The organism is Gilliamella sp. Nev3-1 (assembly GCF_001690435.1).
GTDB classification, from domain to species: domain Bacteria; phylum Pseudomonadota; class Gammaproteobacteria; order Enterobacterales; family Orbaceae; genus Gilliamella; species Gilliamella apicola_C.
Genome location: NZ_LZHN01000064.1, coordinates 1 through 57671, shown reverse-complemented (window position 1 = coordinate 57671; position 57671 = coordinate 1). Strand labels below are relative to the sequence as shown.

Here is a 57671-nt window from a genome sequence, read left to right as displayed (position 1 = left end):
TACATTTACTAATTCAAAACTTGCTGTATGATATTTCACAACTCTCATTACCATGGGACAAAATGGATGATGAGTTTTTACAAAAACCGCGTAAATGGGATGCGCTAAATATTAAACGTTTTATGATTTGGATTGGACCAACATCATCTATTTTTGATATTACAACCTATGCACTAATGTGGTTTGTTTTTAGTGCTAACAGTGTTGAAGCGCAATCACTATTTCATTCAGGCTGGTTTATTGAAGGGTTGTTATCACAAACTTTGGTTGTGCACATGCTGAGAACACAAAAAATTCCATTTGTGCAGAGCACAGCTGCATTTCCTGTGATTGTGATGACCTTGTTAATTATGGCTGTGGGTATTTATATCCCGTTTTCTCCATTGGGTGGATTAATTGGATTACAGCCATTACCGTGGTCATACTTTCCATGGCTTTTAGCAACCTTGTTTAGCTATTGCTGTGTTGCACAATTGATGAAACGTATTTATATCAAACGTTTTGGTCAGTGGTTCTAATTGTTAGAAACAGCTAGGCGATGTTAACATCGCTTAGCGATTTTAAAACTCATATAATAAAATCGTATTAAAAACTACTTTATTAGCCCTATAATTATAACTAAAAGGAAATAATCTATGAAAACACCACATAAAAATTTAATAATGTTAATTAAAAGCCGAAAACAAAAAAAGACACAGCAGCAATTACAAGCTAAATAATTAGTGCAATGAATTAAGTTTACATATAATAAAAAACCCCAAACTATTGGGGTTTTTATTTAATCGTTTAATATAATAAAAGTCTATTTTTTCAATTCGTGATGAACTGTGCTCAATTATAAGTTTAAATGAGTATCAGACGCTTTTCTTAAAATTTCATAAATTTCGTCTTTAATTTTAAGTTTTTGCTTTTTTAATGCCTCTATAGTTTCGGTCGTATTGACAATAATGCCAGACTCAATATTTTTAATTTTTTGATCTAACTCATTGTGTTGATCGAATAATTTTTGAAAACGTAAATCAGTATTTTTTAATTTAGAAATGATTTCTCGGTATTCTGGAAACATAACGCCTCCTTATAATAGGTTGGATAGAATAATAACAATAGCAGCTATTGCTAATTCAGAATACAATATTATTGGTTGGATTAATAGAAAAATTGCACAAATGGCTACATTGTTTTGTTATTTATAATAAAACAGGTTGAATTATAAATTAAATCACAAATTTAATCATAAAGTTACTAAAGGGGTGCCGCATGAGTGAGTCGATTGTAATTGCCAAAAGCCATGGCAAAGATTTATCTGTTATTGCTGCATTGGCTAATCGTCATGGTTTAATTACTGGTGCAACAGGCACGGGTAAAACAGTAACATTACAAAAAATGGCTGAAGGTTTTTCAAAAATAGGTGTGCCAGTTTTTCTTGCTGATGTTAAAGGTGATTTAACGGGGATTGGCGAAAAGGGCATACTATCTGAAAAACTACAGGCTCGTTTAGCCAGCATTGAGGTTGATAATTGGCAACCAGACGCATCACCGATTGAATTATGGGATGTGTTTGCTGAAAAGGGCATTCCCGTTCGTAGTACCGTGTCAGATATAGGGCCGATTCTACTTGGTCGATTACTCGACTTAAATAATGTTCAATCAGGTGTGTTACAACTGATATTTAAAATTGCTGATGATAAAGGACTATTATTAATTGATTTTAAAGATCTTCGAGCATTAATTCAATTTGTAGGCGATAATGCTAAACAATTTACTACGCAATATGGCAATATTTCGCTATCATCAATTGGAGCAATCCAACGTAGCTTATTAACACTAGAACAACAAGGCGCTGAGTTTTTTCTTGGCGAACCAATGCTGAATATTCAGGATTTAATACAAGTTAACGCTCAAGGTCGTGGCATTATTAATATTTTATCGGCTGAAAAATTATATAGCTCACCCAAATTATATTCTGTCTTTTTATTATGGTTATTGTCAGCGCTTTTTGAGCATTTACCAGAAGTGGGGGATCTTGATAAACCAAAACTTGTCTTCTTTTTTGATGAAGCACATTTACTTTTCAATAATATTTCACCAGCATTACTAGAAAAAATAGAACAAGTTGTGCGCTTAATTCGATCTAAAGGAGTCGGAATTTATTTTGCTTCTCAAAACCCGAGTGATATTCCTGACACAATCTTGGGGCAATTAGGCAATCGTGTACAACATGCTTTGCGTGCATTTACACCGAAAGACCAAAAAGCCGTTAAAATAGCTGCTCAAACCATGCGTGCCAACCCAAGTTTTGATACGGAAAAAGCAATAATGGAATTAGGTGTTGGTGAAGCGCTTATTTCATTTCTAGACGAAAAAGGCCGTCCAAGCATAGTTGAACGTGGCTATATTATTGCCCCAGGTTCAAAGATGGGGGCAATGGCGCCAGATAAGTTATCATTAATTGTTCATCAATCTCATCTTTATAATAAATATGTGCAAATGCTAGATCGTCAATCTGCTTATGAATTATTGAAAAATGGATTTTTGTTAGATAGCCTGCCTAGCCAAAATACGAATAGTAACGAGGCCAAAACAGAAGAGGTAAGCAATAAACAAAATCACGGTGGGTTGATTGATTTTTTTAGTACACTTCTTTTTGGCAAGCAAGGTCCAAAAGGTGGGCAACATGATGGTGTGGCTCAGAAAATAGTCAAAAGTACAACTAGGCAAGTCGTCAATCAAATCGGTAAACAGATCACCCGTGGTATATTAGGTGGTTTTAAAAAATAATTAACTTAAGTTTATTATTCCCAAAATTTAGCAAAAGGAGAGTTTGATGTTAAAAATGTTTATAGATTGGTATAAAAAACGTTTTAGCGATCCGCATGTTGTGTCGTTAATGGCTGTGATTGTTGGCTTATTTATTATCATCTATTTTTTTAATAAAATTCTTCTGCCTGTTTTGATTGCTATTGTACTGTCGTATTTACTTGATAGGCCAATTAACTTTTTGCATAAAAAAAACATACCAAGAACGCTGGCTGTTGTGATGGTATTGTTGTTTTTTTTAATGATTGTTTTAGTTGGCTTTATGATTCTATTACCATTAATTTGGCAGCAAAGTATTAGCTTAATCACTAATATTCCGAACATGCTAAATTTCGCTAACAATTTCATTACTACATTGCCAGAGCACTATCCTGAATTAATCGATGTTGGTTTATTTGATTCGATTATCCAAGGTGTTACTAACAAAGTTGTGCAAACAGGTAATTCGTTATTACAATTTTCTATTGTGTCTTTATTTGGGCTGGTTTCGATTACAATTAATGCGGTATTAGTGCCAATAATGATGTTTTTTTTATTAAAAGACAAAGCCAAAATTTGCGGGTATTGCTCAAAAATTCTACCTAAAAATCGTACAATTTTAAACAGAGTTGCAGCGGAAATGGATATGCAAATATCTAATTATATTGTTGGTAATGTTTTACATATCATTATATTGACCGTCTGTGTTTATATTCCTTTTTGGTACTTTAGTTTAGATTATGGACTATTATTAGCTGTACTTGTTGGATTATCTGTGTTAGTGCCTTATGTTGGTATTATTATTTCAAGTATTCCTGTTGTATTAATTGCGCTGTTCCAATGGGGATTGACTACTGAATTTAGCTATTTGCTATGCTTCTATATTTTGATTCAAGCATTAGATGGTAACTTATTAGTTCCTTGTTTATTTTCAGAAAAGCTTAACTTGCATCCACTCGTTATTATTTTGGCGGTGATTGTGTTTGGTGGCTTGTGGGGCTTTTGGGGAATATTTTTTGCAATACCTTTGGCAACATTGGTTAAAGCAATTATCAATGCTTGGCCAAAACTGGATGAATTGAATAATGCCAATAGTGAACTAAAAGCAGATTAGTCATTAATCTGCTTTTAATCAAAGTTATTTGCTGTGATTTTTAAGATAATCTAAAACCACTTCATGGTGGTTAGTTGTTTTAAAATTATCAAATACTTTCTCGATTATTCCATCTTTACCTATTAAAAAGCTAATGCGATGAATTCCATCATAGGTTTTACCCATAAACTCTTTTTCGCCCCAAGTACCAAATGCTTGGGCAACTTCATGATTTTCATCAGATAGCAATGTAAAATTTAATAATTCCTTTTCAACAAATCGAGATAACTTTTCTGGCTTATCGGTGCTGATACCCAGAACCGTCACATTATATTTTTTTAACTCATCAGAACAATCGCGCAAATTACAAGCTTGCACAGTGCAACCTGGCGTCATCGCTTTAGGATAAAAATAAATTAAAACTCGTTGACCTTTAAAATCTTTTAAGCTTATTTGCTCTCCATCTTGGTCAGGTAACGAAAATTGAGGTGCTTTTACGCCTTCTTTAAGTGGATTAACCATATAATTATTACCTATTTTAATCGTTTAATGTTCTCTTGGTGTATAAAACAGTGTCATACTTTTAAATTAATTTACTAAAAAAACGACTTGCTGCATCAATGGTGTGATTGATCTCTTTGTCTGTGTGCTTAAGTGACATAAAACTCGCTTCGAAAGCTGATGGTGCAAAGTAAACACCTTCAGTTAGCATATGATGATAGAATTTTTTGAATAATTCAACATCGCATTGCATGACATCTTGATAACAGCTTACTTCAGAAGCAGTTGTAAAAAATAAACCAAACATTGCACCAGCATAATTTACGACTAACGGCACGTTATGCTTTTGGGCAACTGACAATAAACCGTTAGCAAGCTGTGCGGTTTTTTCTGCTAACTCTTGATAGATCCCAACTTCCATTAGTTTAGTTAATGTAGTGTATCCTGCTGCCATCGCAACAGGATTACCAGACAGGGTGCCAGCTTGGTATATTGGCCCGGTTGGTGCTAATTGCCTCATAATATCAGCACGACCACCAAATGCTCCAACAGGCATACCACCACCAATAATTTTTCCTAAACAAGTTAAATCAGGAACAACATCATAATAATCTTGAGCGCCACCCAGTGCGACTCTAAAACCTGTCATCACTTCATCAATAATTAATAAAGCGCCATATTCATCACAAAGTTCACGTAATCCATGTAAAAATTCTTTTTTGGCTGGGATACAGTTCATGTTGCCTGCAACAGGCTCGATGATAATAGCGGCGATATCATTGGGATATTGTTCAAATTGTTTTTTGACTGATTCTAAATTGTTATAATCACAAACTAATGTATGTTTAACAAAATCATTAGGCACACCTGGAGAGGTTGGATGACCGAAAGTCAGAGCACCAGAGCCCGCTTTAACTAACAAATAATCAGCATGACCATGGTAACAACCTTCAAACTTAATAATCTTATCTCGGCCAGTAAAACCACGTGCTACACGAATAGCACTCATGGTTGCTTCAGTGCCTGAATTCACCATCCGTACCATTTCAATTGAAGGCATTAATTGTGTCACTAAATTAGCAACTTTGGTTTCTATTTCGGTTGGTGCTCCATAACTTAAACCATTACGCACTGCTTTAATTACCGCATTGGCAACATCGGGATCGTTATGCCCAAGGATCATTGGTCCCCAAGAACCTACATAATCGATATAGGCCTTATCGTCCACATCATAAATGTATGCGCCGTTTGCTCGCTCAATAAATAAGGGGGTGCCACCCACACCATTAAAAGCACGAACAGGGGAATTCACGCCGCCAGGCATAACGGATAATGCTTGATGATAAAGCTTTTCTGATTTAAATGTGTTTAGCATAACCGGAATAATCTCTCTATAAAAATTTGCTGTATTTATTCATAAAATCAAAATAAATTCAAGTTAGCTATTAAAAATTTATTTAATAGAAGTTTTCTATTTTGTATTTTTATTTGGCAACAGTATATAATGCAAAGATCAATATATTAGGAGAAGAATATGAGCGATGCTTTACCGATTAACTTTACCGATGCGGCAGCTAATAAAGTTAAATCACTCGTCACAGAAGAAGAAAACCCAAATCTAAAATTACGCGTATATATAACTGGTGGTGGATGTAGTGGGTTTCAGTACGGTTTTACCTTTGATGAAAAAGTGAATGAAGATGACCTAGCTATCGAAAAAAATGGTGTATCGTTAGTTATCGATCCCATGAGTTTACAATATTTAGTTGGTGGCACCATTGATTATGTTGAAGGATTACAAGGTTCTCGTTTTGTGGTTGATAATCCTAATGCAACAACAACTTGTGGCTGCGGTTCTTCTTTTAGTGTTTAAATTGCATTTGTTTTTTTACACTATTAGCTTTTATCGCTAAACAAACAATCATACTTTTCTGATTTTTAGTCAAATAGAACAATAAAGCCACAAAACATGACAAACATTGAGCAGTTAGACAATAATTTTAATATTTTTGTTGACGCCAAATTTTAGATGGGTAAAATGCACAGCATTCAAAACGCAGTTACTCTTAAGTAACCAGTTTTGAGCCCGGGTGGTGAAATCGGTAGACACAAGGGATTTAAAATCCCTCGGCCTTTTTGGCCGTGCGAGTTCAAGTCTCGCCCCGGGCACCATTAAACAAACACTTCTTATGCGGGAATAGCTCAGTTGGTAGAGCACGACCTTGCCAAGGTCGGGGTCGCGAGTTCGAACCTCGTTTCCCGCTCCAATATTTAATTGACTACCATTTAGATAATTTATAGTTAGTAAAACAACAGCATTAAAATTAGAATTGATTTCTGATATTAAATAGGCTTTAAATAATAAGCCATCAAACTTATCTGTTTTATATCCATTTAATTTAACTCTACTTTTTATTAACTCCATATCATAATTATCGGGTAATTTGATTTTATATTGCATAGCGTACATGAGCATCACCTCTCGATTTAAATAATTAAAATAATTATAAATGGCAGATATTATTATTGAATAATCTTAGTCTATGATAGGGATATCAAAAATAATGATAATGGACTTTAAGGGATAAACTATTAAAATAACAAAAGAAACATTTTTTCAACTGAAATTGTCAATAAAACAACGGGTGCAATCGAATATGAATTAGATCGTCATTATTATAACGCTGTTGTTACATTTAATAGATTAAAGAATAAAAATTACGCTTTAGCCAAAAAGCATTATTTAGCAGTTGGTATGCTAAAAAGTAGTAAGGCTAAAAATATGGGTAATTTCCCAATATTAATTAATCGTGATATTTCATGCCCTCTTAGAAAATTATCCATTCAACTTTATCAAGAAACACGAATACTCATTGAAACTGATACGTTAAATAATATCTTATCAATCGTTAAACAAGGTGATGCGATTGTATTACTTCCCCTATCTTTGGCGATAAATGAGCTAACGACTGCTGATGAACATAGTCATGATATCATTTATTATGAATATAAAAATAATGCTTAATAATTTGCTATTGTTATTATCAGATCACTTAAATTCCATCACTGATTATATTAAACTGCAAATGAGTGATTATTTTAACTGGAATACACAAGAATTTAGATGCTAATAAATAACTTATCTAAACACTAAATCAGTATTGAACAGCTTAGATTGCAATTTAATCACTATATGGATTGGTTTAATTACAATAGACTTCATTTGCCTTTAGATTATCAGCCATTAATTAAAAATAAAGTGAACCTATGGCCTTATCTTTTTGGCACTAAAAAGAGTAGGGCATACCAAGATGATTCGTAACACTCTGTAAGTGACGTTTAGGACAACGAGGGTTGGTTATCAAGACAAGGATTAGGTTTAGTCAATCGTTATAATTTTCACATTGGTAGCTTTAAAAAAGCTCGCTTTAGCCAAACTAAAGCGAGTGTTATTATTTAATGGTGACTTGGCCGTTCATTAGCATGGGGAGTAGCCAGTCTCTTAATTCACTTAGGTTAATATTTTCAAAAAAATTATGTCGCCACTTCTCATATATTGGTATAACAATTTCATTATATTTATTCGAAATATTTATCATAGGTAGAATTATCTTAGCCTCTTTTAGGAATTTAAAGTGCCTTGCATATCCGTAACGCGTTAAATTTAAATTATTAACCATTTGATATAACAAGTAGTTAGGAATTCTTTCCTCTTTGGATATTAGAATTTGTGTACCATCTGCTCCTCTAGAGTAATCAAAATTAACTAGTTTCACAATTGTTGTATGATCACCGAATATAATATGGGCATCCTTTACCTCAAGTACTGATTCTTTAGTATCAGTAAAACCACAAATATATTCTTGTCCTTGATCCACAACTGGATACTTTCCACTACGAAGAATATTTTTGTTTAATACTTTAATTGTATGAGGAACTTTATCTAAAACCTCCTCAATTATTCCATCTCTCCAACCTTCAGGTATCTCGCGTTTCAGGGTGGTGTTATAAACCATTTTACCGCCTGAGCTTTTATAGGGCTTGCCTTCTTCATTAGGAAAATCAAACTGCACAAACCAGTAGTCATATAAGGTTTTTGCCATTGCTTCTAATTCAGCATTAATGCGGTTATTTAGTTCGATTTTTTTATCTAAGCTATATAAAAAGTCACCAATTAGACATTGTAGATCTTTATGTGGGAATCTAATTAAAATATTGGAAAATATTTTCGCTGAAATTCCAGAAACAGTAGATCCAGAATTATTTCTCTGTATTTCTCTTTGTCCTATTTTAGACTGAAGATAATATTTTAAATATTTATTATAAATTAACTCATTTGTCCTTAATGCAAAAAGTCGTTGACTCAGAACTATTTTTTCTTCGCTATCCCATAACATTACTTGACCAGAGGGTGCTTCTGATGTTAACAATAAGTCCCCTTTTAAGATCTCCTCTTTCATCCATTTTTCATATAGGGCTTCATCAACATAATTGATTGAATCTAGTTTAACCAACCCATCTGATTTTACATTATTAGCAGAAATAGCTCTATAACCTGTTTTACTCCATTCACAACCAAGTTTTTTGGGTGTTTTCCCTCTATAATCAATGACCCTAGATAAGCATTTATCCAGTGGCAAAATACTTCTATTGTTCATACTTCAACCCTGCCAACTGCTTTTTAATTTCTTCTTCTAAAGCTTGAGATTCTTTAAACAGCTCTTCTAGATTTTGAGTATAGCCTTGCATTTTGGCGGCGAATTCTTCGGGTGTGATATCCACGTACTCAATTTTCACGTCAAAATATTGCCCAGCACTTAAAGAGTAGTTTTTATTGATAATTTCCTCATAGCTCACCACCACTGAAAAATCCTCGTGCGCTTGTTTTTGATTAAAGGCATAGATAATTTGCTGTTCTTCTGCTGGAATAAGTACGGTTTTTTGGTTTTTGCCGTCTTTCACTTTTTCGCCAAGATTGGAGGCATCAATCAAAACCACCTGATCTTTATTGGTGGCATCAATAAACACAATAGAGACATTGGTGCCTGTGGTAGCAAAAATATTACTGGGCATGGAAACCACCCCTGCTAGCATTTTGTTATTCACCAAATACTCACGGATTTTTTTATCAATGCCTGATTGTGCGGTAATAAAGCCGGTGGGCACTACTACTGCCGCTTTCCCCGTGGGTTTTAAGGAGGTGATAATATGCTGTAAGAACAATTGGTAAATTTCCATTTTGTCCTTATCCTTAGTTTTGATTTTTGGAATGCCAGCAAAAAAGCGCTCTTTATTGGCTTTTGTATCTAACTCTTTTTGATAATCGCTAAAATCTAGCTTAAAAGGTGGATTAGATACAATATAGTCAAATTGTTTTAAGTGGCCACCTTCTTTATGGTAAGGGTGTAAGATGGTATTACCTTGTATCACATTTGGAATAGAATGCACGAGGCCATTCAAAATTAAGTTTAAGCGTAATAGATTAGATGACTTTTGTGAAATATCTTGGGTAAAGATGCTGCATCTTGCTTCACCAATAGCATGGGCGACGTTCATTAATAAAGTGCCCGATCCCGCCGAAGGATCATAACAGCTGACATTATTTACTTTGCCTCGTTGCTCAACAGGCACGAGCACTGCCGCCATAATACGAGCGACGGCATGGGGGGTGTAATATTCAGCATATTTACCGCCACTATTGCTGTTATAGTCTTTGATAAGGTATTCAAAAATAGTGGCGTAAAAGTCAAAGCCTTTTGAGAAGATATGCTCAAAGCTAAAGTCTACCAGCTTATTGATGATAGCACGGCAAAAGTCATCTTTTTTGCTGTCATCGGCAATAAAGTTGCTGATGCGGTCAAACAAAACCACCTTAGCGCCGCCTTCCGTTTTAATGGAGAATACGTCGGTATTGCTACTGGCAATATCGATTAGCGTGTCATCAAAGGTGTTAGCAAAATCTTCTTGATTTTGGTTGTTAAATAAATAGCCAATAAAATGTACTGGCTGTAGGTGCGCAACCCCTGCGGGTAAACTCAACAGGAGCATTTCGTACTGTTCATGCTCCATTGATGTCAATACTTCTTCCCACTTATCGCTTTTAGCTATGTGAGGTTGTATTTTTTTTACCGCCGAGGCAAATTGATCGTTTAAAAATTTATAGAGAAAAGCTTGGGTGATGATTTTAAATTCGTTGCCATCGTTACCTAAGCCGTAGTTAGCACAAATAGCTTTTAGATCGTCAATTAACTTTCTAGTTTGTTCTTGAAAGGCGAGTTCAACTACCACTGAGGAGCTCCGTTAGTAAATTCTTTAAGGTATTCTTTAACCACCAGCTCATTAATATAACGAGAGGTAGTAGGATTTAATTTAATCTGTTGTTGCGTCATAAATTGCTTAATAACCGTTGGCATAGTAATTTGTTTAAAATACCCCTCATTGTTTAGAAGTTGTAAGTTTTGTAATACTTGCTCGTCGGTATCGTGTTTTACACCATTTAGTGCTTCGAAAATTTTACGTTCATTGGTGCTTATTTCGTTTTTTTCTGTTAAGCGTTTATGAATGCGAGCGTATTTTACATCACCTGAGTATTTTTGACGAAGCAAATTATTCTCTCTATTTAATACTTTGACACGCTCATAAATTTTATTGAGTATTTCTGTATTGGTTTTCATTTCTTCTTGGGTTGTTGCACTCAAGTTCTTTTTCTTAAATAGCCTTTCCAGCTCTTCTTTTAGTGTGATGAATTTTGGGTCGTCTTGATCAAAATTATTGTTTAGCGCCTCACGGGTGCGTCTGAGTGTTTGCTGATAATCGTCTGCCAGTTGCAGTTCTTCTTCTCCCACTTTAATAAACTCAAAGAGAATATCTTCTAAGGCAATATTTAAAAGATTGGTGGTCTCTGTGCCTTTTTCTAGGTTCTCTTTTAAGTTGAGCAGATTAAGCCGATTAGTCGCCTCACGGTAAAGCAGATTCAGTTTATTAAAATCGAGTTGATCTAAGAAGCTAGACTCTCCTTGTAGGCGAATAAGGTTGTATAGGCTCTTGGCATTAGCTAAGGCTTTTTTAAGAACTAAAATTGTTTCACGATCGTCTATTTCATTAATTTGCTGTGAAAAAATTTCAGCATTGGTGATATCGTATTTAAATAGCGTATCTTTAATCTGTTCAATTTCTTGCTGGATTTCTTCTTGCGATTTAAACAGTTGTGAATAACTTTCTATTTCATCACCTAGCTCGTCTTGTAGCTCTTTGAAATAGGCTTTATTGGTATCATCAAACTCTTTGCGAATATCGGCAAAATCAACTACATAGCCATAACGAAAATCTTTATAAGGCCGATTTACTCGCGTTAGGGCTTGCAGGAGGTTGTGGGTACGTATTACACGACCTAAATAGAGTTTTTTTAATCGTCTGGCATCAAAACCTGTTAATAGCATGTTAAATACAAAGAGTAGATCTATTTTGCCGGCTTTAAAATCTTCAACCCAGTCTTTACGCTGTTGTTTTGTGCCTACGTCGTGCAAAATTAACGCGGCTGTTTTAACTTCGTTATCTTGCTTACGTTTGACAGCGTAGTTTGTGATTGGTTCCGCCACTTTCAATTGAGTTAGTTCGTTATCATTGGCCGCTACTTGGTTAATTTGCTGGTTGTTTTTTGGGTAACGATCATTAAATAGCTTAAAGAGTTGCTTGGCTTGTTCCGCACTGTCGCAGATGACCATTGCACCGATGGTAGACTCAGCGAGAGCGCCTCTGCTTTTTTGAAAGTCAGCAATAATATAATCCAGCATAGGATCGACAAAGCTAGGGTGGGCATAAATAAATTTTTTATCCACATCCCCTTGTTGAATTTCTGCTTCCTCTAAGGCTTTTTGTAAGGCCATTTTGTAGTGAGTGGCGATTTCTTCACGAATCAATCTTAAGGTGTAACCATCGGCAATAGAGGCGTTATAATAGTATTTATGAATATAATCGCCAAATAATTGGCGCGAGTTATAGTCTGTACCCAATAATGGCGTACCTGTTAAACCGATTTTAATCGCATTGCGATCAGATTGCTCTAGATTGGCTAAAAAGCTACCTTTGGGGTTATAACTGCGGTGTACTTCATCTAAAAAATACACCCGTTGGATACTGACATCGTAATCACTTGTTGAAACAACATCGGGATCATCTTTAAATTTTTGAATATTGACCACTGTTATTTCAGGTTTACCGGTATTATTATGAATCGCTTTAGTAGCTTTAATATCTTGACTAAATGCCTCGCGCGAATCGATGGTATAAACTGTTAAGCCTCGGCAAGTAAATTCGCGCTGTGCTTGAGTGAGCAGATCGATTCGATCCACAATAAAATAAAATTTAGGAATAATCTGCTTTTGCTGAAAATAATCGGTTAAAAACCGAACGTTATAGTAGGCTAGCGCGGTTTTACCACTGCCTTGAGTATGCCAGATAATGCCTTTTTTAATCCCCTCATTAAGCTTATGTTCAATCGCTTTTGTTGCAAAAATTTGCGGATAACGCATTATGTGCTTTTCAAGCCCTTGTGTTTCTGCCACATAAGTAAGCGCATAGCGTAAAATAAAAGCTAATCTGTCTTTACTTAATAATGAGGTACAAATACGGTTCGTTGGTCTAAGCTCATTTTTATTGAGCTTAAACTCCTCACTGCTTCGCAGAGTTTCCTTGTTATTATCTTTGAGAATTTCTAGCACTTTTTGTTCATCAAGTGGCTTAGAAAGCTCAGGTAAAATTAGTGTTTGTTCTTCTCTAAAGTAGTTGAAAATAGGCTCACCATAAGAAGCACTGGCATAAAATGCGCCTTGTAGTGGTTGAACGGCGCCATCTTCATACTCCATGTTATTAGAAAAGATCATAAACTGGGTTATATTCACAAATCGCTTAAATTTTTTATTTTGGAAGCGCTTGTTGATTCGATCACGTTCGGCTAATATTCCTTCAGGATTATTGGGTTTTTTCACCTCAATAAAGACTAACGGCATACCATTAATTAATAATGTTATATCAGGTCTAAACTCTTCATCACCATTTTTATAGGTTAGCTCTGTTACTACGTGAAAGCTATTGTTATTAAAATGCTCAAAATCAATGAGTTTTGTACCTGAGCGAGCAGTTAATTTCTCATAAAAGGCTTTACCTAAATCCTCATTGTCTAAGCTTAGCTTTACTTCCTCCAACAATCGTCCAACATCATCTTGCTCTAAATGAGGGTTGATTTTTGTAACCGCTTGACGGAATAACTCAGGGAAAATATTTGTGTTAATATCCCATTGCTGTGTTTTGAGCGATAAATAATGATACCCCAAACGAACCAAATGCATAATGGTTGGTATTTTTACGCGTGTATCTTCATTGAATGCCATGGCTAATCCCAATTTTTTGTAGTAGTCAAGAACAGATTTTACAATAACCCCTACTGATAATGGTTTCAGTAGGGTATTAGCTAGTCTGAATTGTTATCAAGTAATGTTTAAACAAGTGCTATTACTTGACGCGTTTCTCCTTAATAAGTTCGATTATTATTGTAATAATCTAACCATTCGTCCAGATCTTTTTGTAATTCCTCTAAGCTAATATCTAGCTTTTTCTTAAAAACGGCCTAATGAAACATTTGTATAATGATTTTATGTAATTATCCCCTAAAATAGTACAGCTAAAAAGTAGAAAATTCTCTATGATAAAAGTAAAAGAGGATTCAATTATGAAAAAAACTGAACATCAAATCGTAGCTATTTTAAAAGAAGCAGAGGCAGGTATTCCTGTTAAAGAGTTGTGCCGTAAATAGGGCATGGGTAATTCAACACTGAGCTTAAAATCACAGCTTCAGGAAGAAATTATAAAAAAGCTTTAGTGCCCACAAAGGCACGTAAAACGTGGGCACAGCAACTACAACAAAATCATTCGGTTACTATTATTATGAGTTGTGCTATTGTTGGCTTAAGTCGTTGTGCTTACTATTACCAACCTCAGTTGCAGGATGATTCCGTGATTATTTCGGTGTTGAATGCTATCACAGAACGGAATTTACACTGGGGGATTCCTAAATGCTTTAATCGTATTAGAAAACTGAGATATCAATAGAACCATAAACCTGTTTATCGGGTGTATTGTGAGTTGAACCTTAATATTAGGGCTAAACGTAAAAAACGTATCCCCCACGAACACCAGAAAAGCTATTGGTGCCTAATAAACAAGGTGAATGTTGGTCAATGGATTTTATGAGTGACAGTAGTCGTAATCAACGTCGCTTTAGGACATTCAATGTCATCGATGACTTTAATCGTGAGGCGTTAGGTATTGATATTGCAGTAAGCTTACCAGCAGTAAGGATTACCCGTTACTTAGATAAGCTGGTCGAATATCATGGGTATCCATTAAAAATACGGGTCGATAATGGGCCAGAATTTACAGGAAAAACCTTTATAAACTGGGCTAAATCACATGATATAACCATTGATTATATCCAGCCCGGTAGCCCATATCAAAATGGCTATATTGAACGATTTAATCGTACCTATCGTACTGAAGTACTCGATTTATATCTATTTAATAATCTAGAACAAGCAAGAAAGGTAACCGAAGAATGGCTAACGATTTATAACACCGAAAGACCGCATGAGGCATTAAATAACATGACACCGCTCGAATATAAAACGTTAAAACAGGCTGCTTAATTTTCTACGTTAATCGTGTACTAAGTTTGGGGTATTTACACTTTTATAAGCTTACTAACAAAGCATCCGGAATTGTTCTAGATTTCAATGTGATAAGCTTACTTAACTTCAATAAAAATAATTTTATATTTAGGATAAATAAAAAAATAAATGCAAAGTTCGTTCAGGGCCTGATTTTAAAAGGATTCTATTTAATCAAATCTACATCTATCATCACATTGTTACTAGAATCCAATTCTAGTTGATTATGCTATTTTTAGATATCTTTACTACCCATAGAAATCAACAGTGGAACGACAATTAAGCAAAGAAATAATAAAAATAAAATTTGATAGTTAGATATATTCAAGACTAGGCTACCGAGATAAGTACCGATCCCACCACCGCCAAAAATGGCAACACCAATAATACCTGATGACAGACCTTTATCGTTTAATGCAAGATCAAGCGCTCGACTTGCAAGAATTGATTGAACTAAAATATATCCCATTCCAAGCAGCATTGTTGCTATATAAGTCAGAATAATATTATGGCATATGAGCAAGAGTAACGACATTATTGAACAAGAGAACCCATACATTAATATTTTCCGATTTGAAAAATCTTTTAATAATAATCTGTTAAGGAACCCGGTCAAAAAGCAGACAATACCAAATAACATAAGACCAACACCAACATATTTATAATCAACCCCAAGAGCAGTTGAAAAATAAGCACCTATATAAGAATAAGTTCCAAGGACAATAAAACCATTGCAAAATGCAATAAAGTAAATTTTACGCAATGTGCTCTTTTTTAATAACGAAAAAATAGCTTTAATAAATGCCGATTTTTGTGTATTGATAAAACCACTGGAAGGCAAAAAAAATATAGAAAGAAATGATAGAAGAGATAATATTGAAAACAATATAAATATATTTCTCCAATTACTAATTTCAATTAACCATCCACCAACTGCTGAACTTAATCCCTGACCTAAAAATATTAAACCAAGAAAAAGTCCGACCAATTTAGTTAAAATTTCTTTTTTGTATAGCTCACCTAAAATCCCTAATGAAACAGCGATAATCCCTGCTGCAAATAATCCAGTGATAAACCTACATACTGTAAGTAAAATAATAGTGGGAGCTATCGAGCACAATAAGGTAGATAATGATAAAAAAAACATCAGTAATAACAATATCTTCTTACGCCCATAACGATCGCTATAGTACCCATAGACCGGTTGAAGTACGCCATATGGGATTAAATATGCGGTCAAAACGATGCTTGCTTGTGAAATTGAAATTGCAAAATCTTCTGACATACTAGGTAAAAGAAGTGAAGCAACCCAATTATCGGCTGCTGAAATAAATCCTGCAAATCCAACTAAAATAAGAACAAAATAATTCTTCATAAAATTCATGATAATACCCCGGCTATTGAGTAACTTTCCTTATAAAATAGATAGTAAACTATTTCAAGTGAAAAGTATTGATAATTATCTGAGAATCTTTCTACAATATCCTTGTGTGTTGTTTACCGGCAATCCAATAAGAGTATTATAATTACAAAATATGATAATTAGTATAACAGCAACCTTGTGCCAGCCTCTTACTGGCACAAATTCTTTGGAATGTTATAGGTTTTCAATTAAATAATAGATTTAGTGGATCATGGCTGTAATGACTCGCGTAATTTTTATTATGAATTGTTCGATTAATTGACTTTTCTAAATATGCTAACATTTCGTCAAATACAGAGTTTCCTAGGCTAAATCGATTGACTCCTGCTAACTGAAGATCATCTATGTTACTGATGTTAGGTAAATTTAAAATGTTTAAGGGGAGCGCTATTTCATCGGAAATCTCACGAATTTCATTTAAATTGCTTAACCCTGGAACAAATAAACAGTCGGCACCAGCACTTTTATATATAGAAGCCCTAGCCATTGTTTCAGTCAATTTATCATGACAAAATGGGCTCAAATAAGTATCAGTCCTTGCATTAAGAACAAAATGAGGAAACCCTTTGGCGAGCAATGTTGATTTGATGAGCGATATAATTCTTGAAAAATTTGTCGGGGATTGTAAGCTTCCACTAATTTGCGAATCTTCAATATTAATTCCAGAACATCCGATATCTGCTAATTTAATCACGTTATCGACAATATCAGTTACTCGAGATGAATACCCTTTTTCCATATCAACAGATAAGGGGATTTTTACTACCTTTAGAATATTTTGAGCATTATGCAAAACTGTGTAGAATGTGATGTTTTCACCATCTTTCACGTTGTTGGTGGCCGATAGTGCGCTACTTGATGTACCTAAAGCTTTATAACCAGCCTTCTCATAAATTCTTGCTGAAAGCACGTCCCAGCAATTAGCCAAAACAAAAAAAGATTTTTTAGAGTGTAACGCTTTGAAAGTAGAATAATTCATAATTTATTTTAGCCTTTACTATTTTCAGTCAATAAACATCCCCGTAGTGTGGACTATTAACCGTAGTTATATTTGTGAAATAAAACCCATTTTTAAAAAAAATGGAACCATATAATCATTGCAATCCAGAATGATTGTTTTTTTACCTCTTAAATTTGCAAGTTTTTCCGCTTGCGCTAACAAGTTACAACCCAAACCTAAGCACCGAAAATCTTTTGAAACCATCAATTTTGTTAAAAATATAGAATTATTTTTAGTAACAGATTGAAGCATTAAACTATATTCTGAATTAAGCATTTTCTCAGACTCTATCAACCTGATGGTGGCAACGACCTTGTCCTTAAAATGAGCAGCATAAATTATGGAATAGGGTTCTAAATCATCATAAATTATTCTTTTGGAATGGTTTAAATCCGATATTTTTCGATTCATTTCCACATAATAAATTTGATACCAAAATTGATATATTGGTAATCGATTAAAAGGTTTTTTTATATACTCCAAAAACGAAATATTTTTATTATTTGATTCATCATTAATATTACACATAAATAACAGTAATCCTTTCTGAAAACTAAGACATACTCAAAATAAATTAACATTATTTTTTAGCAATGATTCATGGTTAAGAAGCCATTTTTTTGTTATCAGGCCGCCAGCATAACCTTTCAAACCACCATCAGAGCTTATTACACGGTGGCATGGCACAATAATAGAAATTTTGTTCAATGAACAAGCATAACCAACCGCTCTTGATTTATTTTTTGAACCAAGGTAAATAGCTATTTCTTTATAAGTACTAGTGTAACCAAAAGGAATTTTGAGTAATTCATCATAGACAGTGGACGAAAAGCGTGTTCCCTGAGATATGAAAGGAAGACAAAAAGTGGTCAATTTTTTAGAAAAATAGAGTATTAATTGCTGTTTACATAATTCAGTGATTTTGTTTTTATTAATTTCTGATGCTGTGTTAGAAAACATTACTTCAATGATATGTTCATTTGTAGCAACTATATTTGCAAAATGCCAAGGAAATGATTTTGGGCATGTAAGTTGATCAAAATACATCACAAATTGTTCCATAAATGAATACTCAAATAGCTTCTCCACGGTGCAGCACTATCACTATTTCGAAGCTCATATTTATCGAGCGCTTTTTTTATACCTAAATCCGTTTCCATCCAAATATCTGAAGCATTCATTCCTCTTAACTTTATATAATTGATAGTCCACGGACCAATACCTTTTACTTGGCTCAAACTATCGATATGTGAATTTATATCGTAATCGCAGCACCACTGAGAAAATGCAAATAATGTATTTTTTTTGGATTGAGTTGTTTTCATTCTGTCTAACCCAGACGCTGTAATTTCTTTTGGGCAGGGAAAGTAATGATTTGCTTGTTCATCTTTTTTGTGAAAAATAGAAGCAAATTGATTTAGTAAATTGGTCGCCGCGGAAACAGAGACTTGTTGACCACATATAGCTCGAATTCCTGCTTCATATGGCGAAAGAACACCAGGAATATGCAACCCTTTATTTTTTATTATAGATGGATATAAATTTTTAAGCCGATCTTCAATAAAATTAATATTTGAATTCAAATCAAACATGGCTGAAATTTTTCTTAAGACTTCTGCCATTTTGGGTAGAAATGACCTAGATAAAGTTATAATAAAAACACGATCTTCGCACTTGATTTCAAAGTAGCCTTTGATATTTTCAATTTCTATTGTGCGTCGATAGACTCTACCTTCGATACTTTCGATGTTGCTAATAAGCCTTTTTGATTGAAATGTGAGGAAAAAATCCCAATTGTAAAAATTTATATAAGGTATTTTTAAATCAATTGTTAGTTTCGCCCCATCCTTAGTTTTACTAAGTAATTTTCGAACTGGAACTTTCAAAAATCGATTAATCAGGTTATAAAGACCACTAACGCAACTATATCCACACGCTTCTGATATTTCAACAATACTTAAATTTGATGAGTATAACAGTTTTTTCGCAAATAATGCTTTTGTCATATCTTGAAACTGTTTTAAAGGTATTCCTAAGTTTTTTGTAAACGCTTTATTTAGATTTCTACTGGAAGTAAATAAGGCTGATGCAATATCTTCTACACTAGATGTCAGCATTTCTCCTGATTGGATCAACTTTATAGCTTGTTGCGTAAATATAGAGTAACGAGAAAGCTCGTTAAAATTTGGCGAGAATTCGGGTTTACAACGAAAACACGGGCGATAACCTGCGCTAAGGGCTTCTTCTTTGGATAAGTAGTAGGTAACATTTTTTTCCAGTGGTAGTTTTGCAGGACAAATTGTTCGACAAAATATTTTTGTTGTTTTAACAGCAATAAATACTTTGCCATCAAACCGAGGATCTCTGCTTATACGAGCTTGCCTAAATACCTCTGTTGTATATTTTTCCATTAGGAATACCCAAATTTAATCAAGTAAGCCATCATATCACCATTGTGTTTGAATATTTTTCCAAAAATCGGAATTCAATGTTAATTACAATAAATTTAGTGACTTTTCTGGCAAAATTTAATTAAAGAAAGGGGGTATTAAATATAAACTTTCATATGTCTCAATGTAGGCGACTTTATCATTTATAACATGTTGATTTAGTATAAATAAATTGAAATAAAAACTTCAATAAAATCAATGGGTTTTCTGAACGACTTTTTGAGGTGAAAATATTTGCTTTTATAATACTGGTTTATTTCAATATTATATTAACAGTTATGCTTATGTTTTATTTAAGAAATTAAATCTATAATTTAGATAGGCTCAAAAATACTGCTCGTAAATAAATTTTTATAGATTAGAATGATATAGCTAGTAAAACACAGTCATTTAAAAAATGAAGTGATGCAAACAAGAATATAACTTAATGGTGATAATAATGTTACAACAAATGGGTAAAGCTGCAAAACTGGCATCATACCAATTAGCCCAATGTCCAATAACAATCAAAAATAAAGTATTGACGATGATTGCTGATTTATTAGAACAGCACTGCACAGCTATTTTAGTTGCAAATGAGCGTGATATTGAAATAGCAAAAACACAGGGGCTGAGCGCGGCTATTATTGATCGGTTATTATTAACCCCTGAGCGGTTAATGGCTATTGCTAATGATGTTCGTAAAGTGGTTTCATTAACCGATCCCATTGGTCAAATTATTGATGGTTCAACCCTAGATAGTGGTTTAAAGCTACAACGTCGCCGAGTGCCTTTAGGGGTGATTGGCGTTATTTATGAGGCTCGGCCAAACGTCACCATTGATATTGCTACGCTTTGCTTAAAAACGGGTAATGCAGCAATATTGCGAGGTGGAAAAGAGACCATGCACACAAATGCTGTGACTATTTCTATCATTCAGCAGGCATTAGACCAAGCAGGATTACCTAAAGCAGCAATACAATGTATTGATAATCCTGATCGCAAATACATTACTGAATTACTTAAACTTGACCAATATGTTGATATGATCATTCCACGTGGAGGCGCTGGCTTACATAAATTATGCCGTGAGCATTCAACAATTCCTGTCATTACTGGTGGTATTGGTGTCTGTCATATTTTTGTTGATGAAAGCGCTGACTATGATAAAGCTCTTTCTATTATCGTAAATGCTAAAACTCAACGACCAAGTACGTGTAATACGCTTGAAACGCTTCTTATTCATCGAAACATTGCAGATAAATTCTTACCTAAATTTAGTCAAATTATGGCTGATAATGATGTTGTGTTGCATGCTGATCCCAATTCTTATGAAATATTAAAATGTTGCGTTGCAAATGTTTTTGCTGTTGAAGATCAGCACTTACGCCAAGAATGGCTATCAAAAGATTTAAATGTAGTCATGGTTGACTCACTTGAACTCGCCGTAGAACATATTCGTGAATATGGTAGCGGTCATTCCGAGGCCATTTTAACCCGTAATTTATCTAATGCACAGCAATTCACTAATTTGGTTGATGCGGCAGCAGTTTATGTCAATGCTTCAACACGTTTTACCGATGGTGGACAGTTTGGCTTAGGCGCTGAAGTGGCTGTCAGCACACAGAAATTACATGCACGAGGACCAATGGGGCTTGAAGCTTTAACTACTTATAAATGGGTTGGTTATGGCGATGATTTAATCCGCCGATAATCAAAGAACCGTTTTTAATGATTTCAACTTAATTTGATATCTAAGTTTTTATAATTAAGTGTTTATAATCTAAGAGTAAAGTTACAAATGAATAAAACGATAAAAATTATTAAACTTCAATTGGGCTTTTTAGAACTCGACCTAACTTAATTTTAGTCGATATCTTTGTTAACTCACTATTGCCGTTTACTTGCAAATTAAATGGGTAATAAATTAAATGTAAATATTTTTTTACATAATGATAATATACCATAATGTGTCAAATGGCTAATAACGTTGGGTAATCGTTTAAGATTATTTTATATAGGTATAATTCAAGCATAATAGCAATAGAAGCATTGCTGGTTTATTCATTATTTGATATATCCAATTACAAAATATTTTGTAATTCATGCCTAAATTAATAATCTTGCTAAAACAGTGAATTGTATTTTAGGTTTATTTAAAACGACTTTTGATTATAAAAGCGTGTTAAAAAACGATTAATAACGCAATTTATAGCATTAGCTGAATAAAATACTTCAATATTTTGTTCAAGCTAATGCTATTTTTAATAAAAAAATCATCATATTTAGATGTTAATGCCCCGCAACTTTCGAGAATAAATTAATAATCACCACACCAAACATGATAAATCCCATGCCTATTAGTGCTGCTAAATCTAAGGTTTGTTTTAGAAAGATCCACGCAATTAAACTGATTAATACAATGCCGATTCCAGACCAAATCGCATAGGCAATACCAACAGGAATGGTTTTTAATGCTAATGAAAGAAGATAAAACGATGCACTATAGCCAATAATAGTAATAATTGAGAATATCAAATTAGTGAAACCATTTGATAGTTTCAATGAAGATGTAGCTATTACTTCACAAATAATTGCAAAAAATAGTAATAAATATGAATTCATATAAGTGCCTATGATTGTTAAGTTAAGAAGATAATGATCTAAAGTTAATAGACATAATTAATATTTTTCGGTGTTTTGTTTTTACATCATTAATTATGAATAAAAGGTAAAATAGATAGCTATTAATACTTGAAATGGAAGATGCCTATGGTGGTGTGAGGGGTTCTTAACAATAGCCAACTGAGTATGATCAGTTATTTTAGCCCTCGTATCCACTATATACAAAAAACAGTAACTATCTCTATACAATTATTATACCTAAAAATAAGGCGCTTAGTAGTTTTTTGTAATGTTAAATATTTACATATAAACATCGTAATATTATTAAACATCTTTTTATCGGAGGACTTGTTTTTCTGTGCTTGAATTGCAAATAAGTTTCTGTTTTTTAGTGGTTTTGTCTCTACTTGATATTAGGAATACCACAATAAATTTTATTTGTTATCAATAGTTAAATTGATTGAATATCAAACCGATTGGGCTATAATGCGATAATTATTAAACAATTTATAGTGATAATGATTATTGGTTTTATTGGTGCAGGTAAAGTAGGATGTACACTAGCAAAGCATTTTACTTTATGTGGCATAAAGGTAGCGGGATTTTATAGTCGAACCTATGCTCACACACAAGAGGCGAGCGATTTTACCCAAAGCCAAGCATATTCAACTTTAGCTGATTTAGTTAATGACTGTAATTGCTTATTGCTCACAGTGCCCGATGACCAAGTAACTAATGTTTGGCAAGATCTTTGTCTGTTGCCTATTACTAATAAATGGATTGGTCACTGTAGTGGTTTGCTTACATCGCATATCTTTATCAATAATCAATCTGTTCATCCTTTTGCTTTTTCTTTACACCCCTTATATGCCATATATGATCGGTTTGATTGTTATCATGCCATGCCGAAAGTTTTTTTTACGTTAGAAGCTAATAACAACGTGATTTTTCAGCTACAAAAGCGTTTAAGCCTATTAAAAAATCCTATCGCGATCCTTTCAGCCAAGAAAAAGCATCTTTATCATGCCGCTTGTGTTATGTTAAGTAATCAGGTTATTGCTTTAGCACAAGTTGGGACTAGCTTGCTGGCTCAAAGTGGATTAGACGAAGAATTTACTGAACAGGCTTGGCACGCTTTATTTCTAGATAATGCTAATGCGGTTTGCCGTGTGGGGGTTATTGGAGCCTTAACTGGGCCTGTTGAGCGAGGAGATGTTGAAACAATTAAACAACATTTAAATGCTTTACCAACCGAATATAAGTCTATTTATCAACAATTATCCGCTATTTTACTTAGAATGAGTCGAACAAAGCATCCAAATAAGGATTATCGACAATTAGAATTGGAGTTGTTATCTTGAAAAATACTATTGTTACTTTACAAAAGCGTAAACAAAATCGTCAGAAAATTACCATGTTGACGGCGTATGATTATACGACAGCCAAATTGATGGACGAAAGTGGTGTGGATTGTTTATTAGTTGGTGATTCTTTAGGTATGGTTATGCTTGGCTACGATAGCACCGTATCGGTTACGATGGATGATATGATCCACCACTCAAAAGCGGTAGCAAGAGCAGCAAGATCCGCATTTGTTGTCACAGATTTACCTTTTATGTCTTACCACACCTCGGTTTACGATGCTGTTTTAAATGCGGGTCGTTTGATTAAAGAAGGTCAAGCGCAAGCGGTTAAGCTTGAAGGTGGGCAAGCATTTTGTGAGCATATCAAAATGATTACGCAAGCTTCGATTCCTGTTGTTGCACATATAGGATTAATGCCTCAATCCGTGCTTGCTTTAGGGGGATATAAAGTTCAAGGCAAGGATTATCAAGAGGCTAAAAATATTGTTCTTGATGCATTAGCGGTTGAGCAAGCCGGCGCTGTAGCCATTTTATTAGAGTGTGTGCCGGCTGATTTAGCAAAAATTATCTCAGAATTAGTAAGCATACCTACCATTGGTATTGGTGCTGGTGTGAATTGTGATGGGCAAGTGCTTGTTTATCAAGATATGTTATCCATGTATGATGGCATATCATCAAAATTTGTAAAATCTTTTGGGTCAATTGGCGATCAAATGAAACAAGCTTTTAAACAGTATTGTCAAGAAGTCAATAAACAACAGTTCCCAGAGGCAATTCATGAGTTCGCCATTGATAATGACATTATAGAAAAACTTAAACTTGAATTTACTGTTAACAAAAAGGGTTAATACAAATGAATGTTGTAACGACAATAAAACAAGTACGAGAACAAGTTAAAGTTTGGCGACAAGCAGGTTATAGCATCGGTCTTGTTCCAACAATGGGATTTTTGCACGAAGGTCATCAAAGTTTAATGGCTGCGGCTAAAAAAGATAACCAAAAAGTGATTGTGACCATATTTGTTAACCCTATACAATTCGGCCCGTCAGAAGATCTAGATAGTTACCCACGTGATTTAGAACGAGATAAAGTAGCTTGTGAGCAAATGGGCGTTGATTTGATTTTTCATCCAACGGCAAGTGAAATGTATATGCCTAATTTTAGTAGCTATGTTGATGTGAATAACTTAACAGATGCATTGTGTGGAAAAAGGCGCCCAGGACATTTTAAAGGTGTATGTACGGTTGTTACCAAATTATTTAATATTACTCAACCCGATCGCGCCTATTTTGGGCAGAAAGATGCGCAGCAGTTAGCTGTCATTAAACGGATGGTCAGTGATCTAAATTTCGATATTGATATTATCGGTTGCCCGATTGTGCGCGAAGCAGATGGTTTGGCTAAAAGCTCACGTAATAGCTATTTGTCTGAAAGTGAACGTAAGGCTGCTGTTTGTCTTTATCAAGCAATTGAATGCGCTAAGGAAATGATAAAGCAGGGCGAAAAGTCAGTAACAGTTATTAAGAAAGCAATGGATGATGTTATTTCCAACCAACCTTTGGCTAAAATTGACTATATTGAATTTGTCGATCTAGCATCATTAGCATCGATTAATATGCTTGCCAAAGATAGTTTATGTGCCTTGGCGGTTTATATTGGTAAAACACGATTAATTGATAATTTTATTTACCAACAGCAATAATTGTAGACAAAATTATGAATGACAATTATGAAAATACCGCTTAATAGTCAGCGGTATTTTTTGGTAATTCATTCTCTGATAAAAATTCTTAAAAAGCAGATTAAATCCGTGAGTTTATTGTTATGCTAATTTATTGTTTGGCTATTTTACTGTAGAATAGCAACCATTTTATGCTTTAAATCAGGATTTGTGCATTTATTATGAAAAATACAACTTATAATCCACACGAAATTGAACAACCTATTTATAAACATTGGGAAGAAAGCGGTTATTTCAAACCCAATGGTGACAAGTCTCAACCAAGTTATTGTATTGCTATTCCACCGCCAAATGTAACGGGTAGTTTACATATGGGGCATGCGTTTCAACAAACTATTATGGATGCTTTAATTCGCTATCATCGTATGCAAGGCAATAACACTTTGTGGCAATCGGGTACTGATCATGCTGGTATTGCAACGCAAATGGTGGTTGAGCGGAAAATTGCCGCTGAAGAGAATAAAACGCGGCATGATTATGGGCGTGATGCATTTATTGAAAAAATTTGGCAATGGAAAGCAGAGTCTGGAGGAAGCATTACCAAGCAGATGCGACGTTTGGGCGATTCGGTTGATTGGGATCGTGAACGGTTCACAATGGATGAAGGTTTGTCAAATGCAGTTAAAGAAGTCTTTGTCCAATTATACCAAGAAAATTTAATCTACCGCGGTAAACGTTTAGTCAATTGGGATCCCAAATTACGCACAGCAATCTCAGATCTTGAGGTTGAAAATCGTGAGGTTAAAGGTTCAATGTGGCATCTACGTTACCCATTAGCTGATGGCGTAAAAACAGCTGAAGGTAAAGATTATTTAGTTGTTGCTACAACCCGTCCTGAAACTTTATTGGGTGACACCGGTGTTGCTGTTAATCCTGAAGATCCGCGTTATAAAGATCTGATTGGTAAATTTGTTGTATTACCATTTGTTAATCGTCGTATACCGATTATTGGAGATGAGCATGCCGATATGACTAAAGGTACAGGTTGCGTAAAAATCACGCCAGCTCATGACTTTAACGACTATGAAGTAGGGCGACGCCACAAATTACCAATGATAAATATCTTAACTTTTGATGGTCATATTGGTGAGCAAGCTCAAGTATTTGATACTAATGGCGAGCCAAGCGAGGCATATGGAACAATAATTCCAGCTCAGTTCCAAAACTTAGAGCGTTTTGCCGCACGTAAAGCGATTGTGGCAGAGTGTGAATCACAGGGTATTTTAGACAAAATTGAGCCACATGATTTAACCGTTCCATATGGCGATCGTGGTGGTGTTGTTATTGAGCCTATGCTAACCGATCAATGGTATGTACGTGCTAAAGTGCTTGCAGAGCCTGCCATTGAAGCGGTAAAAAATGGCGATATTCAATTTGTGCCAAAACAGTATGAAAATATGTACTTTTCTTGGATGAATGACATTCAAGATTGGTGTATTTCTCGACAATTATGGTGGGGACACCGTATTCCAGCTTGGTATGATAAACAAGGAAATGTTTATGTCGGGCGAGATGAAACGGAAGTGCGTCGTGAAAATAACCTTGCTGATGATATTGAGCTTAACCAAGACGAAGATGTGCTTGATACTTGGTTCTCTTCAGCGCTTTGGACATTTTCAACATTAGGCTGGCCGAATAAGACTGATGATTTAGCCACGTTCCACCCAACTAATGTTTTAGTTACTGGCTTTGATATTATTTTCTTTTGGGTTGCGCGAATGATCATGATGACTATGCACTTTATTAAAGATAAAGATGGCAAGCCACAGGTTCCATTTAAAACGGTTTATGTAACTGGATTGATTCGTGATGAAGAAGGGCAAAAAATGTCAAAATCTAAAGGAAATGTTATCGATCCTTTAGATATGATTGATGGCATCTCACTACCAGAACTATTAGAAAAGCGTACTGGCAACATGATGCAACCTCAATTAGCGGAAAAAATCGCTAAACGCACTCAAAAACAATTTCCTAATGGTATAGAAGCTCACGGCACGGATGCACTACGTTTTACTTTAGCCGCATTAGCTTCAACAGGACGAGATATCAATTGGGATCTAAAACGCTTGGAAGGTTATCGCAACTTCTGTAACAAGCTTTGGAATGCTAGCCGTTATGTATTGATGAATACAGAAGGGCATGATTGCGGATTCAATGGTGGCGATTTTGATTACTCTCTAGCGGATAAATGGATTTTGACTGAATTTAATCAAACAGTTAAGGCTTATCGTGAAGCTTTTGATACTTATCGTTTCGATTTAGCTGCTAACATTCTATATGAGTTCACGTGGAACCAATTCTGTGACTGGTATTTAGAGCTAACAAAATCTATTTTAGCCCATGGTGAATCTTCACAGCAACGCGCGGCTCGTCACACCTTAGTTACTGTTTTAGAGGCTTTGCTGCGTCTTGCTCATCCTATTATTCCATTTATTACTGAAGAAATTTGGCAAAATGTAAAAGGATTAATGAAAATCAAAGCTGATACTATCATGTTACAGCCAATGCCTGCTTGTGATAAACAGCATTTAAATAATGAAGCTGTTGCCGATATCAATTGGATTAAAGATGTTGTTATTGCGGTTCGTAACATTCGTGCTGAAATGAATATTGCACCAAGCAAACCTTTGCAATTATTAATTCGCAAAGCAACACCAACGGTGCACCGAATCATTAGCGATAATATTAGCTTTATTGAATCACTCGCTAGATTATCTGAAATAGTATTATTAGATGAAGGTGAAAGTGGACCATTATCGGTAACAAAATTAGTAGATGGTGCAGAATTATTAATGCCGATGGCGGGATTAATTAATAAAGAAGATGAACTTGCTCGTTTAGAGAAAGAAATTGCTCGCATTGAAGGTGAAATTACTCGCATTACTAATAAATTATCTAATGCAAGCTTTGTTGACAAGGCTCCCGCAGCAGTTGTTGCCAAAGAGAAAGAAAAACAACAAGGTTATATTGATGATAAAGCAAAACTGCAAGAACAGTATGCTGCAATAAAAAATCTCTAATCTTTGTAATAAAAAACCTCTCATTTGAGAGGTTTTTTATGCGTTATTAAATCAAAATTTATAGCCCACACCAATCATCGCAACCCATGGATCAAGTTTATAATTGGCTGTAACTTTAGTATTGCCTAAATGAGTAGTTGCTTTAGTTTCAATATCAATATACCGGATCTGAGCATTAATAAGCCAATTATTATTAAAGGTATAATCTGTACCGACTTGTGCAGCCCATCCCCAAGAGCTATCAAGATCTAAACCATGAAATCCTGCATTTTTAGCTTCTCTACTAAGTTTTTCATCAAAAAAGAAAGTGTAATTTATGCCTAATCCAACATAGGGCTGTAACTCATATTGTGAATCAAGTGGATACCAAACAGCGCTTAATGTAGGTGGTAAGTGTTTGATTTTACCAAGATGAGCGCCAGAAAGCCCTGTTGAATTTCCCCCTCCTAATTTAACTTGGTGGCTAAATGGGGTTGCAGCTAATAATTCAACACCGATATTATCTGTAACCATATATTGAAAGTTTAATCCAAGCTGAGTGTCGTTATCCGCTTTTGCTTTTAGATCAGTTTTTGCTCCGCCCACTTTGACATGATCACTTTTATCTTGAGGGTGAACATAAACAGGTCCACCTCGGATAATCATTTCATTTGCAGTATGTGCATAAGCAGTTGAGCTTGCTAACCCCATTGAAATCACCATAGCTACCGATGATATTTTCATTCTTTGCCTCCTTATTTATAATTTATGACATAAAATCTTGTTGAAGCACTAAAAACAATAACAATCTAAATTATTTTCATAAAAGCTGTATTAAATTTTAATTGCTAAGGGTAGTAACTATTAACCAATGAGAAATTAAAGTTCAATAGAGTAATTGTATTGTTTTAATCATCTTATCATATTAAATTTGATATTTTTGAGATTTATCTCAAATTGTTAATAAATAAAATTGATTAGTAATTTGCAATGTTGGTTAAATTTATATAGAATACCTATATAAATTCTTGTGGGTTGTTAGCTCAGTCGGTAGAGCAGTTGACTCTTAATCAATTGGTCGCGGGTTCGATCCCCTCACAACCCACCATTCATTTTTCCAGTCAGTTATCCAATCATAGAATAAAGCATTGCTCTTCAATCTGATAAAATTTAACTAGATAGCTTGTTGTAAATAACCGACTCTGCCTCTGTAATTAGCTATTCAATTAGCATGTGGAAAACCAATTATTGACATTTTTATTATTACTCGCAATTGGATGTTATGTAATAAATCATCTTTACGGTGAAATGGTATAGATTCCTGAATCTTTTTTACACATGTATTAAACATGACCATATATTGAATATAACACACAAAGATAATGTAATTTGCGGTGAGAATAGTATAAGGTAGCTCAAGCTTGCTATGACTATTCATCACCGCTTTTTGCTATAATCATTGCGCTGATTGTTGCTTGCTGTGATATTTGTTATGACCAAAATGCTCCGTCATTTTGCATTAAGAGTCGTTTCGATGGTCAATTTATTTGAAAAGATATTCACTTATCCAAGTCAATTGGGGGAGTATCTTGTTAGCTAACTTAGTTACTAACTATTTTAATCTTTTGGTCTTCATTTTCATTTACTTATTTTTATACACTACAATACGCTAAAAAATAAGCAAATACATAAAATTATTTATAGGGTCAAATAAATCAAAATTCTCTAAAGATGGTTATTATATGTAATTGATGAAAAATTATTACATGTTTTTTATCATAAACTCCTTTATTTCATCTAAGAACAAATTACCATATTTTTCCAATTTGATTTTACCTACACCAGTAATATTAATTAGCTGCTTTTTACTGGCTGGTGTGGTTTGAACCATTTCAAGCAATGTCGCATCACTAAAAACAATATATGGAGGGATATCCTCTGCGTCAGCAATATTTTTTCGCAGTCGCTTAAGGTTACCAAATAAAATTCGTTCTTCGTAAGATAAAATTGTTGTTAAATTAATTGCTCTAGCATATCGATTTATACGGCTTTTCTTAACGATTTCTAAACGAGGTTTAGCCAAAGATAGCGGTATTTCGCCTCTAAGTATTGAACGCGCTTTTTGCGTTAACTGTAGTGTTGTATAAGTTGATATGTTTTGGCATAAATATCCCAAATAAATGAGCTGCCTAATAACGCTGTGCCAATAAGCTGATGAATGCTGCTTGCCAATTCCATAAACTGATAATTTATCATGACCACTTTCTTTAATTTGGGAACGTCCAGATCCACGTAAAACATCAATAATATATTGAGCACCATAATGTTGCCCAATACGGTAAGTGCAAGATAAAACTTTTTGTGCATCAACTAGACCATCATAATGTTCAGGTGGATATAAACAAACATCGCAGTTATTACAAGGCTCTGTTCGATCCTCACCAAAATAATTAAGCAACACAATTCGGCGGCAAGTCAAACTTTGTGCAAATGCTTCCATGGCATTTATTTTATGTTGTTCAACGTCTTTATGTTGACCATCCATTTTTTCATTAATTTGTCGATAATACCAATCTAAGTCTTTTTTATTAAACAATAGTACCGCCTCAGCCGGCACACCATCTCGTCCTGCTCGCCCCGTTTCTTGATAATACGCTTCGATAGTTCTAGGGCAATCTGCATGAATAACAAACCTCACGTTGGGTTTATTGATTCCCATTCCAAATGCAACGGTGGCAACAATAATTTGAACATCATCTTTTAAAAAAGATTCTTGGGCTTGTTGGCGTTCATTATTCGTCAACCCAGCATGATACGCTGCAACTGAAAAACCGCGGGCAGCAAGTCTTGTGGTCATATCTTCGACTTTAGAACGGCTTGAACAATAAATAATTCCACTATTACCATTTTGTGTTTCAATAAACGAGACAATTTGTTCGGTTTGATTAAATTTTTCAACCACCGTATAACGAATATTAGGTCGATCAAAGCTTCTTACTATAACTAACGGATCGATCAAATTAAGTTGATGAATAATATCAGCCTGAGTCATTTTGTCGGCGGTTGCCGTTAATGCAACAATTGGCACTTTTGGAAAACGAGATGAAAGCTGACCTAATTGACGATAATCTGGCCTAAAATCATGTCCCCATTGTGAAATACAATGCGCTTCATCAATGGCGATTAATGAAGGTGGATGTTCATCTATTAATGTTGAAAAAGAGTATACAGCCAACCTTTCTGGTGAAACATATAATAGCTTTATTGAGTGATTTAAATATTTAGCTAGTACTTCTTGTTGTTCGGTTTGCAATTGTGATGCATTAAGATATGCAGCAGCAATACCGTTGGCTGATAATTGATCAACCTGATCTTTCATCAAGGAAATTAATGGGGAAATAACTATTGCTGTTCCTGATAACAAAACTGCGGGAATTTGATAACATAAAGATTTTCCCCCGCCAGTTGGTATAATTGTTAAAGTATCACGTCCATCGATAATAGATTCAATAATTTCCCTTTGTTGGTTTCTAAATGATTTATAACCAAATACATTTTGCAACACATCTTCAATCTGATCTTTTATCGACATACAATCCTAAACATGTAACACCTAACGTAAAGAAGCGAGTATAGCTAAATTAATTTAAACAAACCACCCAGAATTTTCATAAATTTACAATTGTTCGCAAAAATAAAAAAATACTAATAAAAGACTTCATAAATGGTAATACAAAGTTTTTTTCAATTTCAAAGCAAATAATGTTTATTATATAGTCAATACTGTTCGACAGCTTAAAAAAACAGCTATTTTTTATTTTTTTACTTGATACAAAGCAATTTGCCAGTTAATATTTGCGTGTTTCAAATATACGCCCGTAGCTCAGTTGGTTAGAGCATCACCTTGACATGGTGGGGGTCAGTGGTTCGAGTCCACCCGGGCGTACCATTCTAGCGCTTTATTCAATAAGTTTTTTAGAATTGGTATGTATTTATTTTTTATCATTTGCTAAAGCTGAGTAAAAATATACAATATTGTGTCATAAATTTTCGCACTTAATCTTCCAAAACTTCACATTACTACTTTGCGTCAAAAAATAACCACATAATGAAATAATTAATGGGGAAAGTTACAAGTGATGTTTAGTGTATTTGTGAAAAATATTCAGAGTTTATACCGTTTAATTGTAAAAATAATTTATTGCATAATAATATAATCAGATAATATTATAAAAAATGGAGCAAATATAATATTTTTCATGGTGTTATTTCAATATTTGCTTAATTTATTTAGGCGTATATATCTTATGGCTAAAAAAGCAAATTGTTATTGTCGGTATTATTAACTTGATATTAGCCAATTAATTTATTTTTATTAGAAAAGTTTTGCCTATTAGTTTGTTGCAGCAACAGTTATACATATTAAGGTTAAGCTATAAATTCTAATAATAGCTACAAGACAATTGTATCAAGATGAATATAATTAAAACTTATCTTGCCATTAAAAAAGGCAGCGATATTAAAAGCTGCCTTAAGAGCGTAATCAAAACACAAAGATTGATTAGAAATTAATTTCGGTACCGACAAAATAACGGCGACCTTCTAAGGTTTTACCAAAATCTTCGTTAGAAACGTTTTTGTCAAACAAGTTATAAACCCCACCATAAACTTTAGCATCTTTGTTTATTTGGAAAGAGGCACCCACATCCCAGAAAGTATAGCCTGGATAGTCAACTTTTGTACCATTACGATTATTCGATGATTCCATGCCATAATAGGCCATTTTAGCCCATAAATCCCATTGCTCAGTAGCATACCAATCTAGTTGGGTATTGAATTTTTGTTTTGGTGTTCGATTTAAAGGACGTCCTTTATATTTGCCACTTTTTTGTTCTGTTTTTGTCCAAGAGTAGTTAGAGCTTAGTAAAAAATCGGTTAATAATGGTGTTTTGAATGAAAATTCAAAACCTTTAAGATCGGCCTTACCCACATTTTCACGACCTTGTATAAAGTCAAATATTTTACTATAACCATTTAACTCACAGCTATGCTTGTGATTACAGATATAATATGACTGAATTTTATCTTTATATTTTGTATAAAATGCTGTTGCAGAAGTATCGATACCATAATCATTAGTATATCCGATCCCGATTTCAAAATTATTTGATTTTTCTGGTTTTAAATTTGGATTCCCAATGATTACCCCATCTGAGTATCCGCCTCCAGTTACTTGTCCCCAATCACTTACAACATAACGTAGCTGTGGAGTTGCATAGCCTGTAGAATAACCTCCTTTTAGAGTAAAGTTATCATCAATATTCCAAACACTATAAACTCTTGGATTCCAGTTACTGCCATAATTTTCATCTTTGTTATAACGTAATCCTAAAGTTAGGCTCCAATTTTCTAAAATGCGTAATTCATCTTCGCCAAATAGCGCATAATTCCAACGATCGATTTTAGATAATGTTGTTTTTAGCTGGTTTCCTTTATCATGTAATTCTTGATAATTATATTTTCCGCCTAAAGTCAGCATATTGATACTAAAAGGAATAGTCACACGTGTATCTACGTCGGTATTTCGAATTTTCATACTTCTTTTAGGGTTGTTATTGCCTTCATAAGCAACAAAGGAAGTGGTAGATACATCACCAAACAAACCATTATGTGTCAGAGCAAACGAATTACGGCGATTATCTCGATTAAAATTATTTCTAGATTTATCTCTTGTTTTGCCTGCGGTTGCGTTACTATTTTGCAAAGATCGTCCAAAATCAAGATCAAATTTTTGTGTATCAGATGCATTTAAAGATAATTTACCATTTAAGCTACGTAATTTTTGTCCTGAATGACCATTTAAAAATTTGTCTTCATGGCGTCTTGAATATTGTCCATAAAGTTGGATACCCAAAATATCATCAATAATCGGTCCCATAGTTGAGAAACTACCAGTATAGGTATCTTTTTCTTTTGAACGATAAGGAATAACTGATTCTAGACGCAGGCCACTTTGCCATTTATTTGACACTTTTTTGGTAATGATATTAATAACCCCACCCATGGCATCAGAGCCATATAGTGATGACATCGGCCCACGCACTACTTCAATACGTTCAATAGCTGTTAATGGTGGTAGCCAGCCTTGTTCAAAACCAGAATTGTCACTATTCGGTCTTGTTTCACGCGTACTGATTTTTTTGCCGTCAACTAATATCAAGGTATACTTTGCATCCATACCACGAATGCTAATATCAGTAGAATCACCACCACCGGTAATATTTACGCCAGGGATATCTTTTAGCGCATCAGTAACATCGCGGTAAGGTTTATTTTCGATTTCTTTAGGTGTAATAACTGTAATAGTCGCAGGTGCTTCTTTCACTTGTTGTGAGAAACCTGATGCAGTAACAACCATGGTATCAGTATCTGAATTGCTAGCAGCCATAGCAGTACTTGATAATGACAACAAAATGCTAGTATTAATGACATGTGTTGCCAACTTAAACTTCCTTTTTGCGTTCATTTATTATAACCCCATTATTTATAATGATATTTACATTTCTTCTCATTTCTAAGCACACTACACTATATGATAATGATTATCAATATCTTTGTAAAAAATTATTTAGATCTAGACAAACTTTCTTTGTTGAATAATAATTATTATCATTTAAACTAAACCGATGCGAGAATTTAGACATGAATAAGAAAAAAAAGTTACTTTTGAGTAGTATTGCTGTAATTGTATTAGGGTTAACCGCCTGTCAGTCATCAACAATGCGCGTAATTACTGATAGCCAAACGGTAGTTGTTCCTAAATCGCCTAAAAAAGTAGTAGTAATGAATTATGGTGCATTAGATACTTTAGATGCGTTAGGAAAAGGAGCGATAGTTGCTGCAACTTCACTATCAGTTATTCCATCTTATTTGCAACAATTTAATAATGCGTCGCTCTCCGATACTGGTAATATGAAAGAGCCTAATATTGAGGTAATCAAAAAAGTTAAGCCTGATTTGATTGTAATTGATGGGCGTCAAGCAAGTAAAACTGAAGAACTATCAAAAATAGCACCTGTCATTAATTTAAGTGTTGATGCTAAAAATTATGTTGAATCGACCAAAAACCATATTCAAGTGCTAGCCAATATAACTGGGTCAGAAAGCAAAGCGAATGAAATTATCCAATCATTAGATAAAAAAATTCAAAATGCCCAATCTGTAGCTCAAGCCAGCCCTAAAAAGGCCATTGTAGCTATCCACAATGATGGAAAGATGATACTTATTAATTCAAGCTCAAGTGCGGCGCTTATTCATGATGTGCTAAACGTTAAGCGTGCTGTGCCGCTAACTATTATGCCTGCGCAATCAAAACTCGGGAAACCTGCGCCAGTTTTTATTGATGATAATTACATCAAATCAGTGAAACCAGATATCGTTTTTATCGTTGACCGCAGTAAAGCAATTGGTAATCAAGGTATGGTTGAACACTATTTTTCTCCAAAAGTACTAAACAAAAGCAAAACAAAAGTAGTTTATTTAACACCTGATCTTTGGTATTTGTCTGGTGGTGGTGCTGAAAGCATAAATCTTCAGATAGACGAAGTCACTAATGCATTAAAATAAGATTGTTAATAAATTTATCTTCCTATTATTAAAATAGCCTTTATTAGTAATAAAGGCTATATTTGGTTGAAATGGAGGTGTTATTCAATAAGTTGTTTTTTCTGTTTAAAAATAATAGGTTAAATCTTATTACTACTATTAACTAAATCAGTTAATACATATCTAATATTCCTTTCAAATTTGAAAATCAGTGTATCAACTATAATGAAATGTGATAGAATGCCGAGGCTATTTTGATTAGCAAATAATTATAAAAATAGTTTATTAAATTCTCAAACAATACCTCTTTATATAAAACACAATTATAAACACTATGAATATATCACCCCCTACAATTGGATTTGTGAGCCTTGGCTGTCCTAAAAACTTAGTCGATTCTGAACGAATTTTAACTGAATTACGCACGCAAGGTTATCAAGTTGTGCCAAGCTATGATAATGCCGATCTGGTTATTGTTAACACTTGTGGATTCATTGATAGTGCCGTACAAGAATCTCTTGAAGCAATTGGTGAAGCATTGAACGAAAATGGTAAAGTCATTGTTACTGGATGCCTTGGCGCAAAAGAAGATCAAATTAGATCTGTACATCCCAAAGTACTTGAAATATCTGGCCCACATAGCTATGAATCTGTATTAAGTCATGTTAATAGATATGTCCCCAAACCTGCATATAATCCTTATACGAGTTTGATTCCTCAACAAGGTGTGAAATTAACACCGAAACATTATGCTTATCTCAAAATTTCAGAAGGCTGTAACCACCGTTGTACATTTTGCATTATCCCATCTTTGCGCGGAGATATGATTAGCCGACCAATTGGTAACGTTTTAGATGAAGCTAAACGCTTAGCTGATAGTGGAGTTAAAGAACTATTAGTTATTGCGCAAGATACGTCAGCCTATGGTATCGATATAAAAAACCGTACTAACTTTTGGAATGGTATACCATTAAAAACCGATATTCAGACCCTTTGTGAACAGTTAGCTAACCTAGGAATTTGGGTAAGATTGCATTATATGTACCCTTATCCTAGTGTTGATGACTTAATACCATTAATGGCTGAAGGAAAAATCCTACCTTATTTAGATGTGCCGTTACAACATGCAAGCCCATCAGTTTTAAAATCAATGAAACGACCGGGAACTATTGAAAGAACCTTAGAGAGAATTGATAAATGGCGTGAAATCTGCCCAGATATTACTTTGCGCTCCACTTTTATAGTCGGATACCCAGGTGAAACAGATCAAGATTTTGAGCTATTGCTTAGCTTTTTATCTCAAGCACAATTGGATCGTGTTGGTTGCTTCACATATAGCCCCGTAGAAGGTGCTGCTGCCAATAAACTAGCTAACCAAATACCAGAAACGATCAAACAAGAGCGTTTTGATCGTTTTATGCAATTACAGCAAAAAATCTCAACACAAAAGCTACAAGCCAAAATAGGTAAAACGCTTCCCGTTATTATTGATGAAGTTGATGATGAAGGCGCAATAGGCCGTAGCATGGCTGATGCTCCTGAAATAGACGGTGTTGTATATTTAAATGAAGAAAACCAAGTTAAAGTAGGTGATATTGTTCAAGTTAATATTGAACATTCTGATGAATACGACCTCTGGGGAACAGTTAAAAGGTAATAAACCATGAAACAACATTATAAACACGAAGTAAAAAATCTTGGTAAATTAGCAGTTCCTGTACTTATTGCACAAGTATCTCAAACGGCAATCACCTTTGTCGATACTATCATGGCGGGAAATTATAGCAAAACAGCCTTATCTGGAGTAGCTATTGCCGTATCAATTTGGTTACCAACAATTTTATTTGGCCAAGGTTTGTTAACGGTGCTAACCCCCATTATCTCAAACTTAAATGGTGCAGCTAAACGTGATCAGGTTGCAAGCCAAACTCGTCAAGGCGTGGTAATTGCTTTAATATTGTCGATATTAATGATGATTTTCTTATATCATTCTGACAAAATAATTAATTTAAGGAGTTCAGTTGAGCACCCGATTGATCCCGAAATGGTTAACGTTGCCGTCTCATTTTTACGCGCTATCATGTGGGGGGTGCCTGCGTTCTTACTCTTTTTAGTTTACCGAAATCAATGTGAGGGACTATCGAATACTAAACCCGCTATGGTCATCATATTTATTGCTCTTCTTGCCAATATTCCAATTAACTACATTTTAATCTATGGTAAGTTAGGCTTACCTGCTTTTGGTGGCGTTGGTTGTGGCATTACAGCAACAATTATATTTTGGCTTATGTTTATTTTAATACGCTTATATACACTAGTTAGTCCAAGCCAACAAGATATACGTAATACTCCAATCACAAAACTGGTTGATTTTAATATAATCAAAAAGATTATTATACTGGGTACCCCTTTAGCGCTGGCTTACTTCTTTGAAATGAGCCTTTTTGCTGTGATTGCGTTATTAATAGCTCCATTAGGGCAAATAACCGTTGCAGCTCACCAAATCATTTTTACTATCAGTAGTTTGACCTTTGCTATTCCATTATCTCTTGGTGTTGCAACCAGTATACGTGTTGGCTATTTACTAGGTAATAAAAAACCAGCGTTAGCTAAACAAACCGCCTATATTAGTTTATCAATATCGCTCTGCATGGCTGTTTTTGTTGCACTAGTTCTAGTCATTTTTAGAACACCAATTATCGCACTATTTACCAGCGAGGCTGCGGTCATTGCTATCTGTATGCAGTTAATTATTTTACTTGCTATCTATCAAGCATCTGACTATTTGCAAGTTGTGGCAAGTAATGTGTTGCGAGGTTATAAAGATACTCAAAGCATCTTTTTTATTACACTACTATCTTATTGGGTTGTTGGATTGCCTGTTGGTTATGTTCTAGGATTGACCGATCTAATCATTAAACCAATCGGTGCCGCTGGTTTTTGGATAGGAATTATATCAGGGCTTGCTGTTGCAGCATTATTATTAATTGCTAGAATGGTTTACATACAAAGACAGCCCGCTGAAGCTATTTTAGAGCGCGCAGCAAGATAAATTATTTAATTGGAACAGCTAAAGTTTTAAAAGGATTAACACATTTTATAAACAGCAAGTGATGTGATAAGCGCTGCAATAATTGGCTGAAAATGTGTTTTATCCAATCCTATAAATAATTGTTGTATTTACTTATTTTTAATATTTGTAATATACAAAAAATAAACAACTGAAAATGAATAAAAAATCTTCAAAGATTTAGTAATGGAGTTATCTAACAATCTGAGAAACGTAAGGTTTCCGATGGATGATTTGGTCAAAAGATGATGTATTTAGCTATATAATAAGTTTTTGAAGAACTCATAATGCGAAACCTGAAATTGTAACGCTACAATCGGTTGGTTTATTGTAGAATTTGGTAACAGAACTTCTCATCACTTTTAATGAGTAAATACGCAAACTTTGGATTAGATTCTTCCTTAAGATGACTTTATTTTCTATCCTAATGAGTTAATCGTTTAATACAATAATACATTATTTTTTGTTTATGATTGGGTTATATCGGAAAAACATTAATTCAATTATCTGTTATTTAATTATCATATCATCTCGATGAACAGCAACAGAACCATATTCATAGCCAATAATTTGGCTAATTTTTTTGGAATGGTGTCCTGCAATTTGCCTCAGTGCATCGCTATTGTATCGGCTAACACCTTGAGCAATATGCTTGCCGATGCTATTACAAATATCAATCACTTCACCACGAGAAAAGTTTTTTTCAACTTTTATAATGCCTTTTGGTAGTAGTGAACTACCGTTGTTTAATATTGCATTAACCGCACCATCATCTAAAAATACTTTACCAGCTTTAGGCGCGCCAAATAACCAGTATTTTCGGTGCTCTAGTGGCGTTTTTTGCGGCAAAAATTTTGTGCCAACAAATTGATTATTGATAATATCAATAATCACATTAGATCTATTTCCAGCTGCAATTACCACTTCAATACCTGCGCTACCTGCAATTTCCGCAGCTTGTAATTTTGTGCTCATACCTCCTGTACCCAGTCCAGAAACACTACCACCAGCAATACTACGTAAATTATCATCTATCTGGTCGATCTCTTGGATAAGTTTTGCATTACTATCTGTTCTTGGATCGGCTGTATATAAACCATCAATATCGGTTAATAATATCAGTTTATCAGCTTGAGCTAAAATAGCAGCAAGGGCAGATAAATTATCGTTATCGCCCACTTTTATTTCGACTGTCGCTACTGCATCGTTTTCATTGATTACAGGAACGATACGATTATCTAACATGGCTTTTAATACATCTTGTGCATTTAAAAATCTTTCACGATCTTCTAGATCTGCACGAGTTAGTAACATTTGGCCAATATAGATTTTATAGATAGAAAATAGCTGTTCCCAAAGTTGTATCAGTTTGCTTTGCCCAACAGAGGCGAGTAATTGCTTTGAGGCGATAGTATTAGGTAAGGTAGGGTAGTTTAAGTATTCGCGACCTGCGGCAATGGCGCCAGAAGTAACAATAATAATTTTATGTCCATTTTGATGTAAAGTTGCACATTGTCGTATCAACTCAACTATTCGTGCCCGATCTAGCTGTTTAGTACCACCAGTTAGTACACTGGTGCCTAATTTAACAACAATAGTTTGTTGTTTATTATTGGACATAATATGACTCTTTTGGTTAATCGTGAATTATAAAACAGACCTCATCCATTTGACTGATTGGGTTAACGCCTGATGTAAACTTTTTTGTAGTGGTGTTTTTGGCACTGTCACTATTTTATTTTGTTTAGTTGAATGAATCAATTTTGCTTCACTAAGATTACTTAATTTATCATTTTCAAAAATGATATTCATGACCGGTACTTGGCAAGCATGTGTTAAAAGACCTTGATTTTTTAGAGAAAAATAATTTAACTCTGCGGCTAATTGCTGATTGGATATCGAAGGTAAACCCAAACGGCTAGCTAGCATATCTTTATAACTATTAGGGAGATCTTTTTGCAGTTCTTTGTCAGCAAAAATTTGATGAACAAATGGCGTAAAGTTAAATAATCCTCTAATTTTATTTGGCATTAAATAAGCTAAGCGAATGGCAATATGCGAACCAAATCGAAAACCAGCAACAATAACACGATGATCATCAATCCATGGTATGTTGGACAATTGCTCTAATATAGCTTGATGAATTTTGCTGCTATTTTGTGTTAAAGCAAAATTACGGCTATAGCCAACAGAAGGTAAATCAACAGTTAACATGGCAAACCCTTGAGGGGCTAAAAATTCATTAAAATATCGATAATAATCGATCTGTAAATTACCCAAAGCATTACAGATTAGTACCACAGGGCAAGCCCCTTCAGTTTTTGGTAGGTGTAGAATTGTTTTAACGTTGTGATTATCAACTTTAAATTCAAGTTCTTTAACCAAAAAAGGTGAAAAATTAAGGGCTTTGGAATAAGCTTGATAAGCACAGGCTTGGGCATACATTGCCAGTTCATCATTTTTAAAATGTGGATAACTAGCAATACTTGCATATTCACTGGCAATAAGATACTCGTTGAGTAGCTTATCTTTATCTGCATCGGTAAGATTTGTTTTATCTACTGACTCTGCTTTAGTTTGCCACATTGCTGCTTGGTTTAAAAACTCATAAATCCAGTTACCAGATTGATAACCGATAACAGTATCTAACCATTTATCATTTGTGTGGCATCTTGTTGAAGCGGCAATTTTTGATAAAACCGCTTCAGCTTCTAATTTTGGTAACCCCCGCCAATGCCACAAAATGGGGTTGACAATTCGATACCATTTTGAGTCGACCTCTCCATCTAACGCACTAATGCTACTGCCATTACTACTATCAGTACGGTTAATTAGCGTCGAAGTTTCAGGATAATTCAATTGTGGTTTGAATATCTGTGCTGTTAGATTTTCGGTAGCTGCCATAACAACCTTGGTATCCTTATTGATTATTTATGATCGCAAATAGGTTTAACAAACATAACACCTGTATCCCAAGGCTGTTCGATCCAAGTGTCTTGAGCAATATCTACAACATAATCATCAACAAGTGGTTTACCTGCTGGTTTTGCAAAGATAGTAACAAAGTGGGCTTTTGGATACATTTCACGAATAGTGTGAGCAGTGTTGCCCGTATCGACTAAATCATCAACGACAATAAAGCCTTCGCCATCACCATTGGCTTGCTTTAGGATCAGTTTTTCGCGTTGATGATCGTGATCATAACTTGAAATGCAAACGGTATCGACATAACGAATACTAAGTTCTCGAGCTAAAATAGCGGCAGGGACTAAACCACCACGGCTAACGGCAATGATACCTTTCCATTGATTAGCAGGTAATAAACGTTCTGATAGTTGACGCCCGTAGGATTGCAACATTTCCCAGGTAACGTTGAATTTTTTCTTTTCAGCAATAAGTTCTGCTTTGTGTTGTTTTTTGGCTTGGATTTCTTCTTCTGTTAATAAAGTTTGTTCTGTTGACATGAGTAACCTGCAATTTTAATCGAATGTGTGAATAAATAAATATTCATGAACTAAAAATAGATGTAAAATTGCACCTTATTATAGAGTGATTAGTTAAAAAAAACCACTCCTTAATTTAATACTAACTTAATTAATTTTGAGGTTATATCATGCTTTCTACTTTAGCACCCAAATTTGTTTGGCAGATTTTTAATGATATTTGTAAAATCCCGCATCCATCTCATCATGAACAAATGATAACTAAATACATTGTCGATTTTGCTAATACGCATCATATCGACTGCAAACTTGATAAAGTAGGTAACATTTTACTCACTAAGCCAGCAAGCAAAGGTATGGAACAGTGCCCATCAATTGCTTTGCAAGCTCATATGGATATGGTGCCACAAAAAAATGAAGGCACTGTGCACGATTTTTTAACTGATCCAATTCAAGCTTATGTTGATGGTGAATGGGTAAAAGCCAAAGGTACCACGTTAGGTGCAGATAATGGTGTCGGCTTAGCATCTGCGCTAGCTGTGTTAATCGATCCGGCTGTTGAACATGGGCCGATTGAAGTATTGATAACGACCTCAGAAGAAACAGGTATGCACGGTGCTTTTGGTTTACAACCTAATTGGTTAAAGAGCCGTTATTTGATTAACACTGATTCTGAAGATGAGGGGGAAATATTTACGGGTTGTGCTGGAGGTGTTGATTTTTCCACAACTTTTGCTGTGACCTATGCGGTAATACCTGAAAAGCACGATTGTTATATGAGCATTTCACTAAAAGGACTAAAAGGTGGGCATTCTGGTTGTGATATTCACCTTGGGCGCGGTAATGCAATCAAATTAATGGCTCGCTTTTTAGCGCAGTATGTACAAGATATCCCATTTAGATTAGCCGACATAAAAGGTGGCTCATTACGTAACGCTATTCCAAGAGAAGCTTTTATTGAAATCACTTTAAATAAACAAGATCTACCTAAATTAGAAGCCATTGTTAAACAATATCAAACTATTTTACACAATGAATTAGGCCATGTAGAACCCACTATCGAAATAACATTATCTGAAGTTGAATCTAATAAAGTCAAAAGGGTATTAACAGTCGAGCATCAAAATAAGATTATAAACTATCTCAATACCGCACCTAATGGTGTGATTAGAATGAGCGATCAGCTTCATGGTGTGGTTGAAACATCACTTAATTTAGGTATAGTCAGTATCGAAGACAACCAATTTAATGCCCATTTTTTGATTCGCTCTCAAGTGGATAGTGCAAAAGATGCTGTTGTATCAACCTTGGTATCGTTTAGCCAACTTATTAATGCTAATTACGAAATCAGTGGTGGCTATTCGGGTTGGGAACCCAATTTAGATTCGCAATTACTTAAACTTGCAAAAGGTAAATATCACGAAATTTTTTCTCAGCAGGCAAAAATAATGGTGATACATGCAGGGCTGGAATGTGGTCTATTTAAGCAAAGCTATCCAAATATGGATATGATCTCAATTGGACCAACAATTGTTTCACCACATTCCCCAGATGAGAAAGTCAATATCCAAAGTGTTTATCGTTATTGGGAATTATTGATAGCAATATTAAAATCAGCAAGTTTTTTAAAATAATATAGCTCATTAAATACCTACCGATCGTTATTGGTAGGTATTAACATTATTTGTTTGTACCTTACTTTTGCAAAAATTGTTTTAGCATTTAAGCCTTATCTTAAAATCAATTCCGAATAGAAATAATGAAATTAAATTCATAAAAAGTGAATAAAAATTCATTTTGCGCTTGTATTAGTCTTTTGAATGGCTTACTATATGCACAATTATTGCGTAAGAATTAATAAGGATGAATATGTTAAAGGCAATTGTTATCGGTGCAAGCGGGTATGCGGGCGCAAAATTAGCCTATTATTTGCACAAGCATCCCCATGTCGAACTTACCGCTTTAATTGTGTCGGAAAATAGTCAAGATGGTGGCAGGCTGATTTCTGATTATGAGCTACATCCTCAGCTAAAAGGGGTTATTGATCTGCCACTTATAGCCACGTCTGATTATTCTGCTTATATCAATGATGTTGATATTGTTTTTTTAGCCACCGAACATACCGTTAGTCACAATATTGCTCCTTACTTTTTAGAGTATGGTTGCACTGTATTTGATTTGTCAGGCGCATTTAGGGTAAATTGTGCTACTTTTTATAGCGATTACTATGGTTTCACGCACCAACACCTTAAATGGTTAGATAAAGCTGTTTATGGTTTAGCTGAGTGGAATGCTGAGCAGATCAAACATGCACAGCTTATTGCTGTGCCTGGGTGCTATCCTACCGCTTCGCAATTACCACTAAAACCGTTAATCGAAGAGAGTTTATTGGATAATTCACAATGGCCGGTAATTAATGCTGTAAGTGGTGTGAGTGGCGCAGGCCGAAAGCCTTCACATAATAATTTATTTTGCGAAGTAAGTTTACATGCTTATGGGGTATTTACTCATCGCCATCAGCCCGAAATTGCAACGCATTTAGGGCAAGAAGTTATTTTTACACCGCATTTAGGTAGTTTTAAACAAGGTATCCACGCCACAATCACTTGCCGAGTAAAAGCGGGTGTAACATCACAAGATATTCTTGCTGCTTTAAATAAATATTACCAAAATAAACCTTTAATTCGAGTGTATCAAAAAGATTGGCCTGCATTAAAATCTGTTGTTGGTTTGCCTTATTGCGATATTGGCTTTGTATTAAAAGATCGTCATTTAATCTTAATTTCTGTTGAGGATAACTTATTAAAAGGCGCAGCAACGCAGGCTGTACAGTGCATGAACATTCGGTATGGTTTTGATGAAACAACCGCATTATTATAAAAATGGACTAATTTCTATTTTAAATTTTGAACATCTTAACAATAAGTTAAATTACTAGGAAACTAAAATGAGACCATTAGTTATAAAACTTGGTGGCGTATTACTTGATAACAAAGATGCCTTAAGCCAATTATTTGTTGTTATTAGTGAATATAAAAAGAATTATCAACGATCTTTAATTATTGTTCATGGCGGTGGTACGGTAGTTGATTCATTAATGGATAGGCTTTCTTTACCCGTAGTACGCCGAAATGGGCTACGTGTAACGCCAGCTGATCAAATTGATGTTATTGTAGGAAGCCTTGCTGGTAGCGCAAACACCAAATTATTGTCTGAGGCTAAAAAACATCAAATACCAAGTGTTGGGCTCTGCCTTGCTGATGGTAATAGTGTTAAAGTCAAACAAATTTCGGAAGAGCTAGGTTATGTTGGCGAAGCTCAAGCAGGCGATCCTACATTAATAAATTTACTTGTTAATGCAGGTTATTTGCCAATTGTTAGCTCAATTGGCATCACCGAAAGTGGGCAAATGATGAATGTTAATGCCGATCATGCTGCGGTAGCGCTCGCTAAAACTTTAGGTGCAGACTTAATATTGTTGTCTGATGTCGTTGGCGTGTTTGACGAAAATAAGCAACGGATTGAGTCTTTAACACAATCGCAGGCGAATCAATTGATCGCTAAAGGTATTATTACCGATGGTATGGTGGTAAAAGTGAATTCGGCTTTTGAAGCAGTTAAAGAACTGGGGCAGCCGATTGTAATTGCCAGTTGGAAAGAGTCCGATCAACTTATTAAATTATTTAATGGAATATCAGGAGCAACGGGTACAAAAATTATTGCTTAAATAATAAGTATTTGTATTAGGCTAGTTATCATCAATGCAAATATAAAAGTATATATCTTTAACGCATTTATTTATCGTAAGTTAATTTGGAAAGGGTGTAACATGAAAAAAAGTGGAACAAAAAAGGTTGTATTAGCTTATTCAGGTGGTTTGGATACATCAGCAATTATTCCTTGGTTAAAAGAAAACTATGGCGGATGTGAAGTTTACGCTTTTGTTGCTAATGTAGGTCAAGATTCCAAAGAATTAAAAGATGTCGAAAAGAAAGCTAAAGCCTCGGGGGCTGTGGCTTGTAAAGTGGTTGATTTACGAGAAGAATTTGTTAAAGACTATGTATACCCTGTTTTGAAAACAGGCGCCTTATATGAAGGCACTTATTATCTTGGTACCTCGATGGCTCGTCCAATTATTGCAAAAGCACAAGTAGAATATGCATTAGAAGTTGGTGCAGATACACTATGTCATGGTGCAACAGGTAAAGGTAATGACCAAGTACGCTTTGAAACAACTTACACCGCACTTGCACCACAACTAAAAGTCATTGCACCTTGGCGTGAATGGGATCTACGTTCACGTGAAGCATTAATTGATTATTTAAAAGTTCGTAAAATCCCAACCACGGCAACGGTTGAAAAAATTTATAGCCGTGACGAAAATGCATGGCATATCTCGACTGAAGGCGGTGTGCTAGAAAGTACTTGGAACCAAGCTAATGCTGATTGCTGGGCTTGGACTGTTTCGCCCGAAGATGCGCCAGATAAACCAGAACTGGTTACTATTGGAATAGAAAAAGGTGAAGTAGTGTCGGTAAATGGCGAAAAATTATCGCCTTACAACTGCGTGGCAACACTGAATAAAATTGGTGCAAAACATGGTGTTGGTCGCGTAGATATTATTGAAAATCGCCTAGTTGGTATTAAATCACGTGGTTGCTATGAAACTCCAGGTGGCACAATAATGATGACAGCATTACGTGGTTTAGAGCAATTAATCTTAGACCGTGACAGCTTTAAATGGCGCGAACAACTCGGAATTGAAATGGCCTATGTTGTTTATGATGGTCGTTGGTTTGCTCCATATCGACGTTCAATTCAAGCAGCCGCTGAAGTATTAGCACAAGACATGACAGGCGAAGTTGTTGTTAAACTTTATAAAGGTAATGCAACAGCAGTACAAAAAAAATCGCCGAATAGTCTATATAATGAAGAGTTTGCAACATTTGGAGAAGATGAAGTTTATGATCACAGCCATGCAGGTGGCTTTATTCGTCTATTCTCGTTATCCTCACGTATACGAGCTTTAAATGAAGATAAGAAAAAACAACCAGCTCAAAAGACCAAATCAGCTAAATCTATTAAAACAGCGGAACCGGTGAGTAAAACATAGCGACAAAAGTGAAAAAGTGATTTCCGATATCACAAATAAAATAACAACAATATACAGGCTAATGTCTGTATGTTGTTATTTTAGATAAAATTGTACTTGTTTAACTAGTTATTAAAAATAATATAGAGGTAATTATGGCATTATGGGGTGGGCGTTTTAGTCAAGCGGCAGATCAACAATTTAAGCATTTTAATGATTCATTGCGCTTTGACTATCGTCTTGCAGAGCAAGATATCATTGGTTCAATTGCTTGGTCGAAAGCATTGGTGACTGTTAACGTTATATCTTATGATGAGCAAAAAAAGTTAGAAAAAGCTTTGAACGAATTACTGGTTTTGGTACAACAAGATCCCAATCAGATTTTACAAAGTGATGCTGAAGATATACACAGTTGGGTGGAGCAAAAACTGATCGAAAAAATTGGTGATTTGGGTAAAAAATTACATACAGGTCGAAGTCGCAACGATCAATCAGCCACTGACCTAAAACTATGGTGTAAAGATCAAATTCCTTATTTAATTAATACCATTAATCAATTGCGACAATCTCTTGTTACAACTGCAAAACAACATCAAAATGCTGTTATGCCTGGTTATACCCATCTACAGCGAGCACAACCAATCACATTTGCACATTGGTGTTTAGCTTATTTTGAAATGCTCACCCGTGATGTTAGTCGTTTACAAGATACCTTAAAACGCTTAGATGTAAGCCCATTAGGGACAGGTGCATTGGCTGGAACTGCTTATCCCATGGATCGTGATCAATTAGCAAATTGGTTAGGTTTTTCGATAGCAACAAATAATAGTTTAGATTCGGTGTCTGATCGAGATCACATTCTTGAGCTATTAAATAATGCTTCAATTGGCATGGTGCATCTATCACGTTTTGCTGAAGATCTTATCATTTTCAACAGTGGTGAAGCTAACTTTGTTGAATTATCTGATCGCGTTACTTCGGGCTCGTCACTTATGCCACAAAAAAAGAATCCCGATGCATTAGAACTAATTCGTGGCAAAGTAGGTCGAGTGACTGGCGCATTAACTGGAGCGCTTATGACCTTGAAAGGTTTACCGCTTGCTTATAATAAAGATCTACAAGAAGATAAAGAACATCTATTTGATGCACTGGATACTTGGCATGAATGTTTAGATATTGCCATATTAGTATTAGAAGATATTAAAATTAACTATGCAAACTGCCAAGAAGCGGCTAAACAAGGTTATTCCAATGCGACCGAACTTGCTGATTATTTAGTTGCCAAAGGTATACCATTTCGGGAAGCACATCATATTGTTGGTGAAGCAGTAATTGATGCAATCACCAAGAAAAAGGCACTTGAAGAGCTCTCGCTTGAGGAATTACAGAAATTTAGCCCTGTTATTGGTAATGACGTTTATTCAATATTATCGTTAGAATCATGCTTAGCCAAACGTTGCGCTAAAGGAGGGGTTTCACCACAACAAGTCAAATTAGCAATTAAAAATGCAAAGCAACAATTATCCTAGTCTTTTCACTCTTCTTCATAACTATGCCGGCATTTGCCGGTATTTTTATACCAATTAAATCAATAATGCTATGTAAAGCAATAGCTTTTGATTACAGGAATAAAATAGCCAAAAGGTATAGACTTATGCATCTTTTTCTTAAAAAATTTGATTGTATATCTGTTAAGTCGGTGTAAAAATAGAATTCTTTTTTGAATGGATTAAAGTGAATTGTTATGAATAAAAGTTATAACTTTAGTGCAGGTCCAGCAAAATTACCTGCAGATGTATTAAAACAAGTTCAAGCTGAGTTATTGAATTGGCATAATACAGGTGCATCGGTGATGGAATTGAGCCATAGAGGTAAAGATTTTGATGCCTGTGCTGTTGAAGCTTCTAACGACCTGCGTGAAATATTAGATATCCCCGATAATTACAAAATTCTCTATTGCCAAGGTGGTGCTAGAGCACAATTTGCCGCAGTGCCATTAAATATTTTAGGCAATAAAACCAATGCAGACTATATCAATAGCGGTTATTGGAGCCAGTGTGCTGCTAAAGAAGCCAGTAAATATTGCCAAATTCACGAGCAAAATGTGGTCATAAAGCAAAATGGATTAACCGCTATCAAACCTATGTCAGAATGGCAATTAAATGATGATTCTGCTTATGTACATTATTGTCCTAACGAAACAATTGATGGTATTGAAATTTTTGAAGAGCCTAATTTTGGTAATAAAACAGTCGTTGCCGATCTATCATCATGCATATTATCACAACCAATTGATATAAGCCGATATGGCATCATTTATGCGGGTGCCCAAAAAAACATTGGTCCATCAGGTATTACTATTGTTATTGTGCGTGAAGATCTAATCGGTCATGCACAAAAAATGTTACCATCAATATTAGATTACAAAATTTTAATGGATAACGATTCTATGTTTAATACACCACCTACCTTTGCATGGTACCTGTCGGGTTTAGTGTTTAAATGGATAAAAAAACTTGGTGGACTAAAAGCGATGCAGCAACGTAACCAAGTCAAAGCGCAATCGCTATACCAATATATCGACCAATCTAATTTTTACCGAAATACGGTTGCAACCGTTAACAGATCAATTATGAATGTAACTTTTTTATCACCAAATGAAGAGCTAGATAAAAAATTTGTAAGCGAAGCAAGCCAAGCTAACATTATTGGTATTAAAGGGCATCGAATTGCTGGAGGAATGCGTGCATCAATTTATAACGCTATGGATCAAGAAGGGGTGAATTATTTAATTGACTTTATGCAGCAATTTGAAAAACAAAATAGCTGAAAGCTATATAAGTAGTGACGCCAATTAAAAAAGGAAAGGTAGGACCTCCCTTTTTAATTAGCTAGCCTATTTGCAACTATATACTTCACCAACCATAACTGCATCTGTTGGTGCAATATCCGAAATATATTGCATAGAAGTATCTTGCGCATTATAAATCACATTACCACCCTTCGTAGCCGCTTTGTTCATAAGGTCTGATGCCGCATCGCGAATAAGTTCACTATGTGTTTTAAGTCCAGAAAAGAAACTGCTACGACGTCCCTCTGTTTTCCCTAAAAACTGGCAAGAATCTGCAGGCTTAGTATCAATAAATTGAACTTGGCGACCAGCAGCAGTCGGTTGATATTTATCGCTACTACACGCACCTAAAAGCAAAGTTGCTAACATTACAATACCAACAAATGCTGATTTTTTGATAGACATAATATTTCCTTAGCCAATATAACAAAAAATAATAATGAACCAAGTTATTGTATCAGTTTCATTAAGCAAAAAATATTAGTAATTAAGCGAGAGGAAAACTTTATAAACACATTTCAGATTAAGAAATAATCAAACTAACCTAGTTTATTAATTAATTATAGCAAATTCGATTTAACTCTATTATAATCGCAACCCTACTAACTTAGTAGCACGCCAAAATGGCCCCTTAGCTCAGTTGGTCAGAGCAGTCGACTCATAATCGATTGGTCACTGGTTCAAGTCCAGTAGGGGCCACCATTCATGATTTTAATGTTTAATAAAATTTTTAATTTTTTTAAGGGTTAACATCATGAAAAAAAATGCAACTGTGATCACTATAGCTGATACTAAAGGCGGCTCAACCAAATCTACTACAGCAGTTAATATTGCTGCTTTTATAGCTCATTCTGGGTTAAAAACACTATTACTGGATTTTGACTTAGAGCAACCTACCGCCTGTTCATATTTTCCACTGCAAAAAGAAGCTCCATATGGCGTTTATGAGTTTCTTATAATGCATGAAACAGATTTAGATAAACTAATATCTGCGACAACAACACAAAAATTAGATGTTATGTCATCAAACAGTGTTAGGCAAGAAATCGTTTCTCATCTAAACGCGTCGGCCGATGGTATTATCCGTCTAAAATCATGTTTAAAACTACTTAAAAATGAGTATGATGTGATAGTTATTGATACGGTTGGAACAATTGATCCAACGGTCAATATGGCAGTACTTGCTTCTGATGTGGTTTTATCTCCATTAGATCCTTCCATGCCTGGCGTTCGGGAATACCTGCGTGGTACTATTTCTAATTTGTTTAGAAGCTTAGTTCCGTTTACAGACTACGGAATAGAATTACCTCCTGTTTATACGTTTTTTAATCGAGTAGAAGAAAATAATGATTGCCGTCGTATAAAAGAACTTTTTAATCAACAAATCAAATCTCTGCCACCATTACCCTTTAAAATTACTGTTTTAGATAAAGATATTAAAAAGAAAAATAGTTACAAAGTTGCCGCATCCCTCGGTATTGCAGCATTTCAACATTATACCGAACCAACAAATAAAGTAGCACATCCGTACAAAATAACAAAAGCTCAAGCTCAAAGTATCAAAGATGATATTTACTATTTGTGTCAACACCTGTTACCTATGTACCAGTCACAATTTGATGCATTTATGAAAATCGAAATTGCTCATTAATCATTTTTATTCCTGTTCACAATAAATAATAAGGTGATTATATGAATAAACAATTTTATTCTAATGATATTGAGCGTTCGGTGCTAGGTGCATTGTTAATCGATAATAGTCGTATTGATGATACATTTGAAATTAATGAAGATGATTTCTATGTATTACAACACAAACTAATTTTTAATGCGACGATTTCATTAATTCAAGAGGGAAAACAAGCTGATATTCTAACTGTATCTCAAGCTCTTTCCGAAGAACAACTGAAAAACTGTGGAGGGTTAGCATATTTAGCTGAGTTGAGTAGAGACACACCAAAAGTAACAAATTTTAAACACTATGCGTCAATTTTACGTAATTATACAAAGGCTCGCCATGCCAATAATATTGCAAAAACATTGATAAGAAATCTCACAAAAGCGTCGTTTAGTAATTCAGACAGCAGTAATCAGATTATAGCACAAACTGAATCCGAGCTTTTTCAACTGGGACATGCTGTAGATAATCAAGATGAGCAACTTATACCAGCAATGTTGAATAATGTTATGACATTTTTGGAAACAGAACACTCTCCATTTATTTCGACTGGTTTTAAGAATTTAGATTCTAAAATAGGTGGGTTGGAGCCCAAAGAAATTACGATTATTGCAGCAAGACCCTCAATGGGGAAAACAGCGTTTCTTATTTCATTGATTTACAACCAAATAATAGCTCTTAGTGATAGTCCTAATTTACAAGTAAAACCTATTTTTATTTTTAGTTTAGAGATGGATGCTCAATCGTTGATGTTGCGATTATTATCAGCATTATCTCATGTACCATTTATCGATATAAAGAATAAAAATCTGGATGATAGTGATTATGGAAAAATTTCTGATGCGATTGCAATTTTATTGAAATTAAAAAATATTCTGATTATTGATGATAATGCATATTTAACACCCAGCATTTTTAGACGTAAAGTTCAGCGTTATACACGCTTATATGGTCAACCAACATTTGTTGCAGTTGATTATGTACAGTTAATGTCATCTGGTGAAAAACACAATGAAAATCGTGCTGTTGAAGTGGGAAATATTAGTAGACAGCTAAAAATTCATTGTAAAGATTTCAATATTCCCTTAGTTCTACTTTCACAATTAAACAGATCTGTAGAATCCCGTTCTGATAAACGTCCTCTTTTATCTGATTTAAAGGAGTCGGGTAGCCTTGAACAAGATGCAACAACAGTAATATTGCTATATCGAGATGAAGTCTATAACGAAAGCAGTGAAGCTAAAGGAACTGGTGAATTAATTGTGGCCAAAGCACGTAATGCAGCTACTGGTAAAGTAGCAGTCAAATTTGATGGGCCATATATGCATTATCAAAATTTATCTTAAGGGAAATATTAATATTATGGTAGAACAAAAATCGTCTGTTGATGTTATGCGTGAACGTATGTCTATAGGTTTTCCTGATGGGGATCGTGCAACCACTAAAATAACATTGAATGAAATGCCTATGCGAGTCAATCTTGATGAATTAAGACCTAGTCAGGTATTACCACGCTTGAAAAAAAATGAATCATATGAAGATATCAAAGAATCTATTCGAAAAAAAGGGCTTGATCATGCTCCTGCTATTACAAAAATGCCAGGAGAGGAAGGGTATGTAATTTCTGATGGGGGAAATACACGATTACAAATTTTGAAAGAGTTGTATGAAGAAACAGGTGACAAACGATTTTATACAATTAATTGTATTTTCAGGCCTTGGGGCGGAGAGCTGAAATCCATTGTTGGACATTTAACTGAAAATGGCCTGCGTAGTGATTATACATTTATAGAAAAAGCATTGGGTGTTTCAAAGAGTAAAGTTTTGTATGAAGAAGAAGTAGGTAAACAACTATCTTCACGAGAGTTAAGTGAACGGTTAAAAAATAGTGGATATCCTATTTCTTATGTATTAATCACAAAAATGCTTAATACAGTTGATTATTTGTATCCTCATATTCCTGAAATTTTGAAGTTAGGTTTGAGTCGAAATCAAATTGAAAAAATTCTAATGTTAAGAAGTATATGTTGGGATTTATATAAACGTTCCGAAAAATATGATGACGACAATGCCTTTGTTGAAGGTTTTAATTTAGTATTAAGTGAGTTTGATTATGAGCCAGAATTATTTAGTTATGAACGTTTGCAAGACGAGATGTTTGGTTATTTTGCGAAATTGTTGGGAATTAGCTATCAGCTTTTCGAATTTGAATTAGAGGAAAAAAACCATAAAGGGGTAAAGAAAAACTTGCCACCAATCGATGTTAGTAAAAATGAGGCTAATACTGAACAAGGTGAGGGGAATAAATTGGAAATTGCACCAGTATTAAAAGGTCAATTGCAACAGGATATTTCATCAGAAACTAATGTTAGTAGCCAACAATCAACTAAAGTTGACTCAATTTCATTAAAAAGAGAGATAAATCCAACAATCATATCCGATGATGAGCCTGAATCGGAAACTACTGTAAGTTCCTCTTATACTGTTTTACCTAGTGGTGATATTACTGTTCATGACGGGGCAGTTGATGTTGAATCAGTTATGGACGACATAATTAAAAGTACTGATTTAACTAAAATTAATCCTTATGCATATAGTGTTAGTGCTAATTTAAATACGTATGGAAAAACGGAAAGAACGCCTATTTTAGATATTTGGAAACTGCCAGAGGAAGCTACTAATTATGAATATGTTTTTCGTGATATTGCAGGACATGTACTTGATATTTTTGATGAGCTAGGTATCAACAACCAATCCTTTGCATTTTCAATTGACGATGAAGATAAATCAAAATTACCTGTTATTGCATTTAATCCTCTTTCTACAGAAGATGAAGTGGATAGCAAAAAACACAACGCATATAAACTATTATTATCATTACTTACGGGACAAACAAGTGAACCTATAAATATACATTATTTAATTACTGAATTCAATGATTTTATAGTGATTAAATTTTTACGAATTATTCGACTGTTCAGAGTTTATAACGAGTTTTTAAATAAACAACATTATTAAATATAGAAAATATAGGGTATATCATGGTAAGTGTCAGTAATAATATAAATTTAGCGATCCTGAATATGGTCCATAATTTTATTAATGAAGGAAAGATCCAATCATTAATTGAAATGGGATTTACAATAGAACACCTAAAACAAATGAAAGAATTGAGTTATTCACAAATTACTTATATTGCAAACTCACCCGTACTATTGATTCAAGTTACCATAGATACAAAATTATTTGATGTTGTATTGGCAAGAGCAAAAGAATTTGAAGAAAGATGCCATATTATTGATAAAGCACATTCACTGGGTGCATCTATAGAAATTTTAAATAAATATTTTGGGTTATCAACATCTGATATTAGTTGTTCAAGAAAACTAAAGGATTTAACAGTATCGAAAGGACGTTTTAGGAAACCCTACGAAGTCGAAAAAATAGCTATCTGGGAACAATGGCAACTTAAAAAAAATGAAAACCCAGATATTGAAATAAATGATGATTTGAATCGTTTATTAGTTTATATGGATATTACTCAACATGTTTCGATGATGAGCGATGATAATACTGAGCCGTTAACATTGACATCGGTAATTAAAGAACTAGAGCCATTAATCAATTTAAATTAAATATTATGGTAGATTTTGAGAATCAAATTAGCGTATTACGTAATGCATTAGTTGAGCAGAAGACAAATAGCATTTCCTCTGATGAAAAAATTGCTATGTTTTTTGCTGGCCATCAATATGACTCAATGCCTCGTGCATTATTAGAAGATGATTCAATTACATCATTAGATAAATATGCATGGCAGCGTTTATATATTGAATTGCAGAAATACACGCATAGTAATTATTTCCCGACTTACGATAATTTACAAAAATTATGGGGAAATCAAGGCGGTACATTATCTAGAAAAACTGTACGAGAAATACTTTCCAGATTAGTTTTATCAGGCTGGTTGTCAATTAGAATGATTCGAAGTAACAATGGACAAATAATGGGAAATATTTATATCCTTCATAATACAGCACTACCCGTTGAGAGAATTATTGATGACAGTGTTATACATATTTTAACATCATTGTTAAATAAAAGTAGCATTACAAAATCATTAGCAATTCTTGCATACAATCTAATCAACGAATATACCAATAAAAGCACTCAACCTAATAAAGACATTTTCTTGCACATTAACGATGCAAAAAATGAAAGCAATATAAATTACAAATTTAATAATATTGCATCATCGTTACTCACTCACTTACAAAATTTATTAAGTTCCCAAAAGAAACTAAGTGAAAAAACACCAAGTTTCCAAAAGGAACTAAGTGAAAAACAACTAAGTTCCAAAAGTGAACTAAGTAAAAAACAACTAAGTTCCAAAAAGAAACTACCTAAAAAATCATTAAGTTACGAATCATGTAACAGTACTACTAGTAGTAGTAGTATATATAGTAGTACTACTACTAATAATAATAGTGATGTTTTATTAGATTTAAATGTTCCAGACAATATTAAAGGCAATATTGGTGTTCAAGGATTAAATGATGTTATAAGTGCGATATATAAAAATAATTTGGACATCCAAGTTGCCAATAAGATATTAAAAAATATCTCTATGAAAGATATGACTAAAATTAAAAACATGACGGCTTATCTTGTAACAAATATACAAAAAGCAGCCCGAGGTGAATATAACCACATTAATCATCAGGAGACTTCAAAAATAATGTTAAATACCGCAATAGATAAAGTATCTGAAACACCTGTTGAACAGAAGAAAGTAATTAGCAAAGCAAGGATAGATGAGCTTTTCAGCCCAATAAAAAACATTCTGTATGATATTCATTAAACAAAAATTGGATTTGCTGTAACGGGGGGCAACAGTTGGCTAAGTAGTTAATTTACTGTTACGGGGGGTAACAGTTAGCTGAGTGGTTAGTCTCTGTTACGGGGGGCAACAGTTGGCTAAGTAGTTAATTTACTGTTACGGGGGGCAACAGCTAGCTAGGTGGTTAATCTCTGTTACGGGGGGTAACAGTGAGCTAAGTAGTCCAATTACTGTAACGGGGGGTTACAGTGAACTAAGTAGTTAATTTGCTGTTACGGGGGGTAACAGTTGGCTAAGTAGTTAATTTACTGTAACGGGGGTTTACAGCTAGCTGGAGACAACATCTATCCCTAAAAGGCCTTTTAAAGGTAATAGAGTAAATGAGATTGTTTACTGTTAC

General features: G+C 34.5%; 42 protein-coding genes, 5 tRNA genes and 4 pseudogenes (1 of these 51 running past the window's edge). 30 read left to right on the top strand and 21 right to left on the bottom strand.

Annotated elements, in window-relative coordinates; translation table 11 throughout:
- Positions 1-518 carry the final stretch of a magnesium-translocating P-type ATPase gene (mgtA, locus tag A9G40_RS10335; RefSeq protein ID WP_065582976.1) on the top strand. Its footprint begins 2191 nt before the window's first position, so the window shows 518 of its 2709 coding nt (coding positions 2192-2709); the start codon falls outside the window, past its left edge; it ends in the stop codon at positions 516-518.
- Positions 519-835: 317 nt separating this feature from the next.
- Here mgtA and A9G40_RS10330 read toward each other — a convergent pair whose 3' ends face one another.
- Positions 836-1066: a YdcH family protein gene (locus A9G40_RS10330; protein ID WP_065582975.1), complete on the bottom strand. Its 231-nt coding sequence runs from the start codon at positions 1064-1066 to the stop codon at positions 836-838.
- A gap of 191 nt (positions 1067-1257) precedes the next feature.
- Here A9G40_RS10330 and A9G40_RS10325 point away from each other — a divergent pair, with 191 nt between their 5' ends.
- Complete coding sequence (locus A9G40_RS10325) at positions 1258-2778, top strand: helicase HerA-like domain-containing protein (protein ID WP_065582974.1); 1521 nt, start codon at positions 1258-1260, stop codon at positions 2776-2778.
- A 46-nt stretch (positions 2779-2824) separates the two neighbouring features.
- A complete protein-coding gene (locus tag A9G40_RS10320) occupies positions 2825-3910 on the top strand; it encodes an AI-2E family transporter (protein WP_065582973.1) in 1086 nt (361 codons plus the stop codon).
- Between the two features lie 24 nt (positions 3911-3934).
- Here A9G40_RS10320 and bcp read toward each other — a convergent pair whose 3' ends face one another.
- Positions 3935-4411 carry a thioredoxin-dependent thiol peroxidase gene (gene bcp, locus A9G40_RS10315; protein ID WP_065582972.1) on the bottom strand — a complete coding sequence of 159 codons (477 nt, stop codon included), beginning with the start codon at positions 4409-4411 and terminating at the stop codon, positions 3935-3937.
- A 61-nt stretch (positions 4412-4472) separates the two neighbouring features.
- Complete coding sequence (gene hemL / locus A9G40_RS10310; RefSeq protein WP_065582971.1) at positions 4473-5765, bottom strand: glutamate-1-semialdehyde 2,1-aminomutase; 1293 nt, start codon at positions 5763-5765, stop codon at positions 4473-4475.
- A gap of 159 nt (positions 5766-5924) precedes the next feature.
- Between hemL and erpA the strand changes: the two genes are divergently transcribed.
- From erpA to A9G40_RS10295, 3 genes are all read left to right on the top strand, one after another.
- Complete coding sequence (gene erpA, locus A9G40_RS10305; RefSeq protein WP_034914816.1) at positions 5925-6263, top strand: iron-sulfur cluster insertion protein ErpA; 339 nt, start codon at positions 5925-5927, stop codon at positions 6261-6263.
- A gap of 211 nt (positions 6264-6474) precedes the next feature.
- Positions 6475-6562: transfer RNA gene (locus A9G40_RS10300), tRNA-Leu, on the top strand.
- Positions 6563-6581: 19 nt separating this feature from the next.
- Positions 6582-6657: transfer RNA gene (locus A9G40_RS10295), tRNA-Gly, on the top strand.
- A 68-nt stretch (positions 6658-6725) separates the two neighbouring features.
- Here A9G40_RS10295 and A9G40_RS15900 read toward each other — a convergent pair.
- Positions 6726-6851: pseudogene (locus tag A9G40_RS15900) on the bottom strand (DUF4865 family protein); the annotation flags it as partial.
- 294 nt (positions 6852-7145) lie between these two features.
- On the opposite strand from A9G40_RS15900, the gene A9G40_RS10290 reads away from it, so the two are divergent.
- Positions 7146-7415 carry a hypothetical protein gene (locus A9G40_RS10290; protein ID WP_065652442.1) on the top strand — a complete coding sequence of 90 codons (270 nt, stop codon included), beginning with the start codon at positions 7146-7148 and terminating at the stop codon, positions 7413-7415.
- 427 nt (positions 7416-7842) lie between these two features.
- On the opposite strand, the gene A9G40_RS10285 is transcribed toward A9G40_RS10290, so the two are convergent.
- The 4 genes and pseudogenes from A9G40_RS10285 to A9G40_RS15525 form a co-directional block, all read right to left on the bottom strand.
- Entirely contained in the window at positions 7843-9048 is a 1206-nt protein-coding gene (locus A9G40_RS10285) for a restriction endonuclease subunit S (RefSeq protein WP_065582969.1), read from the bottom strand.
- Positions 9038-10678 (bottom strand): HsdM family class I SAM-dependent methyltransferase, encoded by a 1641-nt coding sequence (locus tag A9G40_RS10280; RefSeq protein ID WP_065582968.1) that lies wholly within the window; start codon positions 10676-10678, stop codon positions 9038-9040. The genes A9G40_RS10285 and A9G40_RS10280 overlap by 11 nt, the downstream gene beginning before the upstream one ends.
- The gene (locus A9G40_RS10275; RefSeq protein WP_065582967.1) at positions 10672-13779 is read right to left on the bottom strand and encodes a type I restriction endonuclease subunit R; all 3108 of its coding nucleotides are present in this window, start codon (positions 13777-13779) and stop codon (positions 10672-10674) included. Before A9G40_RS10275 ends, A9G40_RS10280 begins: the two co-directional genes overlap by 7 nt.
- Positions 13780-13922: 143 nt before the next feature.
- A pseudogene (locus tag A9G40_RS15525) lies at positions 13923-14045 on the bottom strand (IS481 family transposase); the annotation flags it as partial.
- Positions 14046-14117: 72 nt separating this feature from the next.
- Here A9G40_RS15525 and A9G40_RS15895 point away from each other — a divergent pair.
- Positions 14118-15090 (top strand): annotated as a pseudogene (locus A9G40_RS15895) (IS3 family transposase).
- A 256-nt stretch (positions 15091-15346) separates the two neighbouring features.
- Here A9G40_RS15895 and A9G40_RS10265 read toward each other — a convergent pair.
- The 5 genes from A9G40_RS10265 to A9G40_RS10245 form a co-directional block, all read right to left on the bottom strand.
- Entirely contained in the window at positions 15347-16495 is a 1149-nt protein-coding gene (locus A9G40_RS10265; RefSeq protein WP_081302234.1) for an MFS transporter, read from the bottom strand.
- A 223-nt stretch (positions 16496-16718) separates the two neighbouring features.
- Complete coding sequence (locus A9G40_RS10260) at positions 16719-17513, bottom strand: isocitrate lyase/PEP mutase family protein (protein WP_065582966.1); 795 nt, start codon at positions 17511-17513, stop codon at positions 16719-16721.
- 66 nt (positions 17514-17579) lie between these two features.
- Positions 17580-18062, bottom strand: coding sequence for a GNAT family N-acetyltransferase (locus tag A9G40_RS10255; protein WP_065582965.1), 483 nt, complete (start codon positions 18060-18062; stop codon positions 17580-17582).
- Between the two features lie 36 nt (positions 18063-18098).
- Positions 18099-18581, bottom strand: a complete 483-nt coding sequence (locus A9G40_RS10250; protein ID WP_065583004.1) for a methylated-DNA--[protein]-cysteine S-methyltransferase — start codon at positions 18579-18581, stop codon at positions 18099-18101.
- Positions 18581-19945 (bottom strand): DNA-3-methyladenine glycosylase 2, encoded by a 1365-nt coding sequence (locus tag A9G40_RS10245; protein WP_065582964.1) that lies wholly within the window; start codon positions 19943-19945, stop codon positions 18581-18583. The genes A9G40_RS10250 and A9G40_RS10245 overlap by 1 nt, the downstream gene beginning before the upstream one ends.
- Positions 19946-20423: 478 nt before the next feature.
- On the opposite strand from A9G40_RS10245, the gene proA reads away from it, so the two are divergent.
- Positions 20424-21677, top strand: a complete 1254-nt coding sequence (proA, locus tag A9G40_RS10240; protein ID WP_065582963.1) for a glutamate-5-semialdehyde dehydrogenase — start codon at positions 20424-20426, stop codon at positions 21675-21677.
- A gap of 578 nt (positions 21678-22255) precedes the next feature.
- Here proA and A9G40_RS10235 read toward each other — a convergent pair.
- Positions 22256-22588: a DMT family transporter gene (locus A9G40_RS10235; RefSeq protein ID WP_065582962.1), complete on the bottom strand. Its 333-nt coding sequence runs from the start codon at positions 22586-22588 to the stop codon at positions 22256-22258.
- A gap of 518 nt (positions 22589-23106) precedes the next feature.
- Between A9G40_RS10235 and A9G40_RS10230 the strand changes: the two genes are divergently transcribed.
- The 4 genes from A9G40_RS10230 to A9G40_RS10215 all read left to right on the top strand — a co-directional run bounded on the left by A9G40_RS10230 (position 23107) and on the right by A9G40_RS10215 (position 28713).
- Positions 23107-23949 carry a Rossmann-like and DUF2520 domain-containing protein gene (locus tag A9G40_RS10230; RefSeq protein ID WP_065582961.1) on the top strand — a complete coding sequence of 281 codons (843 nt, stop codon included), beginning with the start codon at positions 23107-23109 and terminating at the stop codon, positions 23947-23949.
- Positions 23946-24800, top strand: a complete 855-nt coding sequence (gene panB / locus A9G40_RS10225) for a 3-methyl-2-oxobutanoate hydroxymethyltransferase (RefSeq protein WP_065582960.1) — start codon at positions 23946-23948, stop codon at positions 24798-24800. Before A9G40_RS10230 ends, panB begins: the two co-directional genes overlap by 4 nt.
- A gap of 5 nt (positions 24801-24805) precedes the next feature.
- Entirely contained in the window at positions 24806-25654 is an 849-nt protein-coding gene (gene panC / locus A9G40_RS10220) for a pantoate--beta-alanine ligase (protein ID WP_065582959.1), read from the top strand.
- Between the two features lie 200 nt (positions 25655-25854).
- Positions 25855-28713: a valine--tRNA ligase gene (locus A9G40_RS10215; RefSeq protein ID WP_065582958.1), complete on the top strand. Its 2859-nt coding sequence runs from the start codon at positions 25855-25857 to the stop codon at positions 28711-28713.
- Between the two features lie 51 nt (positions 28714-28764).
- On the opposite strand, the gene A9G40_RS10210 is transcribed toward A9G40_RS10215, so the two are convergent.
- A complete protein-coding gene (locus tag A9G40_RS10210; RefSeq protein WP_065582957.1) occupies positions 28765-29436 on the bottom strand; it encodes an OmpW family outer membrane protein in 672 nt (223 codons plus the stop codon).
- Between the two features lie 288 nt (positions 29437-29724).
- Between A9G40_RS10210 and A9G40_RS10205 the strand changes: the two genes are divergently transcribed.
- A tRNA-Lys gene (locus A9G40_RS10205) sits at positions 29725-29800 on the top strand.
- A gap of 654 nt (positions 29801-30454) precedes the next feature.
- On the opposite strand, the gene recQ is transcribed toward A9G40_RS10205, so the two are convergent.
- Positions 30455-32284: a DNA helicase RecQ gene (gene recQ / locus A9G40_RS10200; RefSeq protein ID WP_065582956.1), complete on the bottom strand. Its 1830-nt coding sequence runs from the start codon at positions 32282-32284 to the stop codon at positions 30455-30457.
- A gap of 280 nt (positions 32285-32564) precedes the next feature.
- Here recQ and A9G40_RS10195 point away from each other — a divergent pair.
- Positions 32565-32641 (top strand) — tRNA-Val (locus tag A9G40_RS10195).
- Between the two features lie 612 nt (positions 32642-33253).
- On the opposite strand, the gene A9G40_RS10190 is transcribed toward A9G40_RS10195, so the two are convergent.
- Positions 33254-35194 (bottom strand): TonB-dependent receptor domain-containing protein, encoded by a 1941-nt coding sequence (locus A9G40_RS10190; RefSeq protein WP_218058008.1) that lies wholly within the window; start codon positions 35192-35194, stop codon positions 33254-33256.
- Positions 35195-35394: 200 nt separating this feature from the next.
- On the opposite strand from A9G40_RS10190, the gene A9G40_RS10185 reads away from it, so the two are divergent.
- From A9G40_RS10185 to A9G40_RS10175, 3 genes are all read left to right on the top strand, one after another.
- Entirely contained in the window at positions 35395-36318 is a 924-nt protein-coding gene (locus tag A9G40_RS10185; RefSeq protein WP_065582954.1) for an ABC transporter substrate-binding protein, read from the top strand.
- A gap of 313 nt (positions 36319-36631) precedes the next feature.
- Positions 36632-37954: a 30S ribosomal protein S12 methylthiotransferase RimO gene (rimO, locus tag A9G40_RS10180; protein ID WP_065582953.1), complete on the top strand. Its 1323-nt coding sequence runs from the start codon at positions 36632-36634 to the stop codon at positions 37952-37954.
- A 6-nt stretch (positions 37955-37960) separates the two neighbouring features.
- On the top strand, positions 37961-39349 hold the full coding sequence (locus A9G40_RS10175; protein WP_065566464.1) for an MATE family efflux transporter: 1389 nt from the start codon (positions 37961-37963) through the stop codon (positions 39347-39349).
- 528 nt (positions 39350-39877) lie between these two features.
- Here A9G40_RS10175 and proB read toward each other — a convergent pair.
- The 3 genes from proB to gpt are packed head-to-tail and all read right to left on the bottom strand — an operon-like array spanning position 39878 to position 42831.
- Positions 39878-40987, bottom strand: a complete 1110-nt coding sequence (gene proB / locus A9G40_RS10170) for a glutamate 5-kinase (RefSeq protein ID WP_065582952.1) — start codon at positions 40985-40987, stop codon at positions 39878-39880.
- A 27-nt stretch (positions 40988-41014) separates the two neighbouring features.
- A complete protein-coding gene (frsA, locus tag A9G40_RS10165) occupies positions 41015-42271 on the bottom strand; it encodes an esterase FrsA (protein ID WP_065582951.1) in 1257 nt (418 codons plus the stop codon).
- A 23-nt stretch (positions 42272-42294) separates the two neighbouring features.
- On the bottom strand, positions 42295-42831 hold the full coding sequence (gpt, locus tag A9G40_RS10160) for a xanthine phosphoribosyltransferase (protein ID WP_081302232.1): 537 nt from the start codon (positions 42829-42831) through the stop codon (positions 42295-42297).
- 149 nt (positions 42832-42980) lie between these two features.
- Between gpt and A9G40_RS10155 the strand changes: the two genes are divergently transcribed.
- From A9G40_RS10155 to serC, 6 genes and pseudogenes are all read left to right on the top strand, one after another.
- Positions 42981-44444 (top strand): aminoacyl-histidine dipeptidase, encoded by a 1464-nt coding sequence (locus A9G40_RS10155; protein WP_065582950.1) that lies wholly within the window; start codon positions 42981-42983, stop codon positions 44442-44444.
- Positions 44445-44679: 235 nt separating this feature from the next.
- Positions 44680-45690: an N-acetyl-gamma-glutamyl-phosphate reductase gene (argC, locus tag A9G40_RS10150; protein ID WP_065582949.1), complete on the top strand. Its 1011-nt coding sequence runs from the start codon at positions 44680-44682 to the stop codon at positions 45688-45690.
- Between the two features lie 67 nt (positions 45691-45757).
- Positions 45758-46537: an acetylglutamate kinase gene (gene argB / locus A9G40_RS10145; RefSeq protein ID WP_065582948.1), complete on the top strand. Its 780-nt coding sequence runs from the start codon at positions 45758-45760 to the stop codon at positions 46535-46537.
- Positions 46538-46639: 102 nt separating this feature from the next.
- Positions 46640-47857 (top strand): annotated as a pseudogene (locus A9G40_RS10140) (argininosuccinate synthase); the annotation flags it as partial.
- A 200-nt stretch (positions 47858-48057) separates the two neighbouring features.
- A complete protein-coding gene (gene argH / locus A9G40_RS10135) occupies positions 48058-49431 on the top strand; it encodes an argininosuccinate lyase (RefSeq protein ID WP_065582947.1) in 1374 nt (457 codons plus the stop codon).
- 215 nt (positions 49432-49646) lie between these two features.
- Entirely contained in the window at positions 49647-50732 is a 1086-nt protein-coding gene (gene serC / locus A9G40_RS10130; protein ID WP_065582946.1) for a 3-phosphoserine/phosphohydroxythreonine transaminase, read from the top strand.
- Positions 50733-50798: 66 nt separating this feature from the next.
- On the opposite strand, the gene A9G40_RS10125 is transcribed toward serC, so the two are convergent.
- Positions 50799-51158 carry a DUF4156 domain-containing protein gene (locus A9G40_RS10125; RefSeq protein ID WP_065582945.1) on the bottom strand — a complete coding sequence of 120 codons (360 nt, stop codon included), beginning with the start codon at positions 51156-51158 and terminating at the stop codon, positions 50799-50801.
- A 220-nt stretch (positions 51159-51378) separates the two neighbouring features.
- Here A9G40_RS10125 and A9G40_RS10120 point away from each other — a divergent pair.
- From A9G40_RS10120 to A9G40_RS10095, 6 genes are all read left to right on the top strand, one after another.
- Positions 51379-51455 (top strand) — tRNA-Ile (locus A9G40_RS10120).
- Positions 51456-51507: 52 nt separating this feature from the next.
- Positions 51508-52404, top strand: coding sequence for a ParA family protein (locus A9G40_RS10115; RefSeq protein ID WP_065582944.1), 897 nt, complete (start codon positions 51508-51510; stop codon positions 52402-52404).
- 41 nt (positions 52405-52445) lie between these two features.
- On the top strand, positions 52446-53777 hold the full coding sequence (locus A9G40_RS10110) for a replicative DNA helicase (RefSeq protein ID WP_065582943.1): 1332 nt from the start codon (positions 52446-52448) through the stop codon (positions 53775-53777).
- A gap of 16 nt (positions 53778-53793) precedes the next feature.
- Positions 53794-55449 (top strand): ParB family protein, encoded by a 1656-nt coding sequence (locus A9G40_RS10105; protein WP_176700484.1) that lies wholly within the window; start codon positions 53794-53796, stop codon positions 55447-55449.
- Between the two features lie 23 nt (positions 55450-55472).
- A complete protein-coding gene (locus tag A9G40_RS10100; protein ID WP_065582941.1) occupies positions 55473-56066 on the top strand; it encodes an STY4526/YPO1902 family pathogenicity island replication protein in 594 nt (197 codons plus the stop codon).
- A 5-nt stretch (positions 56067-56071) separates the two neighbouring features.
- Positions 56072-57292 carry an STY4528 family pathogenicity island replication protein gene (locus A9G40_RS10095; RefSeq protein WP_065582940.1) on the top strand — a complete coding sequence of 407 codons (1221 nt, stop codon included), beginning with the start codon at positions 56072-56074 and terminating at the stop codon, positions 57290-57292.
- The last annotated feature ends 379 nt before the right edge of the window (positions 57293-57671 follow it).

Bases quoted from the DNA above. Each gene is read 5' to 3' on its own strand.
- A9G40_RS10330 (WP_065582975.1), bottom strand. From the start codon at position 1,066: ATGTTTCCAGAATACCGAGAAATCATTTCTAAATTAAAAAATACTGAT.
- A9G40_RS10325 (WP_065582974.1), top strand. From the start codon at position 1,258: ATGAGTGAGTCGATTGTAATTGCCAAAAGCCATGGCAAAGATTTATCT.
- A9G40_RS10320 (WP_065582973.1), top strand. From the start codon at position 2,825: ATGTTAAAAATGTTTATAGATTGGTATAAAAAACGTTTTAGCGATCCG.
- bcp (WP_065582972.1), bottom strand. From the start codon at position 4,411: ATGGTTAATCCACTTAAAGAAGGCGTAAAAGCACCTCAATTTTCGTTA.
- hemL (WP_065582971.1), bottom strand. From the start codon at position 5,765: ATGCTAAACACATTTAAATCAGAAAAGCTTTATCATCAAGCATTATCC.
- erpA (WP_034914816.1), top strand. From the start codon at position 5,925: ATGAGCGATGCTTTACCGATTAACTTTACCGATGCGGCAGCTAATAAA.
- A9G40_RS10290 (WP_065652442.1), top strand. From the start codon at position 7,146: ATGCTAAAAAGTAGTAAGGCTAAAAATATGGGTAATTTCCCAATATTA.
- A9G40_RS10285 (WP_065582969.1), bottom strand. From the start codon at position 9,048: ATGAACAATAGAAGTATTTTGCCACTGGATAAATGCTTATCTAGGGTC.
- A9G40_RS10275 (WP_065582967.1), bottom strand. From the start codon at position 13,779: ATGGCATTCAATGAAGATACACGCGTAAAAATACCAACCATTATGCAT.
- A9G40_RS10265 (WP_081302234.1), bottom strand. From the start codon at position 16,495: ATGAATTTTATGAAGAATTATTTTGTTCTTATTTTAGTTGGATTTGCA.
- A9G40_RS10260 (WP_065582966.1), bottom strand. From the start codon at position 17,513: ATGAATTATTCTACTTTCAAAGCGTTACACTCTAAAAAATCTTTTTTT.
- A9G40_RS10255 (WP_065582965.1), bottom strand. From the start codon at position 18,062: ATGTGTAATATTAATGATGAATCAAATAATAAAAATATTTCGTTTTTG.
- A9G40_RS10250 (WP_065583004.1), bottom strand. From the start codon at position 18,581: ATGTATTTTGATCAACTTACATGCCCAAAATCATTTCCTTGGCATTTT.
- A9G40_RS10245 (WP_065582964.1), bottom strand. From the start codon at position 19,945: ATGGAAAAATATACAACAGAGGTATTTAGGCAAGCTCGTATAAGCAGA.
- proA (WP_065582963.1), top strand. From the start codon at position 20,424: ATGTTACAACAAATGGGTAAAGCTGCAAAACTGGCATCATACCAATTA.
- A9G40_RS10235 (WP_065582962.1), bottom strand. From the start codon at position 22,588: ATGAATTCATATTTATTACTATTTTTTGCAATTATTTGTGAAGTAATA.
- A9G40_RS10230 (WP_065582961.1), top strand. From the start codon at position 23,107: ATGATTATTGGTTTTATTGGTGCAGGTAAAGTAGGATGTACACTAGCA.
- panC (WP_065582959.1), top strand. From the start codon at position 24,806: ATGAATGTTGTAACGACAATAAAACAAGTACGAGAACAAGTTAAAGTT.
- A9G40_RS10215 (WP_065582958.1), top strand. From the start codon at position 25,855: ATGAAAAATACAACTTATAATCCACACGAAATTGAACAACCTATTTAT.
- A9G40_RS10210 (WP_065582957.1), bottom strand. From the start codon at position 29,436: ATGAAAATATCATCGGTAGCTATGGTGATTTCAATGGGGTTAGCAAGC.
- recQ (WP_065582956.1), bottom strand. From the start codon at position 32,284: ATGTCGATAAAAGATCAGATTGAAGATGTGTTGCAAAATGTATTTGGT.
- A9G40_RS10185 (WP_065582954.1), top strand. From the start codon at position 35,395: ATGAATAAGAAAAAAAAGTTACTTTTGAGTAGTATTGCTGTAATTGTA.
- rimO (WP_065582953.1), top strand. From the start codon at position 36,632: ATGAATATATCACCCCCTACAATTGGATTTGTGAGCCTTGGCTGTCCT.
- A9G40_RS10175 (WP_065566464.1), top strand. From the start codon at position 37,961: ATGAAACAACATTATAAACACGAAGTAAAAAATCTTGGTAAATTAGCA.
- proB (WP_065582952.1), bottom strand. From the start codon at position 40,987: ATGTCCAATAATAAACAACAAACTATTGTTGTTAAATTAGGCACCAGT.
- frsA (WP_065582951.1), bottom strand. From the start codon at position 42,271: ATGGCAGCTACCGAAAATCTAACAGCACAGATATTCAAACCACAATTG.
- gpt (WP_081302232.1), bottom strand. From the start codon at position 42,831: ATGTCAACAGAACAAACTTTATTAACAGAAGAAGAAATCCAAGCCAAA.
- A9G40_RS10155 (WP_065582950.1), top strand. From the start codon at position 42,981: ATGCTTTCTACTTTAGCACCCAAATTTGTTTGGCAGATTTTTAATGAT.
- argC (WP_065582949.1), top strand. From the start codon at position 44,680: ATGTTAAAGGCAATTGTTATCGGTGCAAGCGGGTATGCGGGCGCAAAA.
- argB (WP_065582948.1), top strand. From the start codon at position 45,758: ATGAGACCATTAGTTATAAAACTTGGTGGCGTATTACTTGATAACAAA.
- argH (WP_065582947.1), top strand. From the start codon at position 48,058: ATGGCATTATGGGGTGGGCGTTTTAGTCAAGCGGCAGATCAACAATTT.
- serC (WP_065582946.1), top strand. From the start codon at position 49,647: ATGAATAAAAGTTATAACTTTAGTGCAGGTCCAGCAAAATTACCTGCA.
- A9G40_RS10125 (WP_065582945.1), bottom strand. From the start codon at position 51,158: ATGTCTATCAAAAAATCAGCATTTGTTGGTATTGTAATGTTAGCAACT.
- A9G40_RS10115 (WP_065582944.1), top strand. From the start codon at position 51,508: ATGAAAAAAAATGCAACTGTGATCACTATAGCTGATACTAAAGGCGGC.
- A9G40_RS10110 (WP_065582943.1), top strand. From the start codon at position 52,446: ATGAATAAACAATTTTATTCTAATGATATTGAGCGTTCGGTGCTAGGT.
- A9G40_RS10105 (WP_176700484.1), top strand. From the start codon at position 53,794: ATGGTAGAACAAAAATCGTCTGTTGATGTTATGCGTGAACGTATGTCT.
- A9G40_RS10100 (WP_065582941.1), top strand. From the start codon at position 55,473: ATGGTAAGTGTCAGTAATAATATAAATTTAGCGATCCTGAATATGGTC.
- A9G40_RS10095 (WP_065582940.1), top strand. From the start codon at position 56,072: ATGGTAGATTTTGAGAATCAAATTAGCGTATTACGTAATGCATTAGTT.